This is a genomic window from Nitrospira sp. T9 (assembly GCF_052156535.1).
GTDB lineage: Bacteria > Nitrospirota > Nitrospiria > Nitrospirales > UBA8639 > Nitrospira_E.
In genome coordinates this window covers 115,343-172,861 of record NZ_JBQKUP010000036.1, presented here as the reverse complement: position 1 = coordinate 172,861, position 57,519 = coordinate 115,343, and the positions used below count along the sequence as shown (strand labels likewise).

Genomic DNA, 57,519 nt, shown 5'->3' with positions numbered 1-57,519 from the left:
TCCGGTTCAGAACCATACACTTCATCCACCTTTCAAGTGCGCTGAGTATCACCCCGGCGCGCTCTGAACTGGAGACCCAAGATACACTTGAATATCAAAGCTCCATACCAGGCGAGGAGGTGTGTCATGGAGAAACGCAGAAAGTCTAGCCAGGAACTTGGGCGAACGTTTGTGATCCAACTCCCATTTCCAGGATCGTCGGGCATGTGTCACCAAACAGTCTCGCCGCCAGATGACGTAAGCCGTAAAGGCCAGGAGGGAGATGAAGAACACGGTGCGAATGCGTCCGTATCCAAAGCAGGCGAAGTTGGAGGTGGCATTGAGAATGCCGAAACCGGCATAGGCCAGGTAGAAAAAGAACGCCCAACGACGCAATTTGAGAAAGCCATACCCGATGGCGATATGCAGCACGGGTGATTGCACTTTGAATAACAGACCTAAGATTCCGGTAGGTTTGGTGCAAAATACGGACAGGTGGTATTCAGGGTTCGCCAAAATAATGTACAGATCCATGAGGGCTGTCCAGAGAAATAACCCGCCAAGAAATCGGATGTCGTGACCACGTTTCCAGACAAGGCGTAATGTGGCCACCTGGCCTTGTGGAGTTGGAAGATACGCTTGATAGGCCTGAAGGCACCACCACGGCAGGATTATTAACATGCCAAAGAACAAACCCGCTCCCGGCCCCCCGACGGCTCCGAGGGCCCAGGTGACGATCCCGAGCACCCCTCCCACTATCAGCACCCAGGCCATCTGAACGGGATATCCCCGGACCAGGAGCCCAAGTCCTGGAAGGATGGCCGAGAGGACTCCCCCAAGCGGAGATGTGTTCGAATGATCGGATGCAGAGCTGTTCAATTCAGATCCCATGCGAAGGAAAAGGATAGAGATGTAAGAGCCTGAGGGCAAGCCGAGAAAAAGGGATCGCCAGGATGTCATCGAAAGAAAACCGGCCTGCTGGAAACGAGAATTCAACCCCGTATTCGCCGGAACTTCTACGCCATTAACAGGCTTGTGGAGGAAGGCAAGAGCGCCGTGTTGATCTGTCCTGGGCCTCTGACAAGGTCGGGGAGGCCGGTGATGACCCTGACCGGCAGATGAGAATCAATGGAGGCTAGGCTGCTGAGGACGTTGCGATGGTCAAAAAACTCAACCAACCCAGGGAACCCAAAAACACCTGTATTTCCATGCGGATGAATGAATAGAAGGGATAGGCGAAATTTGACTTCAGTGGACCATGCCGCTTGCGATCACGGTGGCGCACTCGCGCGTTACCGAAAATGTGGAACGTTCCTTTTTTTTCTTTTTACCGGAACCGATGCGGAGTTCTATGAGCACCAATCCCTTTTCCCTTCCCTAAGGGGAATGGCAAGTCCTTGGCTGACTAAGAGCTCGGAAAGATCCTGGTCATCAGCAACCAACCGTCCCACGATTTCTCTCCGGTCGATCGACGAGGAAATGAGCTCAATGTGAACGGCCGAGGAAAGAAATCCATGGATGAGTTGCTGAGCCTGTCGGCCCAACAACGTTTCTTGTTCACAGGACGCCTTGATGTGCGGAGCTCGGATACCCGCCAGTCGGATGACTAGGCGTTTTGCTGCAGACGCGTTCGTCTGTTGGAAAGAAAATTCGCACTGGTCACTCTCGGAGCAGCCCTGGTACACCAGTGCAGAAAAGGTGGATGTCCCCGGCAATTGGGAGGTTTCCGGGAATGGGACAATGCGATTGGGATCTACATAAGCGGGTAGTCCCGGGAGCAAGTCCTGCGAAGGCGTAAGAATCGACCATTTATAGCGACCCGGATTAAACTCTCCGTCGATACCGAACACACCGACAATCCCTTGTTTGTAAAAGTATCGCCGCTCAAGGACGACGCCCTCGGTCTGGGCTGCCAATTCTTGGCCCAACAGCGCAACCAGACCAATTACGAGTAGGAGGACATGGCGGATCATAGAAAGAAATCCTATCACTTCTGATGTCTTGGAAAAAGTAGGAGCGTCCCTGGCATTGTTTAGTTAAGCACCTTCGGCAAACCTCATATTCACAGTGTCCAAAAAACGGGGACAGCTCAGCTCTTCTTACGATATCTCGGGGAAACAGCCCTAGGTCGAAATGGCCATGCCAGGTGTGCTTACCGCTGGGTAGAGGGTTGGGAGAGGATTGAGGTCTTGTTGGACGTCTGTCCCGGCGTGGTAGGGTTTCTATGGCCACTGGGGTGGTACCCGCGGCCGTGCCTTCTAACAGAATATCCGCCACCAACGCCACAGGGATGGAATAGGTGCGTTGCGGCTTCTACTGCACGATCGTCATCTCCCTGGTCAGATTACCACTCGGATGGGTGCCCATAATGGCAGATTTCATCTTTCCGAGTCGATCGGATAGGGACTTTTTTGACCAATCCCTTCCGGTAATGATGAAGGCATTTTTGTGGCGGTTTATAGGGAATCGGCGCGAATTATTCAACAGCTCCTGAATGGAAGACGACTTTCAATGCGGAAGTTTCTTTGAAAGAAATAGGCAAGGTTTTTTCAAAGAGATCCGAGCTTTGCAAGAACTCTTTGAGACTGGAAAAGTCTGAAGAGAGAGAAGGCCAGAGTTGCAATGACGGAAAATAGTTGCCTCCCACCGGTACACGGTGTCTGAGCGGCGACTTGACGACGGTCTGTGGTTTGTAAGCTATTGATGTTTGGTGGGCCATGTAGGGGGCGAACCTCCGGCCCGCTGATTAAAAGGCAGCTGCTACCAACTGAGCTAACGGCCCCACCGAGACGGAGAATGTTGAAAAAATCCACCGGCTGCGATCTCTTTACCGCACCTCCTCCAGATAGAAATCTGATTCCCCGTTCGTCGAATTGATTTTTCCCTCTGCTGCGAAGAGGAAGCTCCCACGCTCTACTTCCTTAACAAAGTTCCCCGCAAAGGATAACTCCACCAGCCGTGTAGAACCGCCCCCACCATCAGCGGAGATCGACTGAAGGGTTCCTTTGGCCTTAAATGTGATCATTTGCGGGGGATTACGTGTCCCAACAGGTTCGGTAAGCGACACGGTTCCGGTGATCGGCAAGGTTCCTTCCCACCCGATTCCGACCTCGGGAATTTCTGCTCCACCCAAATTCGTCACTCGGCTAATTTGGCCTTCGACAATCGGAACTTCGACCGTGCCTGGCCTGGGTTCATCCCTGTCGCTAAAGTCGATGACCAAATCGATCTGTCCCAGTTGAGTCAATCCCGCAGTTGTTGAATCCTGGAGCGAATACATGCCGGTCATCTTCACGCGACCGCGACCTATGTGAAATTCCCCATACCCGGGGTTAAATTGATAGCTGGAGATCCGCTGGTAGTTGTTCCGATAGGAAGGGAGGTCATCGGAAGAAAAAAATCCGGTGTTCGTAGGACCAAAATCAAGGCGTTCAATAAGCGAGCAAGACGTCAAAAATGTAAAGAGGATTGTCAGCAGGATGACTTTGTGGTTCTGAATTTTCAAAACTACCTCCTTTACCTCATTAATGAATAATTATTTTGGAAGGAGAAAAAAAGGATAAATGATTGACCACACTCTTTCAACCAAAAAAATGGATTGGTTTCCTGCTATAGAAGCGTGTCCCAGAAGGACACTTACTAATTCTGACCTGATGTTTTCTATGAATGGAGTTTATGCTGGTGAGCAGGCATGCCTTGTATGGCAGCGATGAATGCTGAAATGGTCAAATTGGATGAAGGAGGGTGCAGCGATGAATTTCTTCCCTGAAGAGGTGAAGGGACTTCGAAGGTATCGAGAGAAATCTTGGGGCGGCTTTTTGAGAACAGTTCCTCCTTTTCTTGACCTTTGGTAGGAAATTTCTTGATGACCTCACACCATCGGATGTGAAAGCTTTGGATCACAGCGGAAACTTCCGAAGTCGAACGTGATTGAATGCTAATACCTGAGAAATGGGAACTTAAGAGACTAGATGAATGAAAGGTTATGTCCGGAAGAATGTGGAGAAATTTGGGAGGAGCGCTCTTTGATGTTCAGCGCTCTCCCAAAAGTAATTTAGTTTCGTATTGGATTGGTGTAGGTCTAGATGTTGGGATAAATATGGTGGGCCGTGTAGGGGTCGAACCTACGGCCCGCTGATTAAGAGTCAGCTGCTCTACCAACTGAGCTAACGGCCCCACCGAGATGCAGGATAGTTTATGAAAATATTTACGGTTTTTCCAGAACCACTGCTGGATAACGGAAAATTCTACCTCCCCTAGCCCCTCCTTACAAAAAAGGGGGATTTTTGAAATTTTTCATTTGCCCAACTTACATAAGGAGAGAGGATTTCGAATCTACCTCTTTCTAGGCCCTTTTTTTAAGAAAGGGGAACGTTGAATTACTCATGTGCATGGTGCGCCTGACAGGATTTGAACCTGTGGCCCCTTGCTCCGGAGGCAAGTGCTCTATCCACTGAGCTACAGGCGCAAGATTGTGTTCATGTGCAATTACATCCGGCCTCTAGTTCTTGTGGCCTCTCCGCCATGCGAGAGGAAAAACAGAGGGCAACCGCCCCGGAAAAGTTCTGAAGCTAGCATGGATGTTTAGGTGATGTCTACCTCCCGGATGCCCTGAATTCAGTCGCAAGAGGGAGCCGGTTCCATGGTGGTTTGATACTGCTCAAACACCGCGGTGGATGCTTGGACCAGTTCGGGTGGTTCTCCTAGGACGGTGGTTAATAAGAGTTCGACATCTTGCGGAGTGAGGCCATTGGAAGGGGCAATGAAGCGTTTACGGGCGATCTGGCGTTCCTCCGGATCATCGGGTTCGTAGTAGCCCAATAATTCACCGGAATGCACCGCATCCCTTAACCGTTGGGTCCATTGCTCGATGAGTGCCGGTGTCCAGCTTTTTGTGGTTAGGTGATCCTGAAAGAGTTCCAATTTGGTCCATAGCACCCAGCCGACAAAGACCGCCCAGGTTTCATTCATGACTTCCCACGTATCTTGATCCGAGAGAAATCGCAATTCGGTGGCCCCTTTGAGCTGGCGAATAGGATTGATCCGGACAAAGCGGTAATGACAGGCCATCTGGTTGTTGGCGGCCTCCAAGACCTTCTGGTCTTCCGCGGTCAAAGCTTGTCCATGGTCGGTGGCGTAGAGGTAGTCCAGATAGGCATGCAGGAGTTCATGATAGAGCAGGGCGACATCATGGTGGGTCATCCGGGCCAGATCGGCCAACGCGCCGCCGGCTTCATTGAAGGACAGCCGCAGGTTGAGAATCATGGTGTGATCGTGTGGATGGTATTCTGCGGCGTACGTGCGGAGGTCTTCAAAGTGTACGGTGACAAATTTGGGATCAATATGTTTGAGGAACCCCGTTGGCAGCCCCTGGGTGTCGGCTTGCTGCAGGAGGGCAGGCCATGGATGACGGGGGTTGGGACGACTTGAGGTGGTGTCCTCAGCGGACCAGGCTTGGATTGGCATGTTCACACTTATCAGGCTGACCAGAATGGCCTGGCCCAAAATCCGACCGAAATATGACACTGTCTTACCTCCAGGAATAGGTTTGATCTTCTTCAACTAAACTCCAGGTGTCGAAATAGGATGGCGGGATGTGATCCAGATACCGTGAGGGTTTCGTGAGGACCGACCCGGTCATTTTATCGTACACATTGATGGGGTAGGTGAGGAAGAGGTGATGTTTGGCTCTGGTGACCGCGACGTAGAGGAGGCGGCGCTCTTCTTCCAGTTCTTCTGGGCCCATAAAGGAGTAGGCGGAGGGAAACCGTCCGTCCACCAGCCAGATGACAAAGACGCATTGCCATTCTAATCCTTTGGCCGAGTGAATGGTGGAAAGAATCAGCCGCTCGTCGTCCCGATCGGGGGCTTCGACGTCCGCCACACTTTCATTGGGAGGCTCAAGCGTGAGATCGGCCAGGAAGTCGTTGAGACTTTCGTAACGTTCCGCCATGACGGATAAATGTTCCAGGTCTCGAATCCGTTTGGGGTAATCGTCATACTGATCTTTAAGGAGAGGGACATAGTATTCCATCATTTCCCCGAGCAGCACGGCAGGGGTGAGGGGATTTTCCGTTAATTGGTCCAGTGTGGCGGCCAGGTGACGCAATCCGGAGGCGGAGCGGCCGGTGCTGTGTTTCAAGATCTCATACTGGCCATGGGCCTGGAGAATGGACGCGATCAGATCTTTGGCTTTTTTGGGGCCGACCCCTTCGAGGAGCAAGAGGAGTCGGTTCCAGCTGACGGTGTCCAAAGGATTGTGAATGATCCGCAAGTGGGCCATGAGGTCTTTGACATGAGCGGTTTCGATGAATTTGAACCCGCCTCGTTTAATAAAGGGGAGGTTTCGCCGGGTGAGTTCCAATTCGAGATCAAAGGCATGAAAGCTGGACCGGAACAGCACGGCAATTTCATGTAAGGGGATGCCTTCTTCCCGTAACTCCAGAATTTTTTGAGCGATGAATCGCGATTGGGCGTTCTCTCCCATCGCCTCCACGACGGTGGGTAATGGTCCCTCTCCTTTTCGAGTGAAGAGCGTTTTGCTGTATTTTTCGGGCGCCGCTTCGATGAGCTTGTTCGCCAGTTGGAGAATCGGTTGCGTGCTCCGGTAGTTTTCCTCCAATTTGTAAATGGTCGCACCCGGGAAGAGGTCGGGAAATTCCATGATATTGCGGAAGGTGGCACCACGAAAGGCATAAATGGATTGGGAATCGTCGCCCACCACCATGACATTGTCATGGGTGGCCGCCAGATTGCGGACCAATGAGGCTTGGAGGCGATTGGTGTCTTGATATTCATCCACCAGAATATAGCGAAAGATCTGACTAATGGTTTCCCTGGCCTGTTGGTCGATGACCAGGAGTTCAAGGAGTTTGACTAAGAGGTCGTCGTAATCGACCAGTTGCCGTTGGCGCTTGGCTGCGTCATAGGCGGCCTGGAGTTTCTGTAGTTCTCCTAGATACTCCCCGAAATGGCTGTATTCGTTGATGACAATGTCTTCCAGGCTTTCCAGTGTGTTGGCTGTTTTCCCGAATATTTCGGCCAGGGTATGTTTGCGGGGGAACCGTTTGCCGATGTCATTAAGCCCCAATTGACCACGGAGGAGACTCAAAAGATCTTCGGAATCTCCCCGATCGAGTATCGTAAACCCTGGTTCCAGGCCGACGGGGCGGCCATAACGCCGCAGGAGGATATTGGCCATCGAGTGAAAGGTCCCACCGCCGACCTGCTGGGCGCGAAGTCCGATGAGGAGTCCGACCCGGCTGAGCATTTCCTGTGAGGCTTTTCGGGTAAAGGTCAGGAGTAAAATGGAGCTGGGGACAATGCCCAGGTCGATGAGCCTGGCGACCCGGTACACGAGCGTGCGTGTTTTCCCGCTGCCGGCCCCGGCGATGACAAGGGCTGGGCCTTGCACGGCCTCCACGGCGGCGAGTTGTTGGGGATTCAATTCTTCCGCGTAATTTCGCGATAATTTTGGCGGAGTGGACTCCTCCAGGGGACGTTTCAGGACATAAACTTTAGATGATGGTGACGTGGAATCCATGAATCCATGGGCAGGATTTAACGGGAGATATGAACCCGAGTTTCGTCTTTCGAAGACCTTTGGCCGTGTATAGCATACGTGGTGGTGGGTTGCAACGCGGGCGATATTAGGTCTGTTGAATTTTGGAATATGTTCCCCTTTTCCTGAGCAGATGAGTGGCCAAAAGCAAATGAAAACGATGGGGGAGTGTTCAAAAAGGCTCGTCCAGTCCTGTCCTGAGGCTTCTCGAAGGGAAGGGCGCAGCTACTTGAACGGGCGGAGCGTACAAGAAGTACGTGAGCAACGGCCAAGTGGCGAGAACGCCACTGGCGGCTTTTTTCAACACTTCCATATTAGGCTTGGACAGGTCGCGGGCCCTCGGTTATACTTTACCCAATTACGGAGTTGAAAATGGCCAAACAATCTGCAGAAAATTACGAGAGTGTGCTGAAGGATCTTGCTCATACCATGATGAGTGTGGCTCGGGAATCGGTCGGCTTGATCAAACGGTCTGATCAAAAGCTAGCCATGAAGCTGCAGCGGAAGCAGGAATGGGAAATTTATTTGGAATTTCTGCGAATGCTGTTTAATCTGGTGGATCGCCTGTCTGGATTTTATATCCCGATTCAGGGCCAAAAGGACTTTATGAATAGTTTGGAAGATTCTGTGGCCCACCAATTAAAAACGGTCCTGGCTCCCTCATTGAGTTCAAGTGAAGTCGATGACATGGAAGTGACGCTGTCCGTTGGCCAGGTGGTGGCGGATAGTCGAAAAACCTATGAAAAGTTCAAGTTTGTGGTCACAGATCAAACCAAAGAGCGGGATCAATATTTCCAGTTTTTTTCGGAACGCATTGCCTCTAAAGCCGGAGCCCCGGGCAAGCAGGAAATTACCGCTGCGGCATTTTTGTGTGGAAGCGCGGTTGTCCCGGCTCTCAAAAGCCTCTTTGAAGATGCGACTAGACCCCAAGTCCAACCGGCGACGTCTGCGACTCACTCCGTGGCGGAAGGGGCCGGTTCGTCTGGGGCTGCTGAAAAAGGAAGCCCTTCGACACAATCCGGTGCCCAGGAGGCAGCGGGGAAAAACCTGATCAAGTTGATCAGCGTGGTGTCTCGCGCACAGGGAGAGGAGGTCGAATCCTGGTGGGGGCTTCATCCACAGTTTCGGCGCGACCTTCCACCTGATGAAGCCAAAGAATTGGCCAAGCACATGAACCGGGCCACCCGGATCGTGGGCGAGCGGTTTGCGGTTGTGGCTTCATTGGCGCAAGCGGGGACGAATCCAAATCAACCAGTTGGGAATGCCTAACCCTCTCTAACTGACTCTTCTGCGTGTTCTCTTTGACCACTTCAACATGTGTCCATGGTTGGTGAAGGTCCTTCACTATTCGCCATTGGATGATGCCATCTTTTTGTGAGTATATCCTATGAATCAAACTCGTACGTTGACGGAAGAATTTCGTAATCTTTCTGAGTTAGCTCAAAATGTGTGGTGGAGTTGGTCTCCTGAAGGCCGGGCCGTCTTTTCGTATATTGATCCCACGCTCTGGCGACTGACGTATCACGATCCCATTAAGCAATTGCAGAAGATTGCCTCTGATCGGTTGGAGGCTCTCGGAAAAGATGTGGTGTTTCTTTCCCTGTATCGCGAGGCGATGAAGGCGTTCCATGTTTATATGGAGGCCAAGGACCACTGGTTTGGGCGAACGTATCCACAGTGGCAGGGGCGCACAATTGCCTATTTTTCCGCAGAATTTGGTTTGCATCGTTCCGTTCCCCTGTATAGCGGGGGATTGGGAATTCTGGCTGGGGATCATCTCAAAGAAGCCAGCGATCTGGGAGTGCCCCTGGTGGCTGTCGGATTTATGTATAGCCAGGCGTATTTTCGGCAGGTGGTGGATACTAACGGTTGGCAGGAAGCCGTGTATGATTCCGTCGACCCGATGATGATGCCGATTGAGTTGGCACGGACACCGGCCGGGGATTTGGCAAAGGTTCAAGTGCAATTGGGTTCCCGAATGGTCGCCTGTGTGATCTGGCAGATCCAAGTGGGCCGGGTTTCGCTGTATCTTTTGGATACCGATACACCGGAAAATTCACCAGAAGATCGTCATCTGACTGCCCGGCTCTATGGAGGAGATCATCGCACGCGGCTTTGCCAGGAGTTGTTGTTGGGCATTGGCGGTGTACGGGCCCTTCGTGCAGTGGGGTGTAATCCCGATGTGTGGCATGCCAACGAAGGACATCCGGCCTTTTTTCTGGTCGAACGGATGCGGGAACACCTTCTACAAGGGCTGTCCCTGCCGGAGGCGTCCGCTCAGGTTCGCCAGAGCACGGTATTTACCACCCATACGCCTGTCCCGGCCGGGCATGATGTCTTTTCGGGAGATCTTATTCGTGAGCATTGTCACTGGTGGTGGGAAGAGTTAGGACTCACGCAGGAAGATTTTATGGCGTTGGGTCGTCATCCGGAATTATCACCGGATCAATTCCATATGACGACATTGCCTATTCGTCTGGCATCGTTCATTAATGGCGTGAGCAAGGAACATGAACAGGTCTCAAAAAGGATGTTTCACATTCTGTGGCCGAAACGGCCGCTGCATGAGGTGCCTATTCATAGCGTTACCAATGGGGTGCATGTCCCCACGTGGATTGCTCAGGAGATGGATGTGTTGTATCAAACATATCTAGGATCTGACTGGCGGGAACGATGTGACGACCCCACCATGTGGCAGAGGATGATGGAGGTGCCGGATGAGGAAATATGGGAGGTCCGGAAATTTCTGAAACGAAAGCTGCTGAGCTTTATCCGTCAGCGTGCCCGGATAGGCTGGATGGATGGGACGATGGAGCCTATCCAGGTGTTGGCAAGCGGGGCGTTTCTTGAGCCGCATGCGTTGACCCTAGGATTTGCGCGACGATTTGCTACCTACAAACGGGCCACGTTGTTGTTTTCAGATCTGGAGCGGCTGAAACAGATTCTGTTGAATCCATGGCGGCCTGTTCAAATTATCTTTGCCGGGAAATCTCATCCCGCCGACCAGGCAGGGCGCGAACTCATTCATCGTATTTATCAATTTGCCAAAGCACATCATCTGGGCGGCCATATTGCCTTTGTCGAAGATTACGATATGCATGTGGCCAAATTTTTGGTGCAAGGGGTCGATGTGTGGCTCAATAATCCTCGCCCCCCATTAGAGGCGAGCGGGACAAGCGGCCAGAAAGCCGCCTTAAATGGCGTGCCTAATTTGAGCGTGTTGGATGGGTGGTGGAAAGAAGGCTATGATGGAAGCAATGGCTGGGCAGTGCCTCTCCCTGAAGAGCCACTTGGTGATTGGGCCCAGGATGACCTGGATATGGTTGGCCTCTACACCAAGCTTGAAAACGAGGTGATTCCGTTGTATTACGACCGTGGTGTTGATGGCGTTCCACATGGGTGGTGCACTGTCGTCAAAAATTCCATTCGGACTTCAGCTCCACGGTTTAGTGCCCGTCGCATGCTCAAAGAATACGTGAAGCGTGCCTATACGCCGTTGTTTTCGGAGGCAGGGAAGGCACGAGACGAAAAGTTGGCTTGAATCTCTCAGCGTGTTCTATAAACTTTCGGCTCATGTGCGGTAGCCTGACTCTTTTCCCAGAAGGTCATGGAGTATCCCGTGTCAGAGTTGTACCTTCTGCAATGCAGTGATACCATCGGCTTACGTATGGTGCATCATTCCCTGTCTCATCGGTTTCTCCTCGATCGATATGAGTTTCCCTTCCAGTCTTATTCATGGAGTGAACTAGAGCCGATGTCTATCAGGGTAGAGCGGGAGGCATTCTGAGCCGGCGAGGTCCACTATGAAAGTTTTACGAATATTGATCCTGCTAGGTATTGTATTTGGATTGGGTTATTACACAGGGCAAAAACCGGACGAGGTGAAGCAACGATTGCGAGACTTGTCGGGACAAGTCCTGGAGAACACGATTGGATTTGATCAGAAGACCAACTTGCAGAGACAAATGCTGGCAGCAAAAGATGGCTTTTTGGAAGGGAGAGCGTATCTGTTAGATCATCATTTCAAGGAAGCGTCAGAGGAGTTTGAGCGTGCACTTCACCATTTAGACCAAGCGGTTGAGTTGGACCCTCAAGGACCCATGGCGCAAAAAATAAAAATCGTTAAACAGAAAATTCGAGAGGCCCAGCAAAGCCTGGCTCAAGGCCATAGCCTTCCTCCTCACATGTTGGACGATCTTCGTCAAGAATTGCAATCCGTTATGCCTTGATTGAGGCGTTTAAATAGCCCGCCGCCCGTTGCGTTCTTTGTTGTTTTCAGCCCCATCTTATTATTCCGGATTCGTCCATTTCTGACCATCCTTTCGTCGGTTTCTTATGTGGATGTAAGAGTGCTGGCGGGAAGATGTGATGGGACTCAACCCATAAAAAGAGCCCTCAATTGTCCAGACAATTGAGGGCTCAGGTTTGTTCGCAACCCTAAGGGCTTAAAAAGGATTAAGCCGTGACAGCCTGCTTTTTCCATGCTGCCAACATGCGTTCGATGCGTAAGCGCACAACCAGATCAGGATCTTTCATCAAGGGTTTGATCGCCTCACGGCCACGAGGATCTCCGATTTTTTCCAGCGCGGCAGCTGACGAGAGTCGGATGAACCAGTCAGGGTCTTGCAAGCGTTCGATCAATAAATCCACGCAACTGGCATCCTTAATCTCTCCGAGAGCCAGAATGGCCTGTTTTCTAATCACTTCATCTTGATTCTTTAGGCATTCGAGTAACCGCCCAACAGCGGGTTGTCCAAGTTCTGCAAGCGCCCAGGTCGCATCGTCCTTAAATTCATCATTGTGAAGCATCGAAATTAACGGATCAAGGACTCGTTCATCGTTGATCTTCCCCAACGCTTTGATCACTGATTTCCGAGCATCGTAGTCTCGTATATAGCGAAGGAGCAGATCCACGGCCGGTGACCCAATCATGGCAATGGCTTCAACGGCGGCATCCCGAACCTGCCAATCCCCGTCTCGAAGGCAGCGAACGAGGGGCTCGACACAGCGTTCATCGCCCATTTCGCCCAGGGTAATCACTGCTTCCCGTCGGACGACCCATTCTGAATCATTCAAGAGATCGATCTGAATATCTATTTCATCTTTGACCTGCTCTTCGACCAACTCTTCTTCTTGTTCTGCGCCTTCTTCGGTTTCAGCAGAGGCGACGGTGTCGGTTGTTTCTTCATCTGCTTCTGCCGTGATGGCTTCTGAGACTTCATCTACTAGTTCGTCTTGAGGCAGGGTTGTCTTGCCTTCCAGCGATACAAACTCCTCCGTTTGATCGGAAAATGCATCATCGATATTGTTTTGGTCGTCTCGCATCACTTAATTCCTCCACATTCTCTTCAGGGTCGATCTGCAGAATCCTAGGCCTCTGCCCCGACTTTCTTTGATTTTCGGTGTTCCTCGCGCCGTTTGGCGGTTCGGACCTTCCGTTGCACCCGTCGTAATCGTTTCCGTAATGACCGAATGGCTGAATCTCCCTCAGGATTGTCGCTGCTGGCTAGGGATTTCGTGACCTTGGCTTTTAGAGAGGTTGCGTCCTCCTGAAGTGATCGTCGTTTAGCCATATGATTATGCTCTCCTTGCACTAAAAATTTGAATGACGAATAGTGGTATAGGTTACTTCTACCTCGTTGAGTCTAGTCAAGGGATTTGAATGGTGTCAACGGGGTACCGTCATTATTGGCAGGGGTTAGGTTCTTCTCAAAAAAAAACCCCCACTGGGTCAAGCCCAGCGGGGGTTTTCATGAAGATAACTACTCTACTTTTTGCAGAAACTTCTTTCGTACGCAATAACCTTCCAGGCCTCTTCTTCACTAATAGTGGCTGGGACTAAAGGAACCATGCCGGTGCCCGGGCTACCATTCTTGATGACCCACATGAGTTCGCCATCTTTCCGTTTCTTGTGAAATTTGCAATTGGTGAAATCGCGTGGACCCGGATTTAAGACGGCTCCTGCCGGACCTTGGCCATTGCCTTCTTTGCCATGGCAGTTAATGCAGGTCCCTTTTCCCTCATACAAAGCTTTCCCTTCCGCCACGATTTCCGGAGAAGCATCTTCAGCCTTGGAGTATAAGTCTGTTTTATCTTTTTTAGCTGCACTCCGTTTATCAGCTGGAACACGGGATGGTAAGGGGTCTTTCTCTGGTCCGGCAATGGCCAAACCCGTGGTCAAAAACATGGCGGCGGTTAAGGTTCCAAGCACTTTCATCGAAAACGTCATGTAAGCCTCCTAGGTTAAACAGAGTTGATGAGACCGTAAAAAACATGAGGGTGCATTATCGCTTCCCCTTTTTTCCTCTTCGGAGTGGTGTCGTTTGAGTGTACCTAACTTATTCATAATCATAACATATTTTTAAGGTAGGTTGCCTTTAAGCCACCCAAACTCCGACATCATATCAATCACTTTTTTAGACTGTCAAGAAGTGAATATGAGTTGCTGTGGACATAGATTGACGAGGCACTTCACTCGAACATTTGAGACAGGTGCAATAGCAAGGAATGAGGTTTCTTAAGCTTTATCCGGTAAATAAGCCGATGCGAATGTAGGAAAATTTTAGAAGGCGAGAGGGAGGAATATTATGTGGAGCCTTGGCATTCGTTTACGAGGTCAGGGCTTCAAGCGAATGTCTCTGACCACCTGACCTGGCTTTCCAAATGGACCTTGTGGTTCTCCATTAAGGCGGATGACCACCCCGGCAGCGTTCCCAAGCGTGAGCAAGTATTGGGTGTTCGCCTTCCAGATGCTTTTTTGCCCCGGTTGTAATAGGGCTTCATGCGGAGCCTGATCGTCAGACTGCACCACCACCCAAGTCAGTTGAGTGGCTTCGATTTCCAGGACCAGCGTTCCATCGGTCCCTGTGGTCTTCTCAGGAACGGGAGAAACTGGCAAGGTCGGGGATATCGGTCGAGGCTCTGGTGGTGGTGGTGAAGGTGTGATGCCGGATGGGGGAGGAGAAGTGTGCTGTAGCACCTCGGTGTGGACAGGGGTTTCTGATGAAACACTGGCGGGTAATTCTTCAATGGGGGGTGCGGCCTCATGTATGACTTCCTTCTGGATTTCATTGATGGGTAAAGAGGTTTGGGATTCAGATGCGGGTGGAAGGGGTTCCTGCTGTTCGGGTAGCAGATAAAAGAGAATTCCACCGAGGGCGAGAAACAGGATGACCACAAAATTCCAATTGAATCGTTTACGATGGGCTGCTTGTAAGGTGACTTGAATGTGTTGTTCCTCTTCTTGGGTGCGATCATAGAAATTGCTAGAGGAGGTTAGGAAAAGCTGAATGGCATTTTCTTCATCCAGTCCCAACGCACGTGCATATGAGCGAACGAATCCTTTGACGAACACTTTGGCCGGTAGGCTTGCGAAATCCTCTTCCTCAAGCGCATGAAGGTGGTGCTGTTGAATGCGGGTTCTGGAAGCGATCTGCTCCAAAGATAAACGTTGTCGTTCCCGGGTCTGTCGGAATAATCCCCCAAGAGTTTCCATGGCGTTATCCTGAATGGGAAAGGCCTTTCCGGTATTCATGCATTTGACTTGTCATGGGAAGGCACACGTCATGTAAAAGGTGTGCCTTCCGAAATCCTGAGTCCTATGACAAATCTTCAAAATGAGTCAGATGTTTAAACGATGTAAATCGTTTGTCAATTTCTTCGCGGGTTAAATGCCTGAGTCGATCCAGGCTGAATTCCTCCACATTGAAGGACGCCATGACACTTCCAAAAATGATGGCCTGTCGAAGCCCAGCTTGGGAATAATTTTCGGTAGCAGAAAGGTACCCCATAAAGCCGCCGGCAAAAGTGTCGCCTGCGCCGGTTGGATCTTTTACCGCTTCCAGCGGATAGGCTGGAGCCCCGAAAATTTCCTGCTGATGAAACATTAAGACGCCATATTCTCCGCGTTTAATTATCAGGGTTTTGGGGCCGCGCGATAAGATTCGTTTCGCCACTTGTACGAGATTTGCGTCATTGCCCAATGCACGGGCCTCTCCGTCATTTATGACGAGGATATCGATATGTTCAAGGACTTTCCATAACGCTTCCCTTTTCCCCTCAATCCAAAAGTTCATGGTATCGCAGGCCACGATAGAGGGCCGCTTCACTTGATTCAGGACATCCAGTTGTAATTCTGGATCGATGTTGCCCAGAAACAATGCGGATGGCGTGAGGTAGCTGTCGGGAATTTTCGGGCGAAACGTTTCCAGAACATTGAGATGGGTTTCCAGGGTTTGAGCTTCGTTGAGTTGATAGGAATATTCTCCTCGCCAGCGAAAAGTTTTTCCGGGTCGTTGTTCTAATCCGTCCAGATTGATACCCCGACTGTGCAGAAAATCGAGATGTTCTTTTGGAAAGTCTTCACCAACGACCGCAATGAGATTCACATCTGTAAAAAAAGAGGCCGAAGTGGAAAAGTACGTGGCGGAACCTCCCAGCACATTCGAGGCTTCGCCAAACGGCGTTCGTACAGAATCAAAAGCAACGGATCCAACTACTAATAAATTTCCCATAATGATTAGGCCCTTTTTTTGGAGTGTAGGGTGGTCGATAATAAATGACGCCGTAACAGAAGCTGATACCGCTTTCGCAAGGCCGGACTGATTCGATTGAGCGGGGTGATGACGGCGTGTTCCAATGCGGTCTGACAGGAGCAAGGCCCAAGGTCTTTTGCAAGTTCTAGCGCATGCCGCAGAACGATTTTAGCGGTTTCGACATTTTGATGCATGATAGATAGAATGGCTCCAACGGAAACCGCATCTTCCGTCTCGTGCCAGCAATCATAATCCGTGACCAGCGCAAGTGTGGCATAGCAAATTTCGGCTTCACGAGCCAATTTGGCTTCAGGAATATTTGTCATCCCGATGACATCAACGCCCCATTGCCGGTAGAGAAACGATTCTGCTCGACTGGAGAATTGTGGGCCTTCTATGCAGAGGTATGTTCCCGGACGGTGTACCGTAACGGAGACCCCAAGGCTAGCCTTTTCTAACACACTCGATAAGGTCCCACACAGAGGATCTGCAAAAGCCACATGTGCGACAATCCCCTGGTCGAAGAACGTATTGGCACGTTGAGTGGTTCGGTCAATGAATTGATCAGGCAGGACAAAATCCCCCGGTCGAATGGATTCCTTCATGCTTCCCACCGCACTGATGGAAAATATCCGCGTTACACCCAGGGCTTTGAGGGCATGAATATTTGCGCGATAATTTATGGCGGTAGGTAGCGTGCGGTGCCCTCGACCGTGACGAGCCAAAAAGGCGACTCGCATGCCATGCAAGGTTCCCAAAATAATGGCGTCAGAAGGCTTCCCAAACGGGGTGGCCATCCTGACTTCTTTGAGATTGGTAAACCCGTCCATTTCATATAATCCACTGCCTCCGATAATCCCGATTTGGGCCTGTTGGGTACGTAAAGAGGGCCGTTTAGTCTTCGCTTCCTCGTTCTCCGTCATGTGAAAGGGTCTCTCTGATTAAAGGGGAAGGACATGTGGTTTTGGTGACATGCTGATTTAACCCCAACTAATGGGGAGTCTTTCATGTCTCAACGGAACGAAATTTCCCGCATTGTATCATGAATGGTCCCGTATGGTTAACCCGACGATTGAGTGGATTTTAAATGGGACGTTGCTTCCGCAGGAAGGGGTAAATTTTCGAAGGTAGAGAGAAACTGATTGATATGGTCCACGATTTTGGCGGCCGCTCGATCAGGGATGTCTGACTCTTCCAATGTCATCCACTGGATCTCAGATTCTTTCTGAAACCAGGTCATTTGTCGTTTGGCGAAGTGACGGGTATCGCGTTTTAATAATCGCACAGCCTCTTCATAAGAATAGTCCCCTGCTAAAAATCCTGAAAATTGTCGATAGCCCAGCCCTTTCATGGAACCGAGTTCTCGAGGAAAGCCTTGACTCATGAGGGATTGCGTTTCTTCCACAAGCCCTTTTTGAATTTCCCAATCGACGCGGGTTTCTATTCGCTGATAGAGGGTCTGGCGTTTCATGGTGAGCCCAATTAATAAATAGGGATAGGGCGCTTCGTCAAATCGGTGTCGTTGCTGGATGACCGATAGCGGCGTGCCAAGAATGCGATACACTTCAAGTGCGCGCTGGACCTTGGGCTGGTCATTGGGATGTAGCCGTTGTGCGAGTTCGGGATCCACTTGCTGAAGCTTTTCATAAAGAAAAGCGGGTCCTTGCATTTTGGCTTCTTGGGCTAATTCACTCCGAATCAGCCAATTAGCCGGTGGACCAGGGCAAAGACCTCGTAAGAGGGCTCGGATATAAAGCCCGGTGCCTCCGATGACAAGAGGCAGGAGACCCAGGCGATGCAGGCGGGCAATGTCTTGGATGGCGTGACGCCTGAAGTCACCGGCATTAAAGGATTGGTCTGGATCGACGAGATCGATTAAGCGATGCGGAATATTCCGTTGCTCGGCTATTGAGGGTTTGTCGGTGCCGATGTCCATGCCACGATAAACCTGTCGGGAGTCTGCCGTTAAAATTTCCGTGTTGAGAATTTTAGCGACTTCAATCCCGATACGGCTTTTTCCGATTGCGGTGGGTCCCGCAATGGCGACGACGGGTTTCCATGCTGAGATGATGTCGGCTTGTTTCATGAACCATCAACGAATAAAAATTATTTTAATGGACGGGCAAATATGGTGTGCAATTCTTCCAGGGAATGTCGAACGGCCACTCGCCTTCCATGAGGACAGGTCATGGGAAAATTTTCCTGTGCCCAGTCCTGTAAAAGGATGGTGATTTCCGGCTGCGTCATAGGTCGTCCGGCTTGAACGGCACTTTGACAGGCCATGGTAGCCAGAATGGGTTTAATCGTGTTGTCCAGCGAATCTGTTGATTGCCATTCTGAGAGTTCATCCAATAATTCCAGGACCAAGGGTCCAACGGATATATTTCCTAATATGGCTGGAATAGCTCGCACAACATACGATGTGGTGCCAAATCGCTCCACCTCCAATCCCGCTTGACTTAGGAGGGGCAGCCATTCTTCCAATAATTCCCCCTGGTGTGGCAGAAGTTCAACCGGCTCCGGAATGAGTAAGGGTTGTTGAAGAATTTCTTTTTTCTTCCATGACCGAAGCAGTCTCTCAAAACGAACCCGTTCATGGGCCGTGTGTTGATCGACAATGAATAGGTCTTGATCGATTTGTCCGAGAAGATACGTATGATGAATCTGCCCAAGGGGATATACATCGTATGGCTGCTCCCTACCCGTATAGATAGCAGGCGGTTCCTGGACAAATAGAGAAAGCGTGGGATGCCGATTGGTGCCGCCTCTAGGGAATACAGATGCATCCTGGAAAGGAGCCGGGGCGACGGTGAGTGACCCTGATGGTGGCCTGACAGAATGCGGAACTGGCCCAGTCTTTTCCTTCTGTTCATCGGAGGGGATATCGGATGAGGGTTGCGTGAAAAAGAGAGCTTTGATGCCACGAAGAACGCTTGTATGAATGAATTCTGGATGGGAGAAGCGAATCTCCCGTTTGGTCGGGTGGACATTGATATCGATTGACTGGGGATCAAGATGGATAAATACCGTAAATTGTGGATGTTTCCCTTTTGGTAAAAAGGATCCGTAGGCTTCAAGCACCGCATGGGATATGGTCGAATTCTTTATAGGGCGTCCATTGACAAAAATTTCCTGTGGCGCACGAGACGCTCGTGCATGGTGAGGACTGACCGTATACCCCGTAAGTTGAAATGAACCAGCGTTATAGGTGACGGGGAGAAAGCGCTCAAGGAAGTCTGGTCCGTAGATCTGTAATAATCGATCTTGCAGCGAGGGCACGGCGGGGTACTCCAGCACCTTATGGTTCTGGTGGCGTAATCGGAAGTGGATCTCTGGATGCACGGCTGCCGCCTGTTGGACGACATAACAGATTTTAGAAAATTCAGTGGGAACGGTCTTGAGAAATTTCAGCCGTCCTGGAGTATTAAAAAAGAGATCACGCACCTCCACTTGAGTGCCTTGAGGTCCGGTATAGTCTTGAACCTCCCATGTCACGCCACCCGTGGACTGTGTTTGGGTGCCAAGCGTGCTATCGCGTGGAACGGTCCTCAAGCAAAAACGAGAAATGGAGGCAATGCTGGGAAGAGCTTCCCCTCGGAATCCCATCGTCAGGAGTGTCAAAAGATCGTCTTCGCATCGAAGTTTGCTGGTTGCAAAACGTTGACAGGCCAGTTGGGCATCTATTCGCGTCATGCCTGTCCCATTATCGATGACGCGAATGACACGTCGACCACCTTCTTCGACCTCCACGGTGATCAACGTGCTGCCAGCATCCAGGCTGTTGTCGACCAGTTCCTTCACCACGGAGGCTGGTCGTTCAACCACTTCTCCTGCGGCAATACGACATGACACGCTGTCTGGAAGGATTTGAACTTTTCCAGTTACGGTCGAAAGCATGGGATTCCAAGCACGGGGTGATTAGGGTGAACAATAGAATGCGAAGACTTGCGGAGAATCAAGACAGCCCAGATTTTTTTAATTGTTCCTTCGCTTGTGTGGATTCTGGTGAATCTGGGTAATCTTGGATGATGGAGTTCCACAGTTCCTGAGCTTTTGATCGTTGATCGATTTCAAGCATAATCTGTCCGAGCTTGTACAAAGCGTGACTCCGATATTTGCTGCTTGGATAGCGGCTGATGACTTGCTCTAGGGCTTGCTTGGCAGGGTCATACTGTTTTTGCACGTAGAACGACTCCCCAAGATAGTAGTAGGCCTGAGGGGTTAAGGTGGTCGAAGGATAGTTTGTGACAAATCGTTGGAATTCCACCGAGGCCCGTTCATAATTTCCGTTGAGGTAAACTTTATAGGCTGACCGAAAGGCCGATGCCTCGTTTTCTGCTCCCGCGCTTCCTTTAGAAGAGGTAGGTGATGCGGGGATTCCTGTCTGGGTTGCTTTCGGATCGGACGAAGGGCCTGTGGGGTTAGGAGTCGTGACTTCAGGGGATTCTGACACAGATCGAGGTTGATGGATCACATTGTCTATTCGGCTTTCCAGAGCCTTTACCCGAATGGACATGTCCTGATCACGGCGTTGGGTAGTGGAGCGCGTTTGTTCGATTTGGTCTCGGAGCAGTGTACTGGTCCGTTCGAGCTTTTCCAGAAGGTGTCGAGTATCCAGACTGGCTTCTTCTTCTGTTTTGATGAGTTCACCCACTAAGAAATCATGTTCGTCCAATTGCGATTCAACCGTCTCCATCCGGTCGAGAATTTGTTGTTCCTGCTTGTGGGACGCTTCCTGTTGGATGATGAGGGTTTGAACTTGTTTTTGGATGTCAGTCAGGTTGGGTTCGGTTGCGCAACCCCATCCCCCCGTGAGGGCTAACCCAATAAAGATGGCCATATTGGAAAATTTTGGAGTCATGAAATTCCGGTTTCGGCAACAAATAATGTTTGAAATCAGGGGGTCAGTTACCCTCCGCCTCATATCTTATCAATTGCCAGGGAGTTTAGACAAAGGGGTCTTTGACAGTATAGAGGTATAGTCGGCCTTTCTTTGAGAATATTAAGTGATGATATACCCTATTTTTGGGGTTTGGGGCTTTGCAAGTGATTGACTCTCTGGGCCAATTGGCCTAGACGATCTTCATGCTGGTCTACCCGCTCGCCTAATTTGGTCCCAATGGTATTAATCACATCGCGCAACTTATTGACGGTTTCTGTTAACTGATTGAGGTGAGTCAGATTGTTTTGTGAGGTATCAGCGGTTCCCTGGACCTGTTGGAAAGAGGTCATGGCTCGATTCAGCCGCTGTTCCTGGCTTTCAATTCGGGCATTCAACTTCGTACTGACATTTTCCAATGCTTGGGCAACTGATTGAATTCCGCTGTTGACTTCTTGGAGGTGGGTATTCGTCATCTGGGTGTCAGAGTCAATTTTCCCCACCAGCCCAGATTGATGAGTCTCCAGGTCTTTTAATCGTGAGCCAATGCGCTCGACCGTCTGGTTGAGCTGATCGGCAACCTGGCTGACCGCCTGCGCTTGTTGCTTTTGGTCCTGGACATCTCGCTTCAACTGTTGGATTTGTTGAACCGACTGATTGAGTGTTTGTCCTGTTTCTTCTTGTTTGGTCAGGCGATTGGAGAGGGATTGCCTGGTTTGGTCAAGTGCTTGAGTAATGGAGGTGAGGCTGGCATTTACCTCGGCTAGATGGGCTGACGTTTTTTGGGTATTGGATTGAAGTTGTTCGGTCAGTGCGGTTTGGTGTGATTCAATCATATTCATGCGTTCCGAAATTCGTCCCGCTTGTTGAATAATTTCATCTCCGCGTTTCCCGAGTAAACTTCCCATGACTTCCTGGGCTTCGCGGAGCTTGAGAACTGATTGGGATAGATCCTGCACGTGGGAGGCATCCGCTTGCACGTGCGTTCCCAGTGCTTCCATATCTTTTTGTAAGTAGTCAATCTGCTCTAATATTGGGCCTTGCTGGGCGTTTATATCGGCAACTAACCCCGCCATAGAGGCTTTTACGTCTTGTTCCAGATAGGAACGAAGGGCTTGGGTATCGGCAGTAAGTTTCTCTTGCAGAGTAGTGACCTGATTTTCCAGCTGAGTGATTTGTTTTGATTCCTCTTCAAGTCTGGCATTGAACAACTCTCCGGATTTCTCTAGACCTCTCTGAACCTGGAGCATCGAAACAGACAAATTTTCTGTGCGAGATTGCACGGTTCCCAGGTCTTGACGTTGTCCTGACAAATCTGTTTGGACCTGTCCAATCGTCGCTCCGAGGCTGGTCAGCGTTTCCTTGAATTGGGTAAGGGAATTCTGAAATTCGCCCATGTTTGTAGTTAACGCTGAATTGTTTTCATCCACCTGTTGGGCGAGGTTTGTATTGTGGGTTTTTACCGTTTGGAGGTCTTCCCCATGGGTTTGAATTGTTGATTGAATCGATTGGACGTCAGATTTCAAAGCCCCTGTTTGGTTGGTAAAATCCTTTTTGAGGTCCTGGATACTTTTTTCAGTTTCTTCAAGTTTTCCGTATAAACTCGCCACATCCTTTTCTTGGAGGAGCGTGGCTTTTTGATTAATAGAAGCCAGATTGCCCCGTGTTTTTTGCGCTTCCTCATTCATCTTGATGAGTTGTGCCTTGGTTTCATCAACTTGTACGCCAAGGGTCTTTTTTTCCTCTTTGATCTTGGCAATTTGTTGTTCTAAATCCTTTTGAATTCGGGCAAGATCAGCTTGCTGAGCCACGCAACCCGTACCCAATAAACTACAGACGCCATAGACCACTATCCAATTGAGAGAAAAAGACGATGTCCACAATCTTGAAACATGTTGCAAGGTCCGCCCTATGTTCACTCTGGAATTATCCCTCCATGCTTTCCGAAAACTGGTCGATTAAAAGGAGTTATTGATTTTGAACAAGCAAATGTCCCCGTCGGTTTAATTGGTAGCACACTTCTGTCGTGTCCTGGCAAAAGGGCTTGTCTTTGCCATAAGAAATGACGGTCAATCGCGAAGGATCGACCCCCAATTGAGAGAGGAAATCCCGAACAGCCATGGCTCGTTTTTTCCCGAGCACCATGTTATAGGCCTGCGTTCCACGCTGGTCGGCATGTCCTTCAATAATTAACAATGAGGAGGGATCGTTGTTGAGCCACGTCATGTCTCGTTCAAGGGAATCCTTGGCTTCTGCGGTGAGAGACCAACTATCAAAATGAAAAAATACATCCTCTAAGCCGGCGGAAACGGTGGCCAATTCTTGCTCTTGAATTTTATCCAACTGCTCTCGAATGATTTCTGACGGCTCGGCTTTCGCTACCTGAAAGGTTTCAGGAATTGGTTCCATGTCCTTTGGCAAATTCGAAGGATCATTTTGGAATTCCGTCTGGGAGGTAAAGGGGGACGTTCCTGTTTGGTCGTGAGGTGAGCCGTTCATACTTGAAGAGCTGGATTGAGTTGAGATGTCATTTCCATCGTTTAACGGTGTCGATAAGCTGGTACTGCTTTTCCCAATTTCGGAGTCTTGCTCAGAGGGGATTCCAGCTTGAAGATTCTGCTTGAACGATTCATCCATGTGGTTGGGATCGTAACCAAAATTAGGAGGTTCAACCGGAGCGGGTAGTTGAACCGCCTCTGCCTGAACTTCATCGGTGGAAGTGCCTTGCCCCGGCAGGGGGGATTCATCGATGGAGGTTCCTGCCAGCCCCGCCGTATCAGTGCCTGACGCGGATGCCCCGGTTTCTTCGCCTGGGGAGCCGGAAGCGGTGGAGACGTGGATCCGTTTTTCTCCACATCCCGAAATGCTGAGGAGTGAAAGACTGAGAATGCCAAGTAGTGAAATCATATGAATGGCTGGACGCATGGAACGACTCCTTTTTTGGACTATCACGGTTGGTGTCTGGTTAATTATGGTTGAAACGGCGACCAGGAGGGAGAGCTGAGATGTTCGCCTGCCGAGGAAATTTTCTCCAATCCTGCCCCCTCGCTAGTGATGATGTATAATTGACTCTCTCCTCTTCGAATCGAACTAAAAACAATATGGCGTCCATTGGGAGCCCAGGAAGGCGAGTCATCAATACTTTGCCCGTTGGTGATTTGTTTCCGCTGTTCCCCATTCGGACTGATGCGGCATAATTTAAATCCCTCATTTGGTATCCGACACACATAAACGATCCAATCTCCTTTTGGAGACCAAGCTGGCGCCGCGTTATAGTCTCCATCATAGGTTAATCGACGGGCGTTCAAGCCATCGGCATCCATGATGTAAATTTGGGGGCGGCCTCCCCGGTCTGAGGTGAAGGCCAGATGTCGCCCGTCGGGAGACCATGACGGGGACAAATCTGCGCTATTATGGGAGGTTAACTGCTTCACGCTTCTACTGTCCAATTCTATCTGATAAATGTCCGAGTTGCCATCTTGGGCCGCAGAATAGGCTATAGATTTTCCATTAGGAGCAAAGGTGGCTGTGATGTTCAGACTGGCTGGCGACACTAAAACTTCCTCCCGACCGGTAGCCAGCTCTCTTTTTATAATCAGTTGTTTCCGGTCACGATAGGCAGTGTAAATGAGGGATTTCCGGTCCGGAGCCCAGGTCGGCATGAGGTTTAAATACCCATCGGCGGTAACCTGTTGCGGATTATATCCATCGTAATCCATGACGAAAAGCTCTCGTCCATTCTCCTTTTGACCCACAAATGCGATTTTCGTTCTGGCAATGCCCTGCTCGCCGGTATACCGATAAACCAGTTCGTCCGCCCATCGGTGAGCCATTAAGCGAGTGAGGGTTTCTGTCGTTTTAAGGGAAAAGTACCGTTTTCCGGTCAACACATCCTGTTGTCCGGGATCAAATGCGCAGGCATCGAGAATGAGTCCTTGAACTCCGCTCGACGTCCCTCCTACACCTATTCTCCCCCAGGTAGAGACTGTTACCTTTTGGAAGTGCGGAGCCAAATTTGAAGAAAGACTCATGCATTTATTGTCAGAAAAATCCCCTTTGGCAGGAGGTAATTCAGCTATCGAAAATATTTGTGAGCGTTTGAGATCCGCTTTTAGGACCGAAGCGACTTGGGATTCGAGGTCTTCTGAAAGGCCGGTATCTTGTTGAACAGGCGAGAACCCCATTACCCAAATCGGGATTTTTTGGAACTCTGAACGTGTGGCTTTGAGATCCGCTTCCTCCCCATGAGAGGCCGGTGAGACGGAAATAACAGAAAAGGCGAGAAGAGCCAGAATGGCATACAAAGGGTTGAGTGCTTTCTTCATAATATAGCCGGTGTCCTTCTAATCTTTTTTGATGAATCGAAATCGTACTTCGAAGAATGAATCGGAAATGTCTGGTGGAAAAGGTGGTAATGGGTTCACGGCAGATACCGCCCGTTTGGCTGCGGAGTCATAGTTCCCGTTTCCTGAACTTTCATCAATGTGAATATTAGAAATTTCTCCAAATCGGGAAATGCGGAATTTGAGGACCACAACCGGAGGGTTTGTGACCAGTGGAAGGGCTCTCCACTCGTGGTCAATTCTGTCCTCGACCATCGCCAAATATTGGTTTTTGCCAGGGGAAGCCGGAGACGACGATTGGCCTGGTTTTGAGTTGGGCTGCACTTCGAGCCGTTGGAGTCTTTCCTTGATTGATTCGACGGGTGTGACATTGGGAATAGATAATTTTGCAATTTGTTGATCAATTTCCGACTGGACCGGTTGGGTTGATGTGGAAGAAGTGGGCAATGGTTGTTGAGAGGGTGGTGCGGGTGGAGACGATTGTAAATTTGGGACTCTAGCTTCTTCCAGTAATTGCTTCATCATATCTGACATTTTCTCACGTGGTGGAGCTTTTTCCAGTGGTGGGGAGGGAGAGATTTGGGCTAATTGAGGAGGGGAGACTTCAGGGACGAAAGGCTTTTCCTGTTTTGGTGTAATGGTTTTGTGCTGTTTTTTGATTTTTGGAGTTGGCGCAGGTATCGGAACTGTTGGGATGGTTCGTTTGAGAGATTCCTCAAGATTGTTTAATGGAGAAGCGTCGTTGGGTTTTTTTTCTTTTTTGGTTGTCCTGAATGGGGTCACCGACCTCAATTCCGGTAGCACAGGAGCTAGCTTAACAGTTGGTTCAATTTTAGGAACCTGAGGTTGTGATTCCGAACCTTGAGGCTCGGGAGGAACCGTTGTTGGGGGCGCAGCCTCTTTAGGAGATGGCGCTGGAGTTGGAACAGGTTTGGGAATGACTAAGGGTTGTGAGGGATGTAAACGTTCCGGGCGTGAAATTTGTGGAGCAATAGGGGGCATTCGAAGGTTTTCAAACAATGGTGACTGGTCATTCGATGGAGATTGTTCGTTTATGGGGGGCGGCGGGGATGTTGGTGAAGTCATTTCTTGTTTGTGAGGCATCATGATTGAGCCAACAGCCCCTTCCATGAATTCCGATAATCGCTCGGAGGCTTTTGGGACCGGCAAAGGAGGAAGGGGGGGGTCTATTGGTTGCGTCTTTGTTGGTTCTGTTTTTTTTGTTGGTTGGGATTTTTGTTGGGATGGCGGTGGAGGAGAAGATTTTTTTTGGCTTGGAGCCGGAGCTTGTGCCTCCGGTACAGAAATAAGAGTGACATCAATGGCTCGAAGAGGTTCCTCAACTGTCGATTGAAATCGCAGGAAAAGTGCCATCATGATGACGACAGCATGGAAAAGACCTGAGGTGGCGAGTCCCCAACGGAATGAGGCATCTTTTTGAGAAACGTCAGTAGAGAGCCCCAAGGAAATTAAACTTGGGGATTCAGCATGTCCCATTGGTCAAACGCTTAGCGGGAAATCCCGATGGTCTCATCCTCGATTAGTGTTTCAGTCTTCGGGCCGGTAATCATTCCGAGACGTTCAATTTTGGCCCCTTTTACCTCATCCATGACCTGTACAACAGTTCCATATGGAACCGTTTGGTCCGCTCGCAGATACACTGAAATCAAGGGATTTGAGGTTTTGGCTTCTTGAAGCTTGGCTCGTAAATTGACCAAACTAATCGTGTCGTTGCCGAGGGATAACGTGTGATCCCGCTGAATTGTCACAATCAATCGTTCTTCGGCTTTGATATTGTTGGCAGTTGTTGTCGGGAGGTTAATGTCTAAGCCCCGATGCAACATCGGGGCGGTAACCATGAAAATCACCAAGAGAACTAGGACGACATCGACGAGAGGAATGACATTGATTTCAGAGAGAAATTGCCGAGGCTTTGATCCACTATTCATCGGGTAACTTCCACCTCATAGGCTTTTTCCGCTTCTTCTATCGTATTGAGAAATTCAATTGTAAACGCCTCGACTCTGAAGGACATTCTTCGAATTCTAGAGAGAAAATAGTTGTAGGCCATCACAGCAGGAATTGCGGCAAATAGCCCAGCAGCAGTGGCGACAAGTGCTTCAGAGACTCCAGGAGCAACTGCGGCAATGCTCGCTGAACCTTGAAGCCCGATTTCATGGAAGGCATTGATAATGCCCAAGACGGTTCCGAGGAGGCCAATAAATGGAGTCAGATTTCCTGTGGTCGCCAAAAAAGGTAAATAGGCTTCCTGTTGGCCGATTTGGTTCTGGATGATGTATTGAGCGACTTTTTCCAAATACTGTCGGTTAGGGGAGCGCTCTGCCTGTTTTGCCTCCATGGAAGGTCTCGAAGTGAAGAGATCGGAGGATTCTGGCAAGCGGTCGGTAATGCCCAAATACACCACTGAGCTTGGGCTGTAAGTTAATGTTTGAGCCTGGCTTCTTAAGGTGTGCTGGTCGATGGGATTTTGTTCATACAATTGTAAAAATTGGGATTCTTCCTGTCGAATGCGACTAAATCGCCTGAATCTATTCACGATGATTCCCCATGAAATCACGGAAAAAGTTGACAGGATAAAAAGAATGACAATTGATAGCAGGCCCAACGATCCAAAGAACTCAGAGGGATTGGCAGCAAAGGTCATAGATTGTTTTTCGACCTCCTCTAGGCTGATCAGAATCTAAACAGGGGATAATTGATACAGAAATAAACCACTGCGAGATGAGGTATGGCGGGGCCGACGGGATTTGAACCCGCGACCTCCAGATTGACAATCTGGCGTCCTAAACCTAGCTGAACGACGGCCCCGAAAATTTTTTTGATCTTGGGCAAATAGCCCACACATTCATTCAAAGAGGAAATGGAGTCGATGAAGAATTTCGTAATATATCAGATCAAGAAGACTATAAGCCAAAAAAATATATTTGGTAGGCGGAACAGGGATCGAACCTGCGACATCTGCCGTGTAAAGGCAGCGCTCTGCCAGCTGAGCTATCCGCCTAAAAATAAAACACTACAATTATTCTATTATAACAGTGAGTTAGACCTTGTCAACTCAAATGGAATAGTGTGGAATACGTTTGACATGATCAGGGCACGTGGGTATAAGGCATCACGCCTAAATCAATGCGTCATTCCAGAAAAAATGTGGTCGTCCTGTGACGAGAGGGAAAAATAATTATGGGATATAAAATTAAAGACCTTGGCAATAAAACTCCGATGGTGGAATCAGCTCAGTTTCTGTCCAGTAAAGAACGGTTTTTGTTTTTTGTCGAAGAGAACCGAGCTTTGGTGTGGGGAGGAATTTTTCTTATTCTGGCGGTGATTGTGGCGATTGTGACATTGATCTGGCTCAATCAAAATAATCAAGAACATGCCTGGGAATTAGAAGGCCAGGCGCAAACGGTCTATTTGGATCGTCCTCTGGATGATGTCAAAAAAGGCCAAGAGAATATTCAAAAGGCTTCAGGCATGTTCAAAGAAATTCTTGATCAATTTCCAGGTACGCCTAGCGCGGGAGTTTCCTCTTTTTTATTGGGAAACAGTATGATTGAGGAAAAAAATTATCAAGGGGCGATAGATGTCTATACTTCATGGGTCAAGGAATATGGGCAGAATCATATCCTCCTCGGGTTAGTTCAGCAACGATTGGGGTTTGCCTATTTACTTAATGGCAATCGAGAGGCCGCCCTAAAAGCTTTTGACGCAGTGCTGGCCAATCCACATGCGTTAAATAAAGACCAGGTAGTTTTTGAGCTGGCGAAGATTGCAGAGGCGGATGAAAATATTGCTGAAGCGGTGGAGCAGTATAAAAAGGTTATCCAGGAATTTCCTTTATCTCCGTTTGCCTCGGAAGCCGCTCTCCGGGTGGAAGTATTAGCGCCCGAAGAAGCCAAAGATTCGCCTTCATCGGAAACAAATGACCTGGGTGGAACCGAGAAAAGCAGTCCTGAAAATCCAGCGGTTCAGGATAAAGGAGAGGAAAAATAGTATGGGTTCAGTCGCTTAACCAGATTTGGTGGGTTATTGGCTCACCATTAACATGCGGCCAGCCTGGATAATGCTGGAAGAGAGGTTATTGAGTGCTCGCAAATCGTTCACACTCATACTAAATTGTCGGGCAATCGTCCATAAACTATCTCCGCGTCTGACTTTATACCATTTAGAGTTGTTTTTGTTCGAAGGGCTGACTGAAGGTTCCTCTTTTACGCGTAACCGATCTCCTGGATGAATGATATGGCTAGAGAGATTGTTCAGTCTCATCAGTGAATTAACGGATTTTCTAAATCGAGTGGCAATGCTTCCCAGGGAATCACCGGATCGAACGCGGTACCAGGTGATTTCAGAGTCAGCATCATCGTCACCAACCTCGCCACGAACCCGGAGTTTGGTTCCTACTCGTATTATATTACTCCGCAAGTTATTCATTTCTTTCAGTTGACTCACTTTCATTCTATATCGTTTGGCTACAACCGATAAACTCTCTCCTCGTCTGACTGTATGCCATTCTGTTGGTGGGGGAGGAGGTTGTGTCCAGACAGCGAGGGTTGGATGGAGTTCCTCAACAAGCGAGGCCATTCCTAGGGGTACCTTTAAGAAATAACCAGGAGCCGTAAGGCTGGGTACGATACTGCGTCGAAGTTCAGGGTTCAGCCGTTGGAGTTCCTCAACCGGAATCCCAGTTTGTTTGGTGACGGCCGAAAGATGAACGCGTTTCGTAATCAGGACTTCTTCAAATTCATGCCGATCACCGTCCGGGGTCGTGAATCCATAGGCTGTAGGATTTTGGGCGATAAGGGTTGCCGCAATAAAGCGAGGCACATAATCTTTAGTTTCTCGTCTTATATGGCGTGACCGTCGAATCTTCCAAAAGTCACGGGTGCCCGTTTTTTTGATGGCTCGCGAAATCTTTCCGCTCCCCGCATTATAAGCTCCCAGGGCCAGAGGCCAGGAGCCAAATTGGTCATATAAATCACGAAGATGATGAGCGGCAGCTACTGTGGATTTAATCGGATCACGCCGTTCATCCAAATACCAGTCGACATCGAGGCCATACACACGCCCAGTCCCTTTCATAAATTGCCAGGGGCCGGAAGCACGGGATCGAGAAAATGCACGTGGGTTGAACCCACTCTCAACGAGTGAAAGATACATGAGTTCCGGCGGGAGACCCAGTTCATGAAAAACGGGTTCTACAAGATCTTGGTAATGATGAAAGCGGTCAAGATACGATTGAAATCGTTCATGAATTCCATACTGAAAATATTCAAGGTTTTTCTCTACGGAATCGTTCAGGACAAGGGGAATGGTGCCATATGTCCCAGATTTTTTCTGGTGAGGGGCTTCCCATGTTTGATCGAAGACTTTGGAAAATCGAGCTAGGGCAACTTGCGTTCGTTGCTCAGATGAATCAGCAGGGTAAAAACGTAATTTTGTAGAGGAGTTAATTGAAAATTGAGTTTGGGTGTCCAGGGCTTCAATCTTGTTCTCGTCAGATAAAAAAATCCGCTGGTCCTGGGAAGCGTTAGATTCCTGAGAGACATCAACAACTGATAGGGGAGCAACCGGTTTTCCAGCATCCGAGGATTGAATCTGGGGTGTTGGGGTTTGAGCTAGGTCTTCCGCAGAAGACTCGTTCGGGTCATTTTGGGTAGATAATCCTGGCATGTCTGAAGTGGGTTCACCAGTCTGACCTAGAAGAATAGACGATTGTTGATTGTTATGGTTGGTGCTTGCTTCAGAGTTTTGAGTCGCAATTGAGGTCGCTGGTCGAGGGTAGCTATTCGCAATTGCATAATTAAACGTAAGAGTATTAGTGGAACCCTTGGGAGGTAAAAAAGAAGTTTCGCCGCGGGTTGGTTGAGGGCAGAGAGTTAACGTGAACAAAGTCACACTGAAGCCAGCCAGTAAGGCGCGGGAAAAACCAGCAACTCGCAGAGGCATGAAGGAGCGTTGAACTTGTAACGTTTTATCTAAGTGGCTCATTTTATAAGAGTTTTCGGCAAATCTGTGCACAACTTGATAGGCTACCTTCGTAAGGAAAAATTGTCAAACATATTCATGAACTTTTGGCATTTGTCCATGGATAAAAATAATGCATGAACCGCACCAAACAGTAAGTGTATGAAAAAAATAAAAAATATGGTGAGCCGGAGAATTAGAGTGGCGTTTTTATTCCAGTTGTTAGGCAAAAATGTCAACGATGAGGGTTGACCGGTAGGGCTAGAGTAAAATACCGGCCCCCTTCCTTATGCAATAACCTTTTCCCCTGCAATGTCGTGAGGATATCCGTGATGGGCACGATAATGTCTTCCTCCGATCCCGGAAAGGAGCAACCCTGCAAGGCCTTACGAATCTGTTCGACGGACTTGGGTTGCTCATTGCAAAATTCTAAGATGAAGGCCTGTGGTCCTTCAAATCGTTCGCTCGTCGGAGTTAAGCCTCTCCCATCATAAACGGTGAGATAGCTCAAGGCTTTTGCAAAGAAGAGAAAGGGCCGATTAGAAGAGTGATATCGCTGTTTCCACTCTTCAACAAGTCTGACGAGTTCCTTATAGAGATGTGGATCGACTTTCCAATCGATTGTGTACTCAAAATCATAAGCGATTTTGTTGAGATCAACCTGCCGTTCGTCATACACATAGGCATAGGCTAACCCCGGTCCTGTTTGGCGAATACCATATCGTTCAGGCCATTTAAAATAAGGACTAAACCGTTCGAGCCAGAGTTTGGCCGTGGATTCCGGGGGTTGCAGGTGGATTAATGAGGGAATGAGTTCGATTTGTTGTTGGTAATCGTTATCTGTTTCCTGTGGAAAGCCCAATAAGATATTCCATGAGAGGTCAATATTGTAATATCGGCTCCATTTTAAGCATTCAATGTTTTGTAGTGGGCTGACACCCTTATCCATTTCCTTTAGTTGCGCCGGACTCAAGCTTTCAATGCCCGGTTGCATGCATTTAACCCCACCCTTCGCCAGAGTCTGAATTTGACGTTTATTGAGATTGCTTTTCGTCTCCATAAACACGTCCAGGTCCACGTGTTCTTGGGCTAGTTGCCCGAAGACACCGTCCACATATTTCATGTCAATAATATTATCGACCAAGCGAAAACGGGTCGTGTCGTACCGGCTGGAAAGATAATCCAATTCTGAAGCGACCTGAGCAGGATTTTTTGCGCGGAATTCCATCGCTTGAGCATTTAATCCGCAAAAGGTGCAATGATGTTTTTCTCCCCACCAACATCCGCGAGATCCTTCATAGAGTAGAATCCGGTTCAATCCGGTGGATCCCTGCTTAGCTAATTCCTGGAGCTCTGCAAAATAATCGTCGTAATCAGGTGGGGGCGTTTCTGAAAACTTAGTGAATAAGGATTCCTGAGGGGTAAAGTTGATCTGTCCTTCCCGTCGAAAGGCCACTCCGGGAGGAATATCCGTTTCATCATCCAGGAGGATGCGTTCCACCAATGGAGGAAAGGCTTGTTCGCCTTCTCCGATCACGACGTAATCAATCCAGGGAAATGCCCGAAAATGTTCCAGCCCCATTTCTCCGTCGAAATTTGCCCCCCCAAACACAATCCGAACATCGGGATATACGTCCTTGATCAATTTTGCCAGACTCAAGCTTGCGACATTTTGATCGAACGTGGAGGTGAAGCCCACCACGTCGAATTGACTCCAATCCACTGATGTCAGACACCAGGTTAAAAATTGAGGAGCGATCGACCGGGCAATCTCCTCTAAATGACTGATTGAACAGCCAGCTTCCCGAGCCGTGTCTTCGAAAATGGGTTTAAACACAATAGGATATTCCCTGTGTTTCGGATTGTTCCGAAACAGGAGCGCAGAGAACAGCCATTCGCCAAATAGGCCACGTTTTTCGCATAAGATTTCGTATAACGGCACCCCGATTTTATGGGCGAATTGGAGATTGAAATGATAGGTTTGGGTACCAATCCCTTGCGCTTTTAGTAAGGACGAGAGGGTGCCTAATTGGATCGAGGGAAATTTCGAATAACTAAATGGCATGGTTGCCAGTGCGACCTTCGTTCCGAAAGATCGGAAATCGGTGGGGCCCTGAGAGGCCGCAGTCTGGGTTCGTTTTGCTTCTGAAGCGACCGGGTGGATCAAAATCGGGCTGGTGGCCATAAGAGCCTTCAATAGGCAGCAGGAAGGTGAAAGGCGCGATCAGCCTTGGCGGCTAAATAAAAATCACTTTCGGTGAGGCCTTGAATCTTGTGAGTCCAAATTTCTACCTTGCATTTGCCCCAGGCCAAATATATATCAGGGTGATGGCCCTCAAGTTCCGCCACATTCCCTATTCGATTAGTAAAAGCCAAGGCATCTGCAAAGTTGTCAAAAGTATAGGTTTTCTCAATATGACCTTGAGCATTGAGCGCCCATCCCGTTTCCAATTGACCAAGCAGGTCCTGGATTTTTTGAGGTTCCAACGGAGGTACGCCCCCACGACAAGGTACGCACGTGTTATCTGCTAGACTCATTTGCTTCCTCCTTACAGTCTGAACATTTCTGGTGGATTGCCTTTGTCACCCTGTTCTTGACTTGTGCCAGGGATAAACGGTTTTTTCCATCTCCTTCGTATGAATTAGGTGGGATGGTATATTAGGGAACTTCAGACAATCGTGAGGTCACACCCTACCCCCAGTCAAGCCACTAATTATAGACATCCCCAAGTTCGGTGCACAATTCCAGAGCGTAAATTGGAATAAGCCAATGTGCAATATGGGGTATCTGTTCAGGGGGGATGGTTATTTGGGCTGGTCCGGTTAACAGCACCAATGAATTGACCCCCTTAAAGGCTTTCAGGGGATCGGTGCTCAATCCACAATGGTTTCTAAAGGCAAAGAAAACGCCAATTTCCATTGTATTCAGAAGAAGCTGTTTGCTGATCAATCGAGGTCGATCAAGGTCTCCGGTAGTGTCAGGCCAGCATTTCATTATCCCCTCGCGATGATTCGATGGATGACCAGTCTTAGGGGGTAAGGCCATAGGGTAAGTGAACAGCGTGTGGAGTCGGTCTTTCCTTGCCAAACGATCATTTGACAACCTGAATCCTAGCCAGGTAGAAAAACACTCCAAAAGCTTAGGTCCGTCTGCTATTGGGCATTCTCGTCGTCATTCAGGACTTAAAGCCACCTTAATGAGTGATTTCCTTTCTTCTTGAAATGAGCATCGGAAGGTCTATGCTACACGATCATGGAGTAGTGCAATGCCGGTGAATGCTCTGCGAAAACCTGGGGCGAGAATGAGTCTGCAAGAAGCCCTTGCACGAGTGGAGAAACTCAAACGGTTAACAGAAAGCAGTAATCCCCACGAGGCGGCCTTGGCCGCTATGCGATTGAAAGATTTTGATGTGGAGGTGGCCCGATTCCCACGCCCGGAACCCGTTGCTGAAGATGTTCCCCAAACCGAGGATCATGCTTACCTCAATAAAGTTGTTGAAATCCTTGATGAAATGCCCATTGTTCCCTACGAGACGTTGGATGAGATAGAGGTAGAACAATCTTCTGATAAATCGAAAGTCAATTGGGATGAACTCCATTTTGCCCTTGTGAAGAAGGCGCAACGTATGGGGGCAGATGCCTTAATTCATATTCAATTAAAGGGCACTGCTGAGCAAAAGGTGCTTGGAGCCACGGCATTAAAATATCTCACTCCCAAAGAGGTCTTGGAAATTCAACAATCTACGGCGTTAGAAGATGCTGAGAAGGCCTATAACGAGTCTCAAAAAGAGCGGCTTGATGAAGATCTAGCCCCTGGTATTGGCTAACCAACAAAATTTTTGTCAGAGTGAAGAAGACCTGGTAGGCTTTTATGAGGAAACCGGAATAGGCAGCCACTTTCAAATTTCCTTATGGACGGCCTCCAATGATTCGAAAAATTGTTTGAGCGTCATTGCGGCCTCCTTAAAAATTCAAAGGGACGACAAATACATGAGAATATGATATATTTTCTGCAGTGTCGACCCTCTCATCGCACCCTTGGCATCCTTTTTTTAATCCCCTCTTGTAATTTTTTTCTCCCAGATTTCGGCTACAAGCAGAGAGAAATTTCACGGGTGGAAAGACCCTGAAAGCCGTTACTACGGATGCAAGTGGCGAAGTGTGAAGGAAGAGACTATGCAGTACTCAAGTCAGGGGTCATGTAGATTACTGTTTAGTGATGGTGTAATTAGCTGTTGTCACCACTCAAAAAAAGGACCAACCGTGGAGAGAAGCAAAATTGTGTCCAAAGTCCAAGCGGCTATAACCCGTGTCCTTGTGATGACAGTGTTGCTTACGGTAATCCTTTCGGGTTTGGCCCACACAAAAGAAACTGAATTGGTCTCCGTTGGGATACGGGGAGGGATCAATTCTGAAACGATTGGCATCCCGCCAACCGAAAAGGAAGATTTTGAGCAATACGATGTATTTGCTGTTATCGGAACTCCTTGGAGTTGGGATTTTCCCTCTTCTGGATGGGATATCCGTTTTAGGCTAAATGTGGCTGCAGGGACATTGAGGGCAGCCGGAGATTCCGGGTTCATTGGAGAGGTAGGTCCTGGCTTTGCATTCACGAAGCCAAGCTGGAGACTCACGTTCGATATTGGCGGCAGTGCGGCGTATCTGAGCGAGGAGAAGTATGGTAGCCAAGATATAGGAGGACCCGTTCAAATTATTGGGCATGGTGGCCTTACCTATCATCTTCCCTGGAACGTATCTGCCGGGTATCGATTCCATCATATGTCAGATGCGGCAATATACGGGAGTAATAATCGGGGAGTTGATCTACACATGCTTGAACTCAGCTACCGGTTCTGAGGGTGTTTGGGAAGATTCCTGTCATCATAGGGGTAGCGAATCGTTAAGGCTTTCCCCCTTCACCCTGTTTATCTTTCAGTGTCTTTCAGTGGCCGAAACATTCATCATCACACTGATGACGGCTCCTACCCTGGGAAATTTAAATTCGAATACAAGAAGCCAGCTGTTTAGTGCTGGCGTTGTTTGGCGATGTCGAGTGCGGCGACTCGGTAGGTTTCGGCGAGAGTCGGGAAGTTGAAAATGTTGTCAATGAATCGGTCGATAGGCATATTGTGAAGCAATCCCATTTGACCAATATGAATCAGTTCGGTTGCTCCTTCCCCGACGATATGAATGCCTAAAAGTTGTTCGCCTTTTGGGTCGGCGACCATTTTGAGCAATCCATTGGTCATGCCGGAGATCTGTCCTCGTGCAATTTCATGAAACCTCGCTCTTCCCACTGTTGCTCCGCCATACTTGGCGGTGGCTTCCTGCTCGCTTAATCCCACGCTTGACATTTCAGGAATGGTATAGATTCCGATGGGATTATGCTCAGGAGCGACGCCGGAGTTGAGACCTAAGGCATGACAGACGGCACGCCGGCCCTGTTCCATGGAGCAGGATGCCAGCGACGGGGGACCAATGACGTCACCGACGGCATAGATATGGGGAACTGTAGTTTGGCAGTGGTTGTTAACCGGAATGAGCCCACGAGTCGTCGGGTGTATTCCGGTGGCTTGTAAGTGTAAATGTTCCAGATTGGATACTCGTCCGAGAGCCACCAGCACCTTTTCACTTTCCAGCGTTTCACCACTTTCTAAAATGGTTGTCACTTTAGAGCATCCGTCCCACTGGACTGTGCCGATTTTTTGTCCACCCCGATAGTGCCCTCCGGTTTTCTCAAACGCTTCACAAAACTCATCGGTGAGTTCCTGATCCAAAAATTTGAGCGGGCGATCTGCCGTATCCACCATGGTGACCTGCACTCCCAGTAAGGCAAAAATTGAGGCGTATTCACTGGCAATCACGCCACCTCCCAACACAGTCAGGGATTTCGGCAAATACACCAGAGAGAGAATGGAGTCGCTATCCAGAATATGTTCATGGTCGATGGGAATATTGTCAGGGACGCGTGGGCGCGAGCCGGTGGCGACGATGATAATCGGAGCCGTGACGAGGGCGGCAGTGCCGTCAATTTTTTGGATTCGCACTTCATGGTCGGACACAAAGCCAGCGCGACCATGAAAACAGTCAATGTCATTTCTGGTGAGTTGGTCCTTCATGAACTTGCCATGCGCGCGCACGACCCGGTCCAAGCGGGTCATCAGATTGGTGATTTTGACATCGTCGCGCATGCGGAATTCAAAGACCTCAGTTGCCTGGAGAAATCGCACCATTTGAAGGGCACTTTCCCGTAACGTTTTACTGGGAATGGTGCCCTGATAGACGCAAGCCCCTCCCACCTCGCGGGTTTGCTCGATGAGGGCTACCTGCTTTCCTGCTTTGGCGCCTTGAATGGCGGCTTTTTGTCCTGCCGGGCCGCTTCCGATCACAATAAGATCAAATGGGGTAGGTAACGTCATGGCAAAAAACACTCCACGCTTGCCTTGACGGTCTCGCGCAATTCCAGAAGGGCTGTCATGTCCTCAGGGTAAAAATTCAGATCCTGTACGACGGGAAGTGTGATCAGGGTATCTTCGTCATGCGTTGAATCCCCAAGCATGTCAGAGGCCAAGTGATGAGCCAGGCAAGTGATCATGGCTCCCTTTGTCGGGGAAAGGCCTTGGTGGTATTGGTCGTCCTGGTAGTAGCGGATCGTTTCCTGAACCGAATCGGGCAGTTGCCAGACGGCGGCCAATTTAGAGCCTGCCATGACGTGAAATTCTTCGAAGAGGGATTCGACGGTGGTCCAGGAAACCGGTTCCGCTGATTTGTCTGGGGATTGGGAGAGCAGATGAAGAATGGCGGGTTTTCCGATGGTATGCAGGAGCCCGCACAAAAAGGCGTTTTCCACATTATGACGGATTCGTCTGGCGATTTCTTTTCCGAAAAGGCCTGTCGCTAAGGCGTGCCGCCAGAGATTCCGTACTTCTTTCTCATAGCCGGTCGTATGAAATACGCCGCTTTGAACCGACACCGAAAACGCTAACCCGGCCAACATCGTCAACCCTAACCATGTAATGGCTTGTTGCAGCGAGACGATAGGGGTGCGAGTCGCATAGGCAGGGGAATTGGCAATGCGGAGGATTTGGCCCGCAAGGGCCTGGTCCTGTTGAATTAAGGAAGACAGCTTTGAGGCGTCCGCATCCGGATCGTTTGAAAGCAGAAGAACTCGATTGGCCACCACGGGCAAGAGAGGAAGATCCAGATTTCCTCGTTCCAATTGACCGGCGAGGAAGGATCGGAGGGTTTCCCTCTCTTCTTGTGCGAATGGCGTGATCGTAGAGTGAGCCATGTCTCAACTTGTCGGTTTTCGAGAATCAACCTTGAGAATTCTCCAGTTATGCCCGGTATCGGGTTTAAAAAAATGAAGAAAGGAACCGGCCGAAGAAGGTCTCCAGCTCAACTTGTCGAGTTCTGGCCAATGTACGACAGGAATGACGGCCCTCTTTGTTGGAAGAAGGAGCCCTCTCTCATCCCTGTCCGCTTATGGTGGGGTAGCGCCCAAGTCATTTCAAGAAAGTTTTTATATGTCTGTCGTTTCATCACGGTTGGCCTGGACTGACGGAGTGGTCTACAGTCAATCGAAGCGTCCGGTCTGGCAAGGAGGCTGAAACAGTATGTAGAGGAGAGGCCTTAAAGAGGAGATAGCTATGAAACGGTTAGACGGGAAAATCGCGGTGGTCACGGGAAGTAGCAGCGGGATTGGAAAAGCCATTGCCCTTCGATTCGGAGAAGAGGGGGCAACGGTGGTGGTGGCCGCCAGACGATTCGATTTGTGTCAAAAGACTGTGGCCCAAATAAAAGAGAATGGGGGAACCGCACATGCTCAACAAACAGATATTTCTCACGAAGAACAAGTCGAGGCGCTCATGCAGGAGACCATTAGGCGCTTTGGGCGCCTCGATATTCTTGTCAATAATGCCGGTGTGGTTGGAGGAGGACGGGTGGTTGACACATCCACAACAATGTTTGATGAGGTAGTAGGTACCAATTTGCGGGGGACCTTTTTCTGTTGTCGGGCCGGTTTCCAACACATGAAAAAGCAGGGAGGCGGGCTAATCATCAACATCTCCAGTGTAGCCGGTGTTCAGGCCTGGGCAGGGACAGGTATCTACAGCGCATCAAAGCATGGCATCATGGCCTTGACCAAGTCGCTGGCCGATGAAGGACGGGCTTTTCATATCAAGGTGAGTGCGATCTGCCCGGGTGGTGTGGCCGATGAATTAGTGGATGCGACACAAGAAGAAATCCTCAACAGTGAAAAAATCAGTCCCTATGATGTGGCCGAAACCGCCATATTTTTGGCGACATTGGGGTACCATACGGTTGTGCATCAGGTTGTGTTGGATCGGCTAGGGGCTGATTGGTAAAGAACGGCTAAGTTTGAGTTGAGAAAACATGTCCGCCAAAAAAAACGACCTTCCGGGATAAGCCCTGGAAGGTCGTTCTTCAATCAGACTAAAAGAAAAATTATGTAGACCAGGCAAAAAACTACTTCTCGCCTTTTTCTCCATCCTTTTCATCGTCTTTTTTGTCGTCCATCTTCTTGTCGTCACCTTTATCGCCATGGTCATCCTTATCCCCATCTGCGCCCAAGGGAAAGGTGTTCTGAATGGACGAATTGTCAGCCAGGGACCCGGCGAAGGTCATTCCGCCAAAGGACAAGGCAACAAGTAAGGTCAGTAAAGCAGTGAATAATTTAACCATGATTCAGCCCTCCAATATAAATAAAGGTTAACCACGCTCTCCCTCGAATCATCTTGGGAGAATAACTCTAACTACCCACAGGACCGGCTAAATGAGCAAAAATCATTCCCCTGAATTATGTAAAACTCAATCGCATAACATATTGTTTTTGTTTATGAAATACAAAAGTTCTGCCTTGGGAATTTATGAAGAATTTCTAATAATTTCACCAAAAATAAAATTACATCCAAAAAAGAATAAAAAAATGCACGAAAAACGATTAGAATACAATGGCTTGCGTGACAATATAATTAGAAAAACTCTTTTGAATTCTCATGCCCCCACACTGTATGGGTTGCCCTCCATCGAGTATGGTTTTCACTTCATCTGTTTTCAGACATAACTACTAAGAAGCAGTAAGAAACTGAACAAAAATAAGTCTAAAGGACTAGAAAGCGGATACCAAAAAAGCGAAGAGTCATGGAGTGCCCCCCGAAATTTAGGCCAGCGCTTGTTAGGTTTTCCTCAACCTGAGGAGGACCGCGATGAAGAGGAAGCGATTCACAGAAGAACAGATCGTGCGGATTTTGCGGGCCGCGGAGACGACGACGATCGAAGTCGTAGCTCGGCAGCATGGGGTCTCAGAGCAATCGATTTATCGGTGGAAGCGCCAGTTTGGGCAGATGGAGGTGGCGGATGTGCGAGAACTTCGGCAGCTCCGACAGGAAAACGCCAGGCTCAAAAAGGTCTTAGCCGAACGAGATCTCGAAGTGGAAGTGATGAAGGAACTGCAGGCAAAAAAGTGGTAAGCCCACGGGCACGTCGCCACGCGGCTCAAGCCGCCTGTGCGCGTGGGGTCAGGACTCGTCGGGCGGCCTGGCTCTGTACCACCGCTCGTTCAGGAATAGGGTATGAGGGCAAGAGGCCGAAGCGCGATGCGCGGTTGGCGAAGGCGCTGCGGGGAGTGGCCAAGCGCTATCCGCAGTGGGGCTATCGCTTAGCCGGCGGATTTCTGCAGCAACGCGGCTGGCAGGTGCATCTCAAACGGCTTCACCGCGTGTGGCGTCAGTGCGGGTTGCAGGTGCCCATTCGGAAGCCGCGCAAAAAAGTGGTGACGGGGGCGACGCTCCAGCCTACCGCTAAGACGAAGAATGACGTGTGGAGTTGGGATTTCGTCCATGATGTGACGACGGCTGGTGAGCCCTTCCGGTGTTTGACTGTGAAGGATGAGGCGACATGCTTTTGTTTAGCCATTGAAGTGGATCGTTCGTTCTCACATCAGCGCGTGATCGCCGTGCTGAAACGCCTGCTGGTGCTCTATGGACGCCCCCGGTACGTCCGGAGTGATACCGGGCCCGAGTTGATGGCTCAACCGTTGCTCCTGTTTTTCAAGGACCAGGGGATCACGCCGAGTCGGATTACTCCCGGCAAGCCATGGCAGAATGGGAGCAATGAAAGTTTCAATGGGACCTTGCGGCGGGAATGTTTAGACGCCGAGCGCTTTCACAGCTTGACCGAAGCCCAGGTCGTCATCGAAGATTGGCGTCACCAGTATAATCAAGACCGGCCTCACAGTACGCTGGGCTATTACACACCAGCGACCGCTTATTGGGGCACGTCGAGTCGTGAATCGGGAGCAGGAGGCTTTTCAGACTCAGCGGCGGAAAAATCGACGCACATAATTGGCCGTGAAGCCACGATCGTTGATCATCCTACCCCCGGGGGTCGGGGCGTGTGAAACCAGCACGAGCGTTGGAAGGAAGTAATAACTCGGAAAATCTAACATTCCAAGTGGCCAAAAAACAGGGGCAGCTCAGTCAAACTGATCTAACCGAAATGACAAATGAGTGAAAGAATAGAACCGGGGAATTGCCGACCATGAAGATCATGGAACTGAATAGGGGGTGAAGAAGGATGAAGAAGAGCGAGGGCGGCCCTTGAAATAATTTTATTCCCTGGGCAAGGCTTCAACAGTTCCCACTCGAATGGTCAAAAATTTTTCAATAAACTGGGTTCGTTCTTGAATCTGTACGGGTGAGTATCGGCCATTTCTTGGTGTGAGTCGGGTATAGTCTTGAAGGGCTAAGCGGGCACGATCGGCTTTATATGATCTAAGATGGGCCGCGATTTGTTGTAAGATGTCCAGGGCCTGGCGATTGGCTACGTGGTAGGTGAAGCTGGGAGTGTGGTTGGCCTTGGTAGCTCGTTTGTTGGTGATTTTTCCTACTCCAGTGATTTCTTGGACATGCTTGAGAATGCTTATTTCCGTACTGCTAACCGTTACGACTAAACCTCGCTGTTTATTTTGATTCCTTTGCGTGAGGGTGATGGTGCCTTCTCCATCGACTATTCCTGCGAGATAGCCTGCATCCAGGGGTGACAGTGTTTTTACAGTTAGGTAGGTCATGAAATGCCCCGTGCCATTGTAGGAGGTGGGCTGGACATAAAAAGGCCTCCGGATCGTGTGACCCAGAGGCCGGTTGGTGGAGGTGAGGGGACGGATGTTCCATGCTTTTCAGCGTGGGCCGGACTATGCCTTCATCCACGTGGGATGCGGGGCGTCTTAGCATCGGATGATGCTCCGAGTGCCCGCTCATCTGACGACCAGCGGGTCTCTGAGTCTCTACAGGGCCAAAGAAGTTAGCCTCCTTCGACCCCTCGGCGTTGCCATGGCCCGGTGTGTCCGGGTGGTAGGGTTCACCGAATGAGCCCCGTGTTCACCCGAGGATTGCTCCCCGGGGCGACCATGTTTGTTAATCGAACCCCTGTCCGAGAACATTCAGCGCAACAGCCCTACGTGTGTAGCCGATGATTTGTTATTCGCAGTTGCCCACGCCCACCGACCGGCTTAGAGCACCCGCTAGCCCAGAATGTTCTCGTCCGCCGCCGCTGAGCACCGGCATTGGACCAGCCTGCAGTGTGACGCCCCTTCCTCACCCGCAGGCAAAGAGAGGAGGGACGTCGCGGTCAATTAAGCCGCGAGAGCCAAGTTATCGTTGGCACTTAATGTTTTCCCGAAGGTTTTACGAGACTCCGAGAGCTCGACACGCTCTGTTGACCTCTTGATTCCCGTCGAAGCCAGTCACCCCCTTGTTAACGTTCAACCTTTTCTCCCTGACAATCAGAGAGTTCCTTTATTATACACTGATCCTCCCCTTAAATTCACAAACATTATCTTTGGGAAGATTATTCTTTTTATAAGATAGTCACTAAAGAAGAAAGATCAACCGATTGTGTGCCAAGGGGACATGACCTTCAACTCCATCCTCATTTTTCTGCTGAAACCCTGGAGCCCTTTGAAGTCTGGGGCACTCTCACGCTTCGTTCATTCCAGGCTAAGTTTTTTAAGTGTTCCCGGCTCCTTCTTTTGGGATAATCTCCTTCGGTTGTGATTTTTCTCGTACCCTGTGGTATGGGTGGAGAATGATTTTTTAGGATGTGTAATGAGATTCAATGTAACAAGCAGAGAAGAGGAAGGAGCAGAGGCTTATGGCGTGGACGTTGTTGGTGGTGGCAGGAATATTTGAGATCATCTGGGCCACGGGATTGAAATATACAGATGGGTTTACCCGGTTATGGCCCAGTATTGGCACCGTGGTGGCCATGGCCGTCAGTATGGTTTGCCTGTCGTTAGCCTTCCGGGTGATCCCGATGGGAACCGCTTACACGGTATGGACAGGTATTGGTGCGGTGGGCACTGTTCTGTTGGGTATTCTGCTATTTGATGAGCCGAAAAATGCGGTCAGATTATTCTGTATTACCCTCATTATTGTGGGCATTGCGGGGTTGAAATTGTCTGATCCTTCTTGATCAAAAAAAGTGTTTGTGGATTCTTTTTCTTATCGACCTGGGATTTCAGGTGTAAAGGGAGGTGGGTTTCCCTGTTTTCGCAAAGAGCCCGCATCTGAAGAGGGTCTATTTTTACCCATTTGCCCGCAGAAAGGCTGGAAACGGGAGGTAAGCCTAGGGTGGGGGGAGTGCTTAAATGGAGTACTGAAAGTCGGCACGGCCCCTGGGCGGTTCAGCCAGAATCCCCCTGGATTTGAGCAAATCAATGATTTGGTGGGTACAGTCGTCGAAATTTTCCGGCCCTGCAAAAATCAAATCGGTATCGGGCTGAGGACCTAGTAAATCTTTGGCCATATGGATGGTGATGACCGGGATCGGGTTCACCAACGTTTGTACGGTTTGCACGATGTGTTTGGTCGGTTCATGGAGTGCATTGGTTGTGGAAATCACCAATGAGCCTGTATCAGTCAGCAAACGCACGACTTCGCCAAACCGTCGGATGATCTCATCCGGTTTTGTGTCAACGAGATCCGCATCAAGTCCCCGTTGCAGATTCTCCGGCGCGAGAAGGTAGGCATGTCGACCTTCCGCGACTAAGACGGTTTCCAGTTTTCGAGCCAAAAATCCTTTCGCGGTGGTATCTGGGCCGGTGAGTAAGACCACAGCCGCTCGATGTCCATAGTGTTGAGCCCGGTCTTCTGCTCCCACATCTCCCTTGACCCATGCGGAATCCCGTTCGCGTGCCTCCGTTCGAAAATCTTCCTGGTCATCCTGGACCAGTTCCGTGATGATTCCTCCTCCTGCCACATCGTATTCGTCCACCAGAACGAAGCGGCCGGTTGTCTCGAATTGGGCATAGAGATCAAAAGCGATGGGAGATTTGGTCCGAAGCGTGATATCGGCCACTTCATTCCGTTTCACGGTGGTTTGCGTCTGTCGGTCGTCTAAATTGGTGGCGTCCACAATGCGATGAATAATTGCTACTTCGCAGGGAACTTCTCTGGTGGCCAGTCGTAAGACATAGGGCCGGCGGGTTTCTAAGGGACGCCCTCCTAACCAGAACAAGTTGGCACGAATGCGGGTGGAGACCAACGGCCTGGCATCATCGTGTGTCGCAATTTCCCCTCGTTCCACAAAAATTTGTTCGTCCAGGGTAATGCCAACGGATTGGCCGGCTTCGGCTTGAGTGGGCGGTGGATCGAGATTAAAAGCTTCAATCGTTTCGATATTGGCTGACTTGTTGGAGGGGGAAAAGATCAGCCGGTCACCAATCTTGAGTTTTCCTGCCGTGATTCGGCCAACTAAAATCCGGCGGGCGTCGAACTTATACACGTCCTGGATGGGAAGACGAAGCGTTTGTTCGGCACGTTTGGATTCCAGATGGAAATGGGCCAGGGAATCCAATACGGATGGTCCGGTGTACCACGGAGTTTCCGGGCTTGATTTGATGATGTTGATGCCCTGTTTGGCGCTCGCGGGGATGACGTATTGGGGAATGACGTTCAATTGGGTGAGAAATTCACGGTATTCTTTTTCGATGGCGTGGAAGGTGTCTTGCCGATAATTGACCAGATCCATTTTATTGACCACCACGGTCACTTGTTTGACTCCTAACATAGAGAGCAACAGCCCATGGCGTTTTGATTGGTCGCGCACGCCTTCCAGGGCATCAATGACCAGGAGCGCCGCTTCGGCACGAGCGGCACCTGACACCATGTTTTTCAAGAATTCCTTATGTCCCGGTGCGTCAATAATGATGTACTGTCGCCCGCCCCAGGAGAAAAAGGTACGGGCCGTGTCGATGGTGATCCCCTGCTGTTGCTCTTCTAAAAACGCATCAAAAAGAAAGGCGTATTCGAATTCTTTGCCTTGTTGCTTGCAAATGGCCTGGATTTTTTCGATTTTGCCGGTTGGTAAGGTTCCGGTGTCGGCATACAGACGGCCCAAAAGCGTGGATTTGCCGTGGTCGACGTGACCCACAATCACGATATTCATTCTCTCCCGGATGGAATTGTCCTGGGGAGTGTCGGGGGATTGGCCTATGGCTGGTGTAACCGTCATCTTCACATGTATCCATCTTTGCGTAATTGTTCCATCCCTCGTCCTTCGTCTTGTGCGCGTCCTGCCCGCTCCGCCACCTTGGTGTTGCGTAATTCAATGATGACTTCATCCACATTTTTCGAGGTGGAATCAATGGGTGTCGTGCATGGGGCGCATCCCAGACTGCGATAGCGTTTGCCGGTGCCTTGATCCAGGTAGAGATTATCCAGAAAGGGAATATTTTCTAATTTGATGTACTCCCAAATATTGATCTCTGTCCAATCCAAAAGGGGATGGATCCGGATATGGGTGCCCGGAGGAAACGACAGTTTATATTGATCCCAAAGTTCGGGGGGCTGATCGCGAAAATCCCATTCATTGTTTTTGTCCCGCGGGGAGAAATAGCGCTCCTTCGCCCTGGTACTATCCTCGTCCGATCGCACACCCAAAATGACCCCGGTGTAGCCCTTCTCTTCCAGCAATTGTTTTAACCCTAGGGTTTTTAAGGCCGTGCAGCATTCCACTCGTCCCCTCGTGTGGTTCATCCCTTCGGCCAGAGCTTTTTTGTTTTGCCCTACGATCAGATTTAATCGCCATTCGCGTGCGAGGCGATCCCGATATTCAATCATTTCAGGAATCTTATAGCTGGTGTCGACATGGAGTAAGGGGAAGGGGACATGGCCAAAAAATGCTTTTCTGGCCAGCCACAACAACACCGTAGAATCCTTGCCCATGGACCACAGCATGGCCAGGTTATCAAAGTTTTTGTACGCCTCACGCAGGATATAGACGCTTTGATCTTCTAACTGGCGGATATGGTTCATGCGGGCACCACCGCCGGTGCAGGGGGGATGACGAATTTGGACTGGGGAGGGCGTCCTTGGGCCAAGGCGGTAAAGAACGCTCCGGCTTTTCCGGAATCCAGGGTATCCTGGGCAAGCGGTGTGGCTTGCGCGAGAGAGGAAGCCAATCCTGCAGCATACATCAGTAAGGCTGCATTCATGATCACCCAGTTCCGTCGGTCGCCTTTCTGGCGATCGACGAGTAATTGGGTTATCAATTGAGCTTCATGTTGGGGGTTTCCGAATCCCGGACCATTGATGGTCGAACTCATGGCTTGAAATGGTCCGGATCGGAATCCGGCATCATCGGGACGAAAGGCTAATGATGAAATATGCCCGCTTCGTAATTCGCGCGCCATGGAGGGGGCGGAGAGGGACAGTTCAGGAAATCCTTCGACACCTTGAATAATCAATGCCCGCTTCGCGCCCAGCATGTCCAAAGCTTCCACCATTTTATCCAGGTATGGAGGATGGGAAATCCCGATGACTTGTGAGCCGACCCTGGCCGGGTTCAGTAGTCTGGACACCTGATGGGACAGATTTTGCAATCCGAATGCCTGACGCAGGTCCAGTAATTTGGTTAACGGTGCATGATATCCTGCTAAATCCATGTACACCCAGGGCGATTGAGCACCATGTTCAATGGCTTCAGTCGCAGTATTGGCGATAGGAAGCTGTAAGTGACGAAGGACTTGAGGGAGATCGTAGGGGAGATCGGGGTTTTCTACGCCATGCATGAAGAGACCTGCGCCGGCTGAAGCCGCGACAAGACTTGCGGCGATGACCGCATGGATGGTGTTGTGTTTTTCTCCATAAAGAGGAAGGTCCACAATGTTTTCGGCATGCGGGAGTGGGATCGGTGGCGCCCACCTGCGGACCGTTGTGGTGAACGCGGCGAGTTCGCTGATGGATTCGGTTTTGATACGCATGGCCATCAAAAACGCTCCCACTTGAACGTCAGTGACCTGCCCTTCAATGATGGCGTTCAGAGCAAGCTTGGCCTCGTCCCAGGTCAAATCCTTGGCCCCCTTCAGCCCTTTTCCAATTTTTGCAATCAGATGATCCATGCCATGATTCCGGGTTAAAAGGTCAAAACCTGGTCAGCGGGAAGAACAGCTTCTTTCCAGAAGGCCTGAGCGGTTTGCACTTCATCTAATTCCGGAATGAGCTCTTCGACTTTCACCCCAAAATATTTCAGAGAATCCGTACACACCGAAAATTTGACGTTTCCTTTTTCTTTGGAGGTTTGCATGAGTTTCGAGAGGTCCGCTTTATCTTCTTTTTTCAAGAGTTCACGAATAAAGCCTTCTCGCCCTTTAAACTCCGGGGACATGGTCAGTTCTTTGATCTTGGTTTTGGTCATTCGACCGGCGGCTTCGTCACGGAAATAGCCACTCACCTCGATGCCACTGGCCGCTGCCAGGGCGATCCACTCACAGGCTTGGAAAAGATTGTTCCATCCCCCTCTGGTAATAATGACGGCAATTTTCTTCACTGGCGGTCTCCAATAGCTACTTGATTGAGAAAAATGAATGTGAAGTCATGAATGACGGCATGGTCATGTGACTGGATTATCATCGATGAAGCCCACATTCGGTTTTTTCCGAACTTTTCCATCGTCCGGAGCGTGGGTCTTCTCCCGGCCTGACAGGTGCCGTGCAATGGGTACATCCAATGCTGGGATAGTGTTGATCATGCAATGCATTATAGGGAACGGCATTTGTGCGAATGTAATCCCAGACCTGTTCCCATGACCAGGCGGCTAAGGGGTTAAATTTCACAAGGCCAAACTTCGTATCCCACTCGACAATAGCGGCATTGGCACGAGTGGGTGATTGATCACGCCGAATACCCGTCATCCACGCCGCATACTTTGACAGGATGCATGTGAGAGGCTCAACCTTTCGGAGTGTGCAACATTGGTTGGGGTCCCGAAGCCATAAGGCTTCCCCAAACTTTGTGGCTTGCTCGGAAGGACTGAGCGTAGATTTAACCTGAATGATCTGATCATCCTTTAACCGATAGTGTTGAATCATCCGATCCCGAACGGCATGGGTTTCAGGAAATAAAAAATCGGTATCCAAATAAAAGAGTGTGCTGCCCGGATTTGAGCGAAACATCATATCGGCCAGAACAACATCCTCGGCCCCAAAACTACAGGCCAGAATAATCGTTCCCCCATATTCCGCAATCGCGGTCTCGACAATCTTCCGAGGTGTCTGGCCCTCCATGGATCGATTGACCGCGATGAGTTCTTCCGGAGTTGGATGGGTATTGAGGAAAAGAGCCATGGCGTTTTACAGTTCTACTTTCTCCACTAACACTCGGAAATGCTGTTCTTCGGGGTCTATGGGCTCCTGTTTGAGCACATTGTGTCCATCGTTTCGAAGACTCACCGGGACGTTGCGAATCGGATCGCCGCCGTCCAACCATACTTCCAACTGTTCACCGTGGTCCATCATTTCTAATTTTAACTTGGTTTTCACGTAATTCATGGGACAGGCAACGCCCCGCAGATCGTAGACGGGCACGCCTGATGGGGAGGATTCCTTGTCAGGGGACGTGGGTATCGTCCTGGTTGATTCAGTGGATTTTTGTTCCGGTTCAGCAGGAGCCAACTTGAGGTCCTGGCCGATTTGGTCCGAAACGGTCCGGCAGAGATCCACGAACCCTTTGGTAAATGTGATTTTCCCTTGTGTCAGGTCAGCCGAAGCGTCTTTGTTCCCCAAATCGCCCACGGTCATGGCCAGATTGTGGTATTCCGCCGGCATGAGCCCTTTGGCCACAATCAACTTATCAAATTCCGCTAAGGTGTCGGCATCCGTATTCGGATCAATCCCTTCTGTGACAAGGATGGCTTTTGCTCCTGCCACCACGGCTCGATAGGCTTTGTTAATGGCAAACGCGTATTGGTGTTTTTCGGCCAACAGGCGTGCTTGATACAGTTCCTGTTCTGCTTCAAGAATCCGATTGTCGATCATCTCCAATGCGCCGCCGGCGCATTCGCCGGGTCCGAGGTCCTCAACCGAAAATTCCTCATCGCCTTCCCAGTCAATATAGAATTTTGGATCTTCCTGATATGTGGGAAGAATGGTGTAGGGGATCAGTTCATCTTTTAGTTGGAGTTTTCCCGTGCGATCAATGAACGAGAGGAGGGACTCCCCATTTTTTCTATCCCGGCGATAGAGATCGAGCAGATGCTGGACGGCAGCGGGGACGTTTTTCGCGGGGACCTTCACAATGAGTTGGGCAATTTTGGCCGTGCCGTTGACCCGTCCCCCAAGGTGTAATTCATACACTGGCGCCACATGGTCTCCAATGCGTTTGCCGACTCCATGTAATCCAATTGTGGCGATATGATGTTGAGCGCAGGAATTGTGGCAGCCACTGATTTTTACGTTCACCCCTTCCAGGTCCTCTGCGATTTTTCCGGCAGGGAACACTTCTGCCAGCGCTCGGGCCAGTCCTTTAGAAGAGGTGATTCCCAGTCCGCAGGTGTCGGTTCCTGGGCAGGAGACGATATCTGCGACGCCTTCAGCTCCAGGGTCGCCCAACCCATGAGCGACTAATTCGTCATAGAAGTGCCGGAGACGCAGTTCGGGAAGCCATCGCACCATGATGTTCTGATTGATGGTGGTACGAAGGTTTCCGTTGGCATACCGTTCGGCGAAATCGGCCAGTCCAAACATTTGCTCAGATGTGATATCACCGGAGGGGAGTCTCACCACCGCCGTTCTATAGCCTGATTGGCGTTGCGTAATCACATTGGTTGCACACCAATGATCGAACGCTTGTTGAGATGAGGCATCTCCATGTTGTGATGAGCCATGAGGGCGGCTGTTTCCATTGCCTGAGGTGGAAGTGCTGTTCCCGGATTTCGTCGGCATCATCAAGGGAGGATCATCAGGATACGGGGCCGTTTTCAATCCAAGTTTGGTGGCGCCGGATTGCAACATGGCATCGTAAGTCTCTTTCCATCGTTGAGAAAATTCATCGAACCCTAATTTGTCAATGACAAATTTCATCCGGGCTTTGCTTCGATTTTTTCGATTGCCTAAATTATCAAACACCTTGAGCATGGCTTCGATGGCGGGAATCAATTCTTCCATGGGAACGAACTCATGAAGTACTTTGGCGAGGCGCGGAGTGGACCCCAAGCCGCCTCCAACGACCATTTTGAATCCCGGAACCCCTTCGGGATTGCGAGCAGCCAGAAGCCCGACATCGTGGATGGGCGTGAGGGCACAGTCCTGCTTACAGCCGGAAAACGCAATCTTGAACTTGCGAGGAAGACTTTGGTTAAGAGGATTCCGTAATAAATGATAAGCCACGGTTTTCGCATAGGGTGTCACGTCAAACACTTCCCCGGGGCATACCCCTGCCAACGCACAGGCTGTGACATTCCGGACGGTATTGGCGCAGGCTTCTCGAGTGGTGAGTTCAACTTCGGCCAGTTTTCGCATGATGGTGCCAACGTGGCGAAGGGGAACAAAGTGCAGTTGAATATCCTGCCGCGTCGTGACATGTCCCACGCCGGTCGCAAAGGTATCCGCAATGTCTGCTACTTGGCGTAGTTGATTGGCGTTCAGACCACCAAAGGGAATCTTGATCCGGACCATTTGGACATCCGCCTGGCGCTGACCATAAATGCCGTATTGGAGTCGAAACGGTTTGAACACATCGGCTGGAGTGTCACCTGATTGCAGGCGATTGACCTCATCTTCGAAAGTTTCTATTTCTTCCAGAATCTCCTGGGGTATCGGAACCGTGTGAACAGGAGGGCGGGTGGTGACTGGTGAGGTGTTCATGGTAATTCTCCAAATCCCGAATAGAGGGGTAAATTTCTAGTGTTGGCTTAAAAATGCCCTAATTTCTGTTCGACCCTGGAATGGTCTATCCTTTGCCAAAGCTAAATATGATACATCAGGCAGCGCTGGGTTTCGAGCGTTTGATACTGTTCGACTAATTTTTGTAGGGAAATGCCACGCAAAACTGCCTGCTCCGCCTCTTGAACCTGTTGCCAAATATTTGAAAGTAAGACGTTCGGAACCTGTCGGCTTTCCGAATGGCCGTTGGTGTGCCCATGTTGCAGCAATGGTTCTGTCGCCCACCCATTCATTGAATTGACTAAATCCGCCAGGGAAATCTGACTGGGGTGTTGTGCCAGGGTATACCCTCCTTGTGCTCCTCGAAGGCTCCTTATGATCCCGGCCTGTTTCAAGTGCTGAAGGATCTGCTCAATAAAGCGAGAGGGTATGCCCTGTCGTTGGGCGATGATTTTGGCTTGAAGCGGAATGGATCTGTCCTGCTTTGCTAGCTCGATTGTGGCCATAATCCCATACGTGACTTTGATCGGAAACTTGTTCATGGTTTAATTCATACTAAAACGATAGGAATAATGTGTAATATAAAATTTGCAGAAAACATTTGTCAAGAAATATGAGTCGTACTTTTTCTTAAAAAAGGAGTTGCCGGGCACAAATGGGTGGAGGGATTTATCAGCAGGGAGCCATTCTTTCAAACAAAAAAAACTGAACAGCAATCGTAGGGCCACTAAATATTGGGAAAAAATAAGCCGATACCATGACTGGGGAAAGCCCCGTTAAAGTCACCGGTTGCAATGTTTGAGAGCTTTGAGGACCAATGAGATGAAAGACCTTGCTGATCTGCTTGAAGAAGTTCAGACCATCGTCCAGTCTATTCGGGAAGAGAAGATGATACTTGAGGATCGGCTGAATATGTTGGAGAACGACTTATCGACTATGGAGAAAGCGAAAAAGTCCATTGCTTGTGATCTACAGGAAACGCGGGAAAGACTCGGACGGGAACTACAAGATACAAAGGAGAAATTGGATCAGGTACATCCGGCAATACAAAGTTTGCAAGATGAGCTGCAGAATACCGAAGTGCAGAATAATCTTCTGGTTATGGATCTTAAAAAGAAAGACGAAGAAATAAAAACATTAGAATTGCGCCTTCGTGAATACACTTCCTTGACTTCTTCATCCTTCCGAGCTGAAAAGCCCATTGGCTAAGCTCGGGGAATGCCTTTCAACTCAAATCCTCCGACTGTGGAGAGATGTCTTAAAACCCCGATCTTGCGTTGGTTCCTTCCTGAGTCGAGTTGATAGCCCCCAGTCAGCATTTTCATTCCTGGTATGAGGAACCTTTAAAGGACCAAGAAGTGGGGGATTCCTTCACTTGGCCAATTCTCGATATAGGCCGGTGAATGATAAATAGGAATATCCATAGGATTGAAATGCCAGGTCTGAAATTTCGTTTGGGCATTAAGGTGGGAGCAGGATGGGAAATGCCTGTTGGTTAGGCCACTCAAAATGTTTTCTGGCGTTGCTCATTAAAATTAACCGTCAGATGATGAGATCCATTGAGGTAGCGGTACAAAGGATAGTCTGCTCAAAGGATTGGAGGGCATCAACCTTATACGCGATCCGTTCCTTCACAAGGATGGGGGCCATGTGGCTCGCTTCCTTAAAAAAAAGGGAGGAATGAAACCTCTTATTCATTGTACAATGGTCCTTCATTACCAGGGAGATGAGGAGAATCTCCTGCATTAAGTCAGAATAGTTCCATTCAGCAAAGGTATCGTGGCACGTATACCCACTTGTCATCAGAGGAGGGTCCTATGGCATCCAAAGTGAAAAAAGCCCAGACTAAAAAGAAGGGGCCGGCACAATCAAAGCCAAAGGTCGTTGCAACAAAGAAGGCAGCACCCAAGCGTTCCTCATCAAAGAGTCAGGGGCTGGCTTCAGGATCTCGAAATCCCTCAACAAAAATAAGAACGGTATCTACCCCTAAAACGAAAAAACCGGCCCAACAGAGTACACGCATAGCGGCGACGTCTGAGTTGCAGGTTGGGGATCCTGCTCCTGCTTTTTCCCTTCCTGATGATACTGGACGCATTGTGAATTCATCTGAGCTTCGAGGAAAAAAAGTGGTGATATATTTCTACCCGAAAGATGACACGCCCGGGTGTACGACAGAAGCCTGTTCGTTTCGAGATGGTATCCAGGAATTGAGAAAGAGCGGGGCGGTCGTGTTCGGAGTGAGTGCGGATTCGGTCTCCTCTCACCGGAAGTTTTCCGATAAGTTTCAACTCAATTTTCCCTTGTTAAGCGATGAGTCCAAGGCCATGATTCAGGCCTATGGGGTGTGGAAAGAAAAGTCAATGTATGGCCGGAAATATATGGGGATTGAACGTACGACGGTAGTGATCAATGAAGATGGGACCATAAGGAACGTATTCCCTAAGGTCAAAGTGAACGGGCATTTTACTGAAGTGCTTCAAGCCCTCAGATAGTGTGGCCCTGAAAAATGATGACAGGTGAGGGAAAACCTTCTACCCATGCCGTTCATGGGCGTCCCCAATTTGAGAAAAAGTCTCTTCCCCGAAGATGGCATTCGCATTGAAGTAATATTTGAATTCAAGCAGATTATGCGACGGATCTTCCAGGAAAAACGTCAAATGTTCGAGAGGAGTATCAGGAAATCGTCTACGGGGTTCACGAAAAAATATGAGGCTATTCGTTTGGGCCCGGTTCCGGAGTTCATTCCACTCCTCTTCTGTCCGGCAGATTAACCCGAAATGTCGGGGGTAGATACTTGTTTGTCGGGGGCCAAGGTCCTCGGTCACATGGGCGACAATTTGGTGGCCGTGGAAATTTAATGTGATGGCGACGGAAGACTGGCGGCCCAAGCCGCACCCAAGGCCTTCAATATAAAATTTTTTCGTGGATTCGATATCCTTAACCGGAATGGAAAGATGAAAGATGGAAGAAGACATATTAATAGTTCCCTTATGCAATTATCCCATGTTTTGGATGATCAATGAAAATATGTTGCTGTTTATAGATGGCTAAGGTTGAGCAATTCAATAAAAAATGGACATTAAGTACCCTAGGGAAAACGATTTTTAACTACAGGCTTACCACAGCCGTTCCAATACCCGGCGCTCATCCATGGGGTGGTATGCCGAATCGCAAACCTGCCAGTGCGATCGAGGATGAGGCATCCGGCCTCCCCCTGTATTCGGCTGACGAGTGCCTTCAGTGCATAGTTGGTCGCTTTTGCGGGCGTCCAGCCTAGCCCCAGCAGGATAGCTAGATATTTGGCCATGCCGGCTCGTATGATGGATTCTCCTAATCCCGTCATGGAAATGGCCCCGGCGGTATCATCGGCATACACTCCCGCGCCGATTAAGGGGGTATCTCCAACACGGCCAGGTAACATGACCGCAACTCCCCCTGTTGAGGCCCCTGCGGCAAGATGGCCGGCACAGTCTAGAGCGACCGCACCGACGGTGTCATACAATCCTAACTGACGGTAAAGCGCCTGGGATTTAGGGTTAATCGTGTTTCGTGAACTCCGTTTGTTCCTCAGTGGAGTCGAACTCTTCAGATGGACCAATCGGGCTAAACCAAAATGCCGAGCCAATCGCTTAGCATGTGGGCCGACTATCAATACATGGTCGGTGTCGGTCATGATCCGTCGCGCGGCGCAGATGGGATGAAGATATCCTTCCAGCCCTGCTACGCCGCCCGCCGATAAGGTCTGCCCGTCCATGATCGATGCGTCCATCCGTTGAATCCCGTCGAGTTGTCGAAGCGATCCCCGCCCGGCATTAAACTGTCCCGATTCTTCCAGGTAGCGGATCATGGTTTCTAACGCATCTAATGATGAATTCCCTGACTTGAGGCATTTATGTCCCTTCACGAGTGCCTCTGTCAGGCAAACTAACTGACTGTGGGTTGGTTGCCGGGAGCCTGCACCCCCATGGATCAGGACTTTAGGTATCGGGATAGGTGTTGGCTTAGCCAAAGGCCGAAGGACTTATTAAAAAAATAGAGTGGAGTGCCGGGTGGATGCTGCTTCCAGTGTTAAGCCGGCTGTTCAATTTTTATTTTCTCATAATAGGTGCACTGGTTGCGACCGTGGGATTTAGAATGATAGGCGGCTTTGTCTGCGTCAAGGAGAAGGGCGGTGATATTGGGATAAGGCATATCCGGCGTGTGTGTTGCGACTCCCAGAGAAATGGTGACGGCAAGGTTTTGATTTTTGGCTATTTCATGGGTGGCATTGCGAAACGCTGAGAGGATTCTTTTACACACTATTTTAGCGGCGGGTGAGGAGGTTTTCGGAAGAATGAGCACGAATTCTTCTCCTCCGTATCGTCCGACCATATCGGTGGTGCGAACCTGGGCAAGCAGTAGACGTGCTGTGGATTGAAGAACGCTATCCCCCGCCTGGTGTCCATAGGTATCATTGATGGATTTGAATTTATCAAGGTCTCCAAATACCAGGGTCAAACATTCTTCATTGGCGAGCGCTTGTTTAAAAGAGGAGTCTAAGTATTGATCGAGGGAAGCTCTTGTCAATGCCCCGGTGAGGGGATCATTGCGGTGGACTTCTTCCAAATTATGGAATTGGGCTTCCATCGTCACTTTGTTGATTTGGAGTTCCTGAACTTCCTTAATAGTCTGAAGGCTTCGGAGGAGAAGTGTCTCCCTGGCTTTTTCCAGAATGGCTTGAGGTTCGGTCCACGTCTGTAGGTCTGTCTGAAAAACTTTCTCCGTCTCTGGAATAAGGTCTTCGGTCGTTTCCAGCACCTCCATAAGCGCCTCTGGAGTGAGATTCAGCAAGTTATGGCCTTCTTCTTTGACAACCTGGAGATATTCGCTATGAGACTCGCGTAGAAATATTTCCGCAATTTTCCCTGACAGCGACACACAATAGACAAATTTCGCGCGTTCATCTTGCGGGGGAATTCGGGAGGAATCATCGCTCCCGGCTATAGCCAACCGGATGCGGTCTGGAAAATTCCACTGCCTCAAGAGCCAACTTCCCACAGCGGCATGATTCACTGCTAGACATTGTTTTTCGTGGGCGATAATGCTGGCATGGCATGTTTGATCCAGCTCCGGGGAATTATAGAGGTCCAGGAACACTTGATCGAGTGCGAGCATTCCAAGATCTTGTATGAGACTCGAAAGATACAACTCTTCTATTATTCCGGTTAATCCACACGTTGTCCCAAGGACACGACAGGCAGTTCCAGCTAGGATGGCACGTTTCCAATACAGCGAATAGTCCAAGCCAGACTTTCGATGGGTCTGAAGCGATTTCATTAACGAAAAGGACAGAGCGAGTGAAATGGTCGCATTGAGACCAAGGACCATGACCGCTTGATGAAGATTCTCGATTTTTTTTGAATAAGGGTATAAGGGAGAATTGGCGGTTCGTAGAATTTTGCTGGCCAGCGCCGGATCACAATGCAGAATTTTGATGATACCGTCGATATCGACTTCGGGGTCGTTGGTTAGGTTGATTATTTTTATGGCGACGTTTGTCGGGCTTGGAAGGCTTGGGCAGGATTGTAGTTTCTTTTCAAGTTCTGGTGTCATAAAGCACTCTTGGTCAGAAGGCCTTCGCGAGTGTCTCGAAAGACTCTGCATCCGAAGAACTACCAATCCTCATACTATCGAGATCCATGAATACGAGGATATATCCGTGATGTTTTCTGATTATAGGCATTTCGGCATATTTGTATGTCATCTGAATAGGCGTGAGAGGAAAATCGGTTTCTCTCCTTTTAATTCGGAAGCGATCCTCCTGATTGACCGGCTCGAAGCGAGAAGGTGGGATAAGGGAAAATGCAAGTGCAAAACATTGGGTCTCTAGATAATAGGCATGTTCTGTCACATTGCTGTTGATTTGGCTGTTTTTGTCGGGTTTGCAAATTCTGTGGATGATGGGACGAGCCATTCCGGAAAATCCAGCGAGGCAGGGTTCGCCAGGTGGGTCACCATCATATTGAGGGCCGAGCTAAGGAGACGGCCGGGAAGAACAGCGCCTAGTGGAAAAGGTGGCT

Annotated in this window: 50 protein-coding genes, 4 tRNA genes and 1 other RNA gene (1 of these 55 running past the window's edge); 11 read left to right on the top strand and 44 right to left on the bottom strand. The window is 49.6% G+C overall.

Annotation, left to right across the window (positions count from 1 at the left end; all coding sequences use genetic code 11):
• Positions 1–48 precede the first annotated feature (48 nt).
• The 7 genes from ACTRXD_RS12670 to ACTRXD_RS12640 form a co-directional block, all read right to left on the bottom strand.
• Positions 49–858 carry a hypothetical protein gene (locus ACTRXD_RS12670; protein ID WP_442432161.1) on the bottom strand — a complete coding sequence of 270 codons (810 nt, stop codon included), beginning with the start codon at positions 856–858 and terminating at the stop codon, positions 49–51.
• Positions 859–1,328: 470 nt separating this feature from the next.
• The gene (locus ACTRXD_RS12665) at positions 1,329–1,952 is read right to left on the bottom strand and encodes a thermonuclease family protein (RefSeq protein WP_442432160.1); all 624 of its coding nucleotides are present in this window, start codon (positions 1,950–1,952) and stop codon (positions 1,329–1,331) included.
• Between the two features lie 854 nt (positions 1,953–2,806).
• Complete coding sequence (locus tag ACTRXD_RS12660; protein WP_442432159.1) at positions 2,807–3,484, bottom strand: hypothetical protein; 678 nt, start codon at positions 3,482–3,484, stop codon at positions 2,807–2,809.
• Between the two features lie 595 nt (positions 3,485–4,079).
• Positions 4,080–4,155: transfer RNA gene (locus ACTRXD_RS12655), tRNA-Lys, on the bottom strand.
• Between the two features lie 216 nt (positions 4,156–4,371).
• Positions 4,372–4,447, bottom strand: a tRNA-Arg gene (locus tag ACTRXD_RS12650).
• A gap of 149 nt (positions 4,448–4,596) precedes the next feature.
• The gene (locus ACTRXD_RS12645) at positions 4,597–5,445 is read right to left on the bottom strand and encodes a hypothetical protein (protein WP_442432158.1); all 849 of its coding nucleotides are present in this window, start codon (positions 5,443–5,445) and stop codon (positions 4,597–4,599) included.
• 64 nt (positions 5,446–5,509) lie between these two features.
• Positions 5,510–7,522 (bottom strand): ATP-dependent helicase, encoded by a 2,013-nt coding sequence (locus ACTRXD_RS12640; protein ID WP_442432157.1) that lies wholly within the window; start codon positions 7,520–7,522, stop codon positions 5,510–5,512.
• 390 nt (positions 7,523–7,912) lie between these two features.
• Here ACTRXD_RS12640 and ACTRXD_RS12635 point away from each other — a divergent pair, with 390 nt between their 5' ends.
• From ACTRXD_RS12635 to ACTRXD_RS12625, 3 genes are all read left to right on the top strand, one after another.
• Positions 7,913–8,809: a hypothetical protein gene (locus ACTRXD_RS12635; RefSeq protein ID WP_442432156.1), complete on the top strand. Its 897-nt coding sequence runs from the start codon at positions 7,913–7,915 to the stop codon at positions 8,807–8,809.
• A 118-nt stretch (positions 8,810–8,927) separates the two neighbouring features.
• A complete protein-coding gene (glgP, locus tag ACTRXD_RS12630; protein ID WP_442432155.1) occupies positions 8,928–11,081 on the top strand; it encodes an alpha-glucan family phosphorylase in 2,154 nt (717 codons plus the stop codon).
• 262 nt (positions 11,082–11,343) lie between these two features.
• The gene (locus ACTRXD_RS12625; protein WP_442432154.1) at positions 11,344–11,769 is read left to right on the top strand and encodes a hypothetical protein; all 426 of its coding nucleotides are present in this window, start codon (positions 11,344–11,346) and stop codon (positions 11,767–11,769) included.
• A gap of 226 nt (positions 11,770–11,995) precedes the next feature.
• Here the strand turns inward: ACTRXD_RS12625 and ACTRXD_RS12620 are convergent, their stop codons facing one another.
• The 17 genes from ACTRXD_RS12620 to ACTRXD_RS12540 form a co-directional block, all read right to left on the bottom strand.
• Positions 11,996–12,865, bottom strand: a complete 870-nt coding sequence (locus tag ACTRXD_RS12620; protein ID WP_442432153.1) for a HEAT repeat domain-containing protein — start codon at positions 12,863–12,865, stop codon at positions 11,996–11,998.
• A 44-nt stretch (positions 12,866–12,909) separates the two neighbouring features.
• Positions 12,910–13,113 carry a hypothetical protein gene (locus ACTRXD_RS12615; protein ID WP_312742270.1) on the bottom strand — a complete coding sequence of 68 codons (204 nt, stop codon included), beginning with the start codon at positions 13,111–13,113 and terminating at the stop codon, positions 12,910–12,912.
• 194 nt (positions 13,114–13,307) lie between these two features.
• Entirely contained in the window at positions 13,308–13,769 is a 462-nt protein-coding gene (locus tag ACTRXD_RS12610; RefSeq protein WP_442432152.1) for a c-type cytochrome, read from the bottom strand.
• Between the two features lie 387 nt (positions 13,770–14,156).
• Positions 14,157–15,074 carry a helix-turn-helix domain-containing protein gene (locus tag ACTRXD_RS12605; RefSeq protein WP_442432151.1) on the bottom strand — a complete coding sequence of 306 codons (918 nt, stop codon included), beginning with the start codon at positions 15,072–15,074 and terminating at the stop codon, positions 14,157–14,159.
• 64 nt (positions 15,075–15,138) lie between these two features.
• Positions 15,139–16,053, bottom strand: a complete 915-nt coding sequence (locus tag ACTRXD_RS12600) for a PfkB family carbohydrate kinase (RefSeq protein ID WP_312742264.1) — start codon at positions 16,051–16,053, stop codon at positions 15,139–15,141.
• Between the two features lie 5 nt (positions 16,054–16,058).
• Complete coding sequence (mtnP, locus tag ACTRXD_RS12595; protein ID WP_442432150.1) at positions 16,059–16,997, bottom strand: S-methyl-5'-thioadenosine phosphorylase; 939 nt, start codon at positions 16,995–16,997, stop codon at positions 16,059–16,061.
• Between the two features lie 137 nt (positions 16,998–17,134).
• Positions 17,135–18,160 carry a tRNA (adenosine(37)-N6)-dimethylallyltransferase MiaA gene (gene miaA, locus ACTRXD_RS12590; RefSeq protein ID WP_442432149.1) on the bottom strand — a complete coding sequence of 342 codons (1,026 nt, stop codon included), beginning with the start codon at positions 18,158–18,160 and terminating at the stop codon, positions 17,135–17,137.
• A 20-nt stretch (positions 18,161–18,180) separates the two neighbouring features.
• The gene (gene mutL, locus ACTRXD_RS12585) at positions 18,181–19,971 is read right to left on the bottom strand and encodes a DNA mismatch repair endonuclease MutL (protein ID WP_442432148.1); all 1,791 of its coding nucleotides are present in this window, start codon (positions 19,969–19,971) and stop codon (positions 18,181–18,183) included.
• A 58-nt stretch (positions 19,972–20,029) separates the two neighbouring features.
• Complete coding sequence (ybgF, locus tag ACTRXD_RS12580; RefSeq protein ID WP_442432147.1) at positions 20,030–20,935, bottom strand: tol-pal system protein YbgF; 906 nt, start codon at positions 20,933–20,935, stop codon at positions 20,030–20,032.
• A gap of 158 nt (positions 20,936–21,093) precedes the next feature.
• On the bottom strand, positions 21,094–22,872 hold the full coding sequence (locus tag ACTRXD_RS12575; protein ID WP_442432146.1) for a hypothetical protein: 1,779 nt from the start codon (positions 22,870–22,872) through the stop codon (positions 21,094–21,096).
• 49 nt (positions 22,873–22,921) lie between these two features.
• A complete protein-coding gene (locus ACTRXD_RS12570) occupies positions 22,922–23,878 on the bottom strand; it encodes an OmpA family protein (protein WP_442432145.1) in 957 nt (318 codons plus the stop codon).
• 44 nt (positions 23,879–23,922) lie between these two features.
• Positions 23,923–25,278 carry a Tol-Pal system beta propeller repeat protein TolB gene (tolB, locus tag ACTRXD_RS12565; RefSeq protein WP_442432144.1) on the bottom strand — a complete coding sequence of 452 codons (1,356 nt, stop codon included), beginning with the start codon at positions 25,276–25,278 and terminating at the stop codon, positions 23,923–23,925.
• A gap of 18 nt (positions 25,279–25,296) precedes the next feature.
• Entirely contained in the window at positions 25,297–26,673 is a 1,377-nt protein-coding gene (locus ACTRXD_RS12560; protein WP_442432143.1) for a TonB family protein, read from the bottom strand.
• A 131-nt stretch (positions 26,674–26,804) separates the two neighbouring features.
• Positions 26,805–27,245 carry a biopolymer transporter ExbD gene (locus ACTRXD_RS12555; RefSeq protein ID WP_442432142.1) on the bottom strand — a complete coding sequence of 147 codons (441 nt, stop codon included), beginning with the start codon at positions 27,243–27,245 and terminating at the stop codon, positions 26,805–26,807.
• Positions 27,242–27,853, bottom strand: a complete 612-nt coding sequence (locus tag ACTRXD_RS12550; RefSeq protein ID WP_442432141.1) for a MotA/TolQ/ExbB proton channel family protein — start codon at positions 27,851–27,853, stop codon at positions 27,242–27,244. Before ACTRXD_RS12550 ends, ACTRXD_RS12555 begins: the two co-directional genes overlap by 4 nt.
• A gap of 193 nt (positions 27,854–28,046) precedes the next feature.
• Positions 28,047–28,125, bottom strand: a tRNA-Asp gene (locus tag ACTRXD_RS12545).
• Between the two features lie 117 nt (positions 28,126–28,242).
• A tRNA-Val gene (locus ACTRXD_RS12540) sits at positions 28,243–28,318 on the bottom strand.
• Positions 28,319–28,497: 179 nt separating this feature from the next.
• Between ACTRXD_RS12540 and ACTRXD_RS12535 the strand changes: the two genes are divergently transcribed.
• A complete protein-coding gene (locus tag ACTRXD_RS12535) occupies positions 28,498–29,307 on the top strand; it encodes a tetratricopeptide repeat protein (RefSeq protein WP_442432140.1) in 810 nt (269 codons plus the stop codon).
• 33 nt (positions 29,308–29,340) lie between these two features.
• Here ACTRXD_RS12535 and ACTRXD_RS12530 read toward each other — a convergent pair whose 3' ends face one another.
• The 4 genes from ACTRXD_RS12530 to ACTRXD_RS12515 form a co-directional block, all read right to left on the bottom strand.
• A complete protein-coding gene (locus tag ACTRXD_RS12530) occupies positions 29,341–30,984 on the bottom strand; it encodes a LysM peptidoglycan-binding domain-containing protein (RefSeq protein WP_442432139.1) in 1,644 nt (547 codons plus the stop codon).
• A gap of 529 nt (positions 30,985–31,513) precedes the next feature.
• Positions 31,514–33,463 (bottom strand): RiPP maturation radical SAM C-methyltransferase, encoded by a 1,950-nt coding sequence (locus tag ACTRXD_RS12525; RefSeq protein ID WP_442432138.1) that lies wholly within the window; start codon positions 33,461–33,463, stop codon positions 31,514–31,516.
• A gap of 8 nt (positions 33,464–33,471) precedes the next feature.
• On the bottom strand, positions 33,472–33,816 hold the full coding sequence (locus ACTRXD_RS12520; protein ID WP_442432137.1) for a 4a-hydroxytetrahydrobiopterin dehydratase: 345 nt from the start codon (positions 33,814–33,816) through the stop codon (positions 33,472–33,474).
• Positions 33,817–33,988: 172 nt separating this feature from the next.
• Positions 33,989–34,273 carry a hypothetical protein gene (locus ACTRXD_RS12515; RefSeq protein WP_442432136.1) on the bottom strand — a complete coding sequence of 95 codons (285 nt, stop codon included), beginning with the start codon at positions 34,271–34,273 and terminating at the stop codon, positions 33,989–33,991.
• Between the two features lie 271 nt (positions 34,274–34,544).
• Between ACTRXD_RS12515 and ACTRXD_RS12510 the strand changes: the two genes are divergently transcribed.
• A complete protein-coding gene (locus ACTRXD_RS12510) occupies positions 34,545–35,105 on the top strand; it encodes a hypothetical protein (RefSeq protein ID WP_442432135.1) in 561 nt (186 codons plus the stop codon).
• A gap of 454 nt (positions 35,106–35,559) precedes the next feature.
• Positions 35,560–36,135, top strand: coding sequence for an acyloxyacyl hydrolase (locus ACTRXD_RS12505; protein ID WP_442432134.1), 576 nt, complete (start codon positions 35,560–35,562; stop codon positions 36,133–36,135).
• A gap of 167 nt (positions 36,136–36,302) precedes the next feature.
• Here ACTRXD_RS12505 and sthA read toward each other — a convergent pair whose 3' ends face one another.
• Both sthA and ACTRXD_RS12495 read right to left on the bottom strand, forming a co-directional pair.
• Positions 36,303–37,697, bottom strand: a complete 1,395-nt coding sequence (sthA, locus tag ACTRXD_RS12500) for a Si-specific NAD(P)(+) transhydrogenase (RefSeq protein WP_442432133.1) — start codon at positions 37,695–37,697, stop codon at positions 36,303–36,305.
• Positions 37,694–38,569 (bottom strand): HDOD domain-containing protein, encoded by an 876-nt coding sequence (locus tag ACTRXD_RS12495; protein ID WP_442432132.1) that lies wholly within the window; start codon positions 38,567–38,569, stop codon positions 37,694–37,696. Before ACTRXD_RS12495 ends, sthA begins: the two co-directional genes overlap by 4 nt.
• 358 nt (positions 38,570–38,927) lie before the next feature.
• On the opposite strand from ACTRXD_RS12495, the gene ACTRXD_RS12490 reads away from it, so the two are divergent.
• On the top strand, positions 38,928–39,647 hold the full coding sequence (locus ACTRXD_RS12490) for an SDR family NAD(P)-dependent oxidoreductase (RefSeq protein WP_442432131.1): 720 nt from the start codon (positions 38,928–38,930) through the stop codon (positions 39,645–39,647).
• Positions 39,648–39,768: 121 nt separating this feature from the next.
• Here ACTRXD_RS12490 and ACTRXD_RS12485 read toward each other — a convergent pair whose 3' ends face one another.
• Positions 39,769–39,984: a hypothetical protein gene (locus ACTRXD_RS12485; RefSeq protein ID WP_312742213.1), complete on the bottom strand. Its 216-nt coding sequence runs from the start codon at positions 39,982–39,984 to the stop codon at positions 39,769–39,771.
• A 524-nt stretch (positions 39,985–40,508) separates the two neighbouring features.
• Here ACTRXD_RS12485 and ACTRXD_RS12480 point away from each other — a divergent pair.
• Positions 40,509–41,701, top strand: a protein-coding gene (locus ACTRXD_RS12480) for an IS3 family transposase (RefSeq protein WP_442432130.1) whose coding sequence is annotated in 2 segments (ribosomal slippage) — positions 40,509–40,758 and positions 40,758–41,701 — 1,194 coding nt in all. Because the reading frame shifts where the segments join, the coding sequence is not laid out codon by codon here.
• A gap of 210 nt (positions 41,702–41,911) precedes the next feature.
• On the opposite strand, the gene ACTRXD_RS12475 is transcribed toward ACTRXD_RS12480, so the two are convergent.
• Both ACTRXD_RS12475 and ssrA read right to left on the bottom strand, forming a co-directional pair.
• Positions 41,912–42,370, bottom strand: coding sequence for an LAGLIDADG family homing endonuclease (locus ACTRXD_RS12475; RefSeq protein WP_442432129.1), 459 nt, complete (start codon positions 42,368–42,370; stop codon positions 41,912–41,914).
• Positions 42,371–42,717: 347 nt separating this feature from the next.
• Positions 42,718–43,046, bottom strand: a transfer-messenger RNA (tmRNA) gene (gene ssrA, locus ACTRXD_RS12470).
• 406 nt (positions 43,047–43,452) lie between these two features.
• Between ssrA and sugE the strand changes: the two genes are divergently transcribed.
• The gene (gene sugE / locus ACTRXD_RS12465) at positions 43,453–43,773 is read left to right on the top strand and encodes a quaternary ammonium compound efflux SMR transporter SugE (protein WP_442432128.1); all 321 of its coding nucleotides are present in this window, start codon (positions 43,453–43,455) and stop codon (positions 43,771–43,773) included.
• Positions 43,774–43,944: 171 nt separating this feature from the next.
• On the opposite strand, the gene ACTRXD_RS12460 is transcribed toward sugE, so the two are convergent.
• From ACTRXD_RS12460 to ACTRXD_RS12430, 7 genes are all read right to left on the bottom strand, one after another.
• Entirely contained in the window at positions 43,945–45,813 is a 1,869-nt protein-coding gene (locus ACTRXD_RS12460) for a GTP-binding protein (RefSeq protein WP_442432127.1), read from the bottom strand.
• 2 nt (positions 45,814–45,815) lie between these two features.
• The gene (gene cysD / locus ACTRXD_RS12455; RefSeq protein ID WP_442432126.1) at positions 45,816–46,616 is read right to left on the bottom strand and encodes a sulfate adenylyltransferase subunit CysD; all 801 of its coding nucleotides are present in this window, start codon (positions 46,614–46,616) and stop codon (positions 45,816–45,818) included.
• A complete protein-coding gene (locus ACTRXD_RS12450) occupies positions 46,613–47,701 on the bottom strand; it encodes an anthranilate phosphoribosyltransferase (protein ID WP_442432125.1) in 1,089 nt (362 codons plus the stop codon). Before ACTRXD_RS12450 ends, cysD begins: the two co-directional genes overlap by 4 nt.
• A 14-nt stretch (positions 47,702–47,715) precedes the next feature.
• Positions 47,716–48,129, bottom strand: coding sequence for a DsrE/DsrF/DrsH-like family protein (locus tag ACTRXD_RS12445; RefSeq protein ID WP_312742197.1), 414 nt, complete (start codon positions 48,127–48,129; stop codon positions 47,716–47,718).
• Between the two features lie 79 nt (positions 48,130–48,208).
• Entirely contained in the window at positions 48,209–48,925 is a 717-nt protein-coding gene (locus ACTRXD_RS12440; RefSeq protein WP_442432124.1) for a phosphoadenylyl-sulfate reductase, read from the bottom strand.
• Positions 48,926–48,931: 6 nt separating this feature from the next.
• Complete coding sequence (locus tag ACTRXD_RS12435) at positions 48,932–51,442, bottom strand: sulfurtransferase TusA family protein (protein ID WP_442432123.1); 2,511 nt, start codon at positions 51,440–51,442, stop codon at positions 48,932–48,934.
• A gap of 101 nt (positions 51,443–51,543) precedes the next feature.
• Positions 51,544–52,002 (bottom strand): RrF2 family transcriptional regulator, encoded by a 459-nt coding sequence (locus tag ACTRXD_RS12430; RefSeq protein WP_312644883.1) that lies wholly within the window; start codon positions 52,000–52,002, stop codon positions 51,544–51,546.
• Between the two features lie 280 nt (positions 52,003–52,282).
• On the opposite strand from ACTRXD_RS12430, the gene ACTRXD_RS12425 reads away from it, so the two are divergent.
• Together ACTRXD_RS12425 and bcp are read left to right on the top strand one after the other, a co-directional pair.
• Positions 52,283–52,669 carry a hypothetical protein gene (locus ACTRXD_RS12425; RefSeq protein ID WP_442432122.1) on the top strand — a complete coding sequence of 129 codons (387 nt, stop codon included), beginning with the start codon at positions 52,283–52,285 and terminating at the stop codon, positions 52,667–52,669.
• A 608-nt stretch (positions 52,670–53,277) separates the two neighbouring features.
• Complete coding sequence (gene bcp / locus ACTRXD_RS12420; RefSeq protein WP_442432121.1) at positions 53,278–53,952, top strand: thioredoxin-dependent thiol peroxidase; 675 nt, start codon at positions 53,278–53,280, stop codon at positions 53,950–53,952.
• A gap of 39 nt (positions 53,953–53,991) precedes the next feature.
• On the opposite strand, the gene ACTRXD_RS12415 is transcribed toward bcp, so the two are convergent.
• From ACTRXD_RS12415 to ACTRXD_RS12400, 4 genes are all read right to left on the bottom strand, one after another.
• The gene (locus tag ACTRXD_RS12415) at positions 53,992–54,435 is read right to left on the bottom strand and encodes a VOC family protein (protein WP_442432120.1); all 444 of its coding nucleotides are present in this window, start codon (positions 54,433–54,435) and stop codon (positions 53,992–53,994) included.
• A gap of 113 nt (positions 54,436–54,548) precedes the next feature.
• Positions 54,549–55,469 carry an isoaspartyl peptidase/L-asparaginase family protein gene (locus ACTRXD_RS12410; protein ID WP_442432119.1) on the bottom strand — a complete coding sequence of 307 codons (921 nt, stop codon included), beginning with the start codon at positions 55,467–55,469 and terminating at the stop codon, positions 54,549–54,551.
• A 59-nt stretch (positions 55,470–55,528) separates the two neighbouring features.
• On the bottom strand, positions 55,529–57,052 hold the full coding sequence (locus tag ACTRXD_RS12405) for a sensor domain-containing diguanylate cyclase (RefSeq protein ID WP_442432118.1): 1,524 nt from the start codon (positions 57,050–57,052) through the stop codon (positions 55,529–55,531).
• Positions 57,053–57,501: 449 nt separating this feature from the next.
• Positions 57,502–57,519, bottom strand: partial view of a hypothetical protein gene (locus tag ACTRXD_RS12400; RefSeq protein ID WP_442432117.1) — the end only. 546 nt of this gene lie beyond the right edge of the window; only the last 18 of its 564 coding nucleotides appear in the window; the start codon falls outside the window, past its right edge; its stop codon occupies positions 57,502–57,504.

What these genes read in the sequence shown, in the direction of transcription:
- ACTRXD_RS12665 (WP_442432160.1), bottom strand. Translation starts at nt 1,952, where the DNA reads ATGATCCGCCATGTCCTCCTACTCGTAATTGGTCTGGTTGCGCTGTTG.
- ACTRXD_RS12645 (WP_442432158.1), bottom strand. Translation starts at nt 5,445, where the DNA reads ATGCCAATCCAAGCCTGGTCCGCTGAGGACACCACCTCAAGTCGTCCC.
- ACTRXD_RS12640 (WP_442432157.1), bottom strand. Translation starts at nt 7,522, where the DNA reads ATGGATTCCACGTCACCATCATCTAAAGTTTATGTCCTGAAACGTCCC.
- ACTRXD_RS12635 (WP_442432156.1), top strand. Translation starts at nt 7,913, where the DNA reads ATGGCCAAACAATCTGCAGAAAATTACGAGAGTGTGCTGAAGGATCTT.
- glgP (WP_442432155.1), top strand. Translation starts at nt 8,928, where the DNA reads ATGAATCAAACTCGTACGTTGACGGAAGAATTTCGTAATCTTTCTGAG.
- ACTRXD_RS12625 (WP_442432154.1), top strand. Translation starts at nt 11,344, where the DNA reads ATGAAAGTTTTACGAATATTGATCCTGCTAGGTATTGTATTTGGATTG.
- ACTRXD_RS12620 (WP_442432153.1), bottom strand. Translation starts at nt 12,865, where the DNA reads ATGCGAGACGACCAAAACAATATCGATGATGCATTTTCCGATCAAACG.
- ACTRXD_RS12615 (WP_312742270.1), bottom strand. Translation starts at nt 13,113, where the DNA reads ATGGCTAAACGACGATCACTTCAGGAGGACGCAACCTCTCTAAAAGCC.
- ACTRXD_RS12610 (WP_442432152.1), bottom strand. Translation starts at nt 13,769, where the DNA reads ATGACGTTTTCGATGAAAGTGCTTGGAACCTTAACCGCCGCCATGTTT.
- ACTRXD_RS12605 (WP_442432151.1), bottom strand. Translation starts at nt 15,074, where the DNA reads ATGAATACCGGAAAGGCCTTTCCCATTCAGGATAACGCCATGGAAACT.
- ACTRXD_RS12600 (WP_312742264.1), bottom strand. Translation starts at nt 16,053, where the DNA reads ATGGGAAATTTATTAGTAGTTGGATCCGTTGCTTTTGATTCTGTACGA.
- mtnP (WP_442432150.1), bottom strand. Translation starts at nt 16,997, where the DNA reads ATGACGGAGAACGAGGAAGCGAAGACTAAACGGCCCTCTTTACGTACC.
- miaA (WP_442432149.1), bottom strand. Translation starts at nt 18,160, where the DNA reads ATGAAACAAGCCGACATCATCTCAGCATGGAAACCCGTCGTCGCCATT.
- mutL (WP_442432148.1), bottom strand. Translation starts at nt 19,971, where the DNA reads ATGCTTTCGACCGTAACTGGAAAAGTTCAAATCCTTCCAGACAGCGTG.
- ybgF (WP_442432147.1), bottom strand. Translation starts at nt 20,935, where the DNA reads ATGACTCCAAAATTTTCCAATATGGCCATCTTTATTGGGTTAGCCCTC.
- ACTRXD_RS12570 (WP_442432145.1), bottom strand. Translation starts at nt 23,878, where the DNA reads ATGCGTCCAGCCATTCATATGATTTCACTACTTGGCATTCTCAGTCTT.
- tolB (WP_442432144.1), bottom strand. Translation starts at nt 25,278, where the DNA reads ATGAAGAAAGCACTCAACCCTTTGTATGCCATTCTGGCTCTTCTCGCC.
- ACTRXD_RS12560 (WP_442432143.1), bottom strand. Translation starts at nt 26,673, where the DNA reads ATGATGGCACTTTTCCTGCGATTTCAATCGACAGTTGAGGAACCTCTT.
- ACTRXD_RS12555 (WP_442432142.1), bottom strand. Translation starts at nt 27,245, where the DNA reads ATGAATAGTGGATCAAAGCCTCGGCAATTTCTCTCTGAAATCAATGTC.
- ACTRXD_RS12535 (WP_442432140.1), top strand. Translation starts at nt 28,498, where the DNA reads ATGGGATATAAAATTAAAGACCTTGGCAATAAAACTCCGATGGTGGAA.
- ACTRXD_RS12530 (WP_442432139.1), bottom strand. Translation starts at nt 30,984, where the DNA reads ATGCCAGGATTATCTACCCAAAATGACCCGAACGAGTCTTCTGCGGAA.
- ACTRXD_RS12525 (WP_442432138.1), bottom strand. Translation starts at nt 33,463, where the DNA reads ATGGCCACCAGCCCGATTTTGATCCACCCGGTCGCTTCAGAAGCAAAA.
- ACTRXD_RS12520 (WP_442432137.1), bottom strand. Translation starts at nt 33,816, where the DNA reads ATGAGTCTAGCAGATAACACGTGCGTACCTTGTCGTGGGGGCGTACCT.
- ACTRXD_RS12515 (WP_442432136.1), bottom strand. Translation starts at nt 34,273, where the DNA reads ATGAAATGCTGGCCTGACACTACCGGAGACCTTGATCGACCTCGATTG.
- ACTRXD_RS12510 (WP_442432135.1), top strand. Translation starts at nt 34,545, where the DNA reads ATGCCGGTGAATGCTCTGCGAAAACCTGGGGCGAGAATGAGTCTGCAA.
- sthA (WP_442432133.1), bottom strand. Translation starts at nt 37,697, where the DNA reads ATGACGTTACCTACCCCATTTGATCTTATTGTGATCGGAAGCGGCCCG.
- ACTRXD_RS12495 (WP_442432132.1), bottom strand. Translation starts at nt 38,569, where the DNA reads ATGGCTCACTCTACGATCACGCCATTCGCACAAGAAGAGAGGGAAACC.
- ACTRXD_RS12490 (WP_442432131.1), top strand. Translation starts at nt 38,928, where the DNA reads ATGAAACGGTTAGACGGGAAAATCGCGGTGGTCACGGGAAGTAGCAGC.
- ACTRXD_RS12485 (WP_312742213.1), bottom strand. Translation starts at nt 39,984, where the DNA reads ATGGTTAAATTATTCACTGCTTTACTGACCTTACTTGTTGCCTTGTCC.
- ACTRXD_RS12475 (WP_442432129.1), bottom strand. Translation starts at nt 42,370, where the DNA reads ATGACCTACCTAACTGTAAAAACACTGTCACCCCTGGATGCAGGCTAT.
- sugE (WP_442432128.1), top strand. Translation starts at nt 43,453, where the DNA reads ATGGCGTGGACGTTGTTGGTGGTGGCAGGAATATTTGAGATCATCTGG.
- ACTRXD_RS12460 (WP_442432127.1), bottom strand. Translation starts at nt 45,813, where the DNA reads ATGACGGTTACACCAGCCATAGGCCAATCCCCCGACACTCCCCAGGAC.
- cysD (WP_442432126.1), bottom strand. Translation starts at nt 46,616, where the DNA reads ATGAACCATATCCGCCAGTTAGAAGATCAAAGCGTCTATATCCTGCGT.
- ACTRXD_RS12450 (WP_442432125.1), bottom strand. Translation starts at nt 47,701, where the DNA reads ATGGATCATCTGATTGCAAAAATTGGAAAAGGGCTGAAGGGGGCCAAG.
- ACTRXD_RS12440 (WP_442432124.1), bottom strand. Translation starts at nt 48,925, where the DNA reads ATGGCTCTTTTCCTCAATACCCATCCAACTCCGGAAGAACTCATCGCG.
- ACTRXD_RS12435 (WP_442432123.1), bottom strand. Translation starts at nt 51,442, where the DNA reads ATGAACACCTCACCAGTCACCACCCGCCCTCCTGTTCACACGGTTCCG.
- ACTRXD_RS12430 (WP_312644883.1), bottom strand. Translation starts at nt 52,002, where the DNA reads ATGAACAAGTTTCCGATCAAAGTCACGTATGGGATTATGGCCACAATC.
- ACTRXD_RS12425 (WP_442432122.1), top strand. Translation starts at nt 52,283, where the DNA reads ATGAAAGACCTTGCTGATCTGCTTGAAGAAGTTCAGACCATCGTCCAG.
- bcp (WP_442432121.1), top strand. Translation starts at nt 53,278, where the DNA reads ATGGCATCCAAAGTGAAAAAAGCCCAGACTAAAAAGAAGGGGCCGGCA.
- ACTRXD_RS12415 (WP_442432120.1), bottom strand. Translation starts at nt 54,435, where the DNA reads ATGTCTTCTTCCATCTTTCATCTTTCCATTCCGGTTAAGGATATCGAA.
- ACTRXD_RS12405 (WP_442432118.1), bottom strand. Translation starts at nt 57,052, where the DNA reads ATGACACCAGAACTTGAAAAGAAACTACAATCCTGCCCAAGCCTTCCA.